The organism is Pelobacter seleniigenes DSM 18267, assembly GCF_000711225.1.
In the GTDB taxonomy this organism is placed as follows: Bacteria; Desulfobacterota; Desulfuromonadia; order Desulfuromonadales; family Geopsychrobacteraceae; genus Seleniibacterium; species Seleniibacterium seleniigenes.
Genome location: NZ_JOMG01000002.1, coordinates 12,501 through 70,171, shown reverse-complemented (window position 1 = coordinate 70,171; position 57,671 = coordinate 12,501). Strand labels below are relative to the sequence as shown.

Sequence of the window (57,671 nt, the reverse complement as noted above, 5' to 3'; positions counted from 1 at the left end):
GGTAAAGGCCATAAGGGACAAAACGCCCGCAGCGGTGGTGGCGTAAAACCAGGATTCGAGGGTGGTCAGATGCCACTGCAGAGACGGACCCCGAAGCGTGGGTTTACCTCTGTCAATAAGAAGGTCTATAACCTGGTTAATCTGCGGGACCTTGAGGTTTTTGAAGCTGGTACTGTGGTTGATCTCGAGCAATACGGCAATGCTGGCTTGATTTCAAACCCCAAAGACGGAATCAAAATCCTTGCTGATGGGGAATTGTCCAAAGCATTGACTGTTCAGGCTCATAAATTCAGCAAGTCTGCTGCAGAGAAAATTGAGTCAGCAGGCGGCAAAGCCGAGGTAATCTAAACATGTCGACCCTGCAGAATATACTGGCAATTCCAGAACTGCGGCGCAGAATTATGTTCACACTGACAATGCTGGCTGTCTACAGGGTTGGATGTCATGTCCCGACGCCCGGCATTGATGCCCACGTACTGGCCAAATTTTTCGAAGGTACCGATGGTACCCTGTTAGGGTTGGTCAGTGCTTTCACCGGCGGTGCATTGAAACAGATGGCTGTGTTCGCACTTGGGATCATGCCATATATTAGTGCGTCGATTATTCTTCAATTACTGACGGTGGTTTTTGAACCGATCGAAAAGCTGTCAAAAGAAGGTGAGCAGGGCCGGAAAAAAATTACCGAATATACACGTTACGGCACCATCCTCCTGGCTATTATCCAGGGTATCGGTATCGCTACCGGGTTGCAGTCCATGTCCGGACCGGCGGGTGAGCCGGTTGTCCCCCATCCGGGAATCGGGTTTATCCTGATGACGGTTATTACTCTGACAGCAGGTACCGCTTTTATTATGTGGCTTGGTGAGCAGATTACCGAGCGGGGCATCGGTAACGGTATTTCCCTGATTATCTTTGCCGGTATTGTTGCCGGAATGCCGTCGGCGATCGTCAACTCAATCCGGTTGGTTGAAACCGGCGCGATGACGGTGACAGTTATTGTGTTTATCCTCGCCTTGATGCTGGTGACCGTGGCCGCAATCGTGTACATGGAAAGAGCGCAACGGCGGGTGCCGATCCATTACGCCAAGCGCGTCGTGGGCATGCGCAATATGGGGGGGCAGGCCAGTCACCTGCCACTGAAGATTAACATGAGCGGGGTTATTCCGCCTATCTTCGCCAGTTCAATCATGATGTTCCCGGCCACCATCGCCAACTTTGTCAATGTACCCTGGGTGAAGACGGCGTCGACTTTTTTATCGCCGGGCCACCTGGTTTACAATGTTTTTTATGTTGCTTTTATTTTCTTCTTTTGCTACTTCTACACGGCTATAACTTTCAACCCCGTGAATGTCGCTGAGAATGTTAAAAATCAAGGTGGCTTTGTGCCGGGGATTCGTCCCGGGAAGGAAACCGCAAACTATCTGGATACGGTTCTCGGGCGCCTGACTTTTGCCGGTGCGATTTATGTAGCGGTGGTCTGTGTTCTGCCGACTATCTTGATCAGTCAGTTGAATGTCCCTTTCTTCTTCGGTGGGACGTCGCTGCTGATTGTTGTCGGGGTCGGTATGGATACGGCATCGCAAATTGAGGCCCATTTGATCTCCCGCTCCTATGAGGGGTTCATGAAGGGGGTTACACTCAAGGGCCGGCACGGTTAGGAGGGGATGATGAATATGATATTGCTCGGCCCTCCGGGTGCCGGAAAAGGAACTCAGGCCTTTTTTTTGGTGGAAAGCTATGCGATCCCGCAGATCTCTACCGGGGATATGCTACGCGCTGCTGTTCAGGCTGCGTCGCCCATGGGCGTCAAAGCCAAGGCCTGTATGGATGCTGGTGAATTGGTGTCCGACGATGTTGTGATCGGAATCGTTCGTGAGCGTCTGCAGCAGGCTGACTGTGATAACGGTTTTATTCTTGATGGTTTTCCCAGGACTTTGCCGCAGGCCGATGCATTACAGGATGTGCTGAAGGACCTTGGTAAAGAGCTTGAAGCTGTGGTTTCGTTGCGGGTCGATACTGACGCCCTGGTTGAGCGTTTGGCCGGGCGGCGCAGTTGTCCGCAGTGTGGAAAAGGGTTTCATCTGAAATTCGATCCGCCAAGGGAAGACGGAACCTGTAGTGCTTGCGGTGGCGAGCTGGTGCAGCGGGATGACGATAAGGAAGAGACCATTCGTAAACGAATGGAGGTTTATCATCGTCAGACTGCTCCGCTGGAAGATTATTATTCCCAACGCGGAGTGCTGATCGCTGTTGACGGGATGGCTGAGATTCAAGCTGTTCGCGCCGAGATAAAAGCAGCATTACAGGCAGGTTGAATTGATAGTCGTTAAGTCACGCACTGAAATTGCCAAAATGCGCAAAGCCGGGAAGATGGTTGCTGAAATTCTTGAGCTGATGCGTGACATGATCAAGCCTGGGATCAGCTCTCTTGAACTTGATCAACTGGCTGAGAAAAAATGCAAGGAATGGAAGGCACGACCTGCATTCAAGGGGTACGGCGGCTTTCCTTTTACTGTTTGTGCGTCACCTAATGACCGTGTTGTCCATGGCTTCCCCAATAGTCAACCCCTTGAAGAAGGCGATATTATCAGTATCGATTTCGGGTTGGTGGTAGACGGTTTTTATGGTGATTCAGCAATGACGGTTCCGGTTGGGAAGATCGACTCGCGGACCGAGCGATTGCTCGCAACTACAAAAGATTCTTTGTTTTGTGGTATCGAGGCAGCTCAGGTCGGCGGTTATTTGTCCGATATTTCCCACGCTGTGCAGGAACGGGTCGAAAGTGACGGCTTCAGCGTAGTTCGTGAATTTGTCGGTCATGGCATCGGGCGTGATTTGCACGAGGATCCACAAATTCCAAACTATGGTGCTCCGCGACGAGGGCCTAAGTTGAAAGCGGGGATGACCTTTGCCATTGAACCGATGGTGAATGTAGGTTTACCAGGCGTTAGGGTTCTGGAAGACGGGTGGACAGCGGTAACCGTTGATGGTCAGTTCTCCGCCCATTTTGAACATACTATTGCAATTACAGACAACGGGCCTGAAATTTTAACTCAAGTTTGATTTGAGTTAGGTGGGTGGCCGATTAGATCATTTGGATAGAAAAGGATCTCAAAATGAAGGTTAGAGCTTCGGTAAAGAAGATCTGTGATAAGTGTAAGGTTATAAAACGTAAAGGCGTTATCCGGATCATCTGCGAGAATCCCAAACACAAGCAAAGACAGGGATAAGGCCCTAGGAGGAAAAATTGGCACGTATTGCTGGAGTCGATTTGCCGCGCAACAAGCGTATTGAAGTAGCCATGACGTATATCTACGGGATTGGCCGCACTACGTCTAAAGAAATTCTTTCTCAGGCTGGGGTTGATTTAGATGCCCGTACTGATGATTTGACTGAGGCGGAGCTGGCGAAGATTCGTGAGATTATAGACAAAGATTGTCATGTCGAAGGGGACCTGCGTCGTGAAATCTCGATGAACGTCAAGAGGCTGATGGATCTTGGTTGTTACCGCGGTCTGCGTCACCGTCGTGGGCTGCCTGTTCGCGGGCAGAATACCAAAAACAATTCACGGACTCGCAAGGGACCTAAGAAGACCGTTGCCGGTAAGAAAAAATAAGCGGAGTTGTCATGGCTAAATCGGGTAAAAAAGTCGTACGCAAGAAGGTTGAAAAGAAAAACATTGCCAAAGGTGTTGTGCATATTCAATCGACCTTTAACAATACAATCGTGACTATCTGCGATCCTATGGGCAATGTCGTAGCCTGGTCCACTTCCGGAGCTAAAGGGTTCAAGGGGTCGCGGAAAAGCACACCGTTTGCCGCCCAGATGGCCGCCGAAGAGGCAGCAACCAAGGCTATGGAACATGGTATGCGTTCTGTTGAGGCATATGTCAAAGGACCGGGTAGCGGTCGTGAATCAGCTCTGCGGGCACTTTCTTTAGCTGGTTTGACAGTGACTATGATCAAGGATGTCACTCCCATTCCACATAACGGTTGTCGTCCGCCCAAGCGCCGTCGCGTTTAAGCAACAAGGAGGAAAAAGTTGTCTAGGTATTCTGGTCCCGTATGCCGTCAGTGCAGAAGAGAAAACGCCAAACTGTTCCTGAAAGGGGATAGGTGTTTTACTGATAAATGTGCGATCGAACGCAGGAATTACGCGCCCGGCCAACACGGCCAGCGGCGTTCAAAAGTATCCGACTACGGTACTCAGCTGCGTGAAAAACAAAAAGTCAAACGGACTTACGGACTGCAGGAAAAACAGTTCCGGTTGTATTTCGCCAAGGCTGACCGTATGAGAGGGGTGACCGGTGAGAACCTGTTGCTGCTTCTTGAGCGTCGTCTTGACAGCATCATCTATCGGCTTGGTTTTGCTGCGTCACGTGCTCAGGCACGGACTCTGGTGCGGCATGGTCATTTCCAGGTGAACGGTCAAAAAGTTAACATTCCGTCCTTTCTCGTGCGGCCTGATGATATCGTCAGCCTGCGTGAAAAAAGCCGTGAAGTGACCTGCATTAATGAGTCTCTCGACAGTGTTATGCGCCGGGGTGTGCCTTCCTGGGTTGAGCTTGATCGCGATGCCTTCAAAGGTAAGCTCAAAACTCTGCCGGTGCGTAGTGAGTTGACAACTCCTGAGTTCCAGGAACAACTTATTGTCGAGCTCTACTCCAAGTAATCAAACCCTGTTCGGGACTCTTGAGAGGGAGAATCTATATATGTACAAAAATTGGAGGGATCTGATCAAGCCCAAGCGGTTGGAAGCAACTGAATTGACAGATTCTTATGGAAAATTCGTTGCCGAACCTTTCGAACGAGGGTTCGGCACGACTCTTGGTAACTCGTTGCGGAGAGTATTGCTGTCTTCACTGCAAGGTGCGGCAATTACTTCGGTGAGAATCAAGAACGTTCAACACGAATTTTCCAGTGTCGTTGGCGTGACCGAAGACGTGACGGATATTATTCTGAACCTGAAAGGGGTCAAGGTAAATCTGCACGGTAACGATTCACGCAACGTCAGAATTGTTAAAAAAGGTGCAGGCGTCATTAAGGCAGCCGATATTATCACCGACAGTAATGTCGAGATTCTCAATGGCGATCATCATATCGCAACCTGCGGGGATGAAACGGATCTCGAAATCGATATGACCGTTGCCATGGGCAAGGGATATGTTGCTGCGGAAAAGAATCGCGATGAAAATGCTCCGGTTGGAACCATTCCGATCGATGCTATTTTCTCTCCGATTTCCAAGGTGAATTACACGGTTTCCAATGCCCGGGTCGGGCAAATCACCGACTATGACAAGCTGTCCATCGAAGTGCATACGGATGGCAGCGTCAAACCCGAGGATGCGGTTGCTTATGCGGCCAAAATCCTGAAAGAACAGCTGCAGATTTTTATTAATTTCGACGAAGCTGATGAGCCCGTTCTTGAAGAAGAAGAAAGCGATAAGCAGAAAATTAATGAAAATCTTTATCGCTCGGTGGAAGAGTTGGAACTGTCAGTACGCAGTGCCAATTGCCTGAAAAACGCCCAGATCAACCTGATTGGTGAGCTTGTTCAGAAATCAGAAGCTGAGATGCTTAAAACTCAGAATTTTGGCCGGAAGTCTTTGAATGAAATTAAAGACATTCTTTCCGAAATGGGTTTGAGCCTGGGGATGAAATTGGAAAACTTTCCTGATCCCGAATACCTAAAATTGATTCAAAAAGGCCAGGACGAAGAGTAGTCCCCCTTTTATTGGTTTTTAGAAAGGAACGAGAGCAATGCGCCATAATAAATCCGGCAGACGCCTTGGCCGTAAGCCTGACCACCGTCAGCATATGATGCGAAACATGGTGACTTCATTTTTTCAGAATGAAAAAATCACGACAACGGTCACACGTGCCAAAGAACTCCGTAAGCTGGTTGATCGAATGATTACTCTGGGGAAACGGGGTGATCTTCATGCCCGTCGGCAAGCTCTTCAGGTTATTCGCGACCAGAAAACCGTAGCTAAGTTGTTTGAGATGATAGCTCCACGCTATGCAACCCGTCCGGGTGGCTATTCGCGGATCATTCGTCTGGATAACCGCCAGGGAGATAACGCCGAGATGGCGATTATCGAGCTGGTCGAAGAAGAATTTACGCCGAAACAGAAAAAAGTTGAACCTGCAGTTAAGCAGGCGGCCTCAGCAACTGAATCCTCCCCTGCAGCGGAAGAGACAGCTAAAGAGAGCACTGAAAAAACTGCTTGATTCAGACATAGCTCAGACTTTTACAAGGGGCAGGGAAGAAATTCCTTGCCCCTTGTTTTGTTTGTGCGGTTGCTTAAGCTTGGGCAGTCGTTGACTGCCTTTGTTGCAGGTGCTAATTTGCCGCTCATATTATGTCTTTATATTCCTTGGCCAACAGGGAGCTTTTATGCACGAACAAAAAATTCAAGTTCTGCACGGAACCGTCAGCAAACTGCTGCGTCGGGGAGCAGTGACCAACCTGAAAAGAGCTCTCGGAAAAATCCATCCTGCCGACATTGCCCATCTGTTTCGCTATTTCGAACTTAGTGATCAAAAAACTCTTCTGGAGTTGATGCCCGATGTCGAACGGGCGGCTGATGTTCTCTCCGAGCTGGAACCGGAAACTTGGCCGCAACTGGCCAACCTGTTAAACAAGGATTACCTCATGGCGGTTCTCCATGAGATGGCCGATGATGACAGCGCGGTTTTCATCCGGAGCCTCTCCGATGAACTGGCGGAGGAGATCTTATCCGATCTGCATGACGAGCAGTCTGAGGATGTTGAAAAACTGCTCGGCTATGATGAAGACACTGCCGGTGGAATCATGTCCACTGATGTGTTTTCTCTTGATCAGGACACCACTGTTAAAGAGGCTATCGCCGCACTGCAGAACTCTGAAGACTATGAAATGGTCTTTTATGTGTATGTGACCGATGAGCACAACCACCTGGTCGGCGTTCTGTCCCTCAGACAGTTGCTAACAGTGCCGCCGCTAACCAGGCTGGCGGATATCATGTCGACCAACGTGATGCGAGTGCGCACGGATATGGACCAGGAGGAAGTTGCCGAGCTGGTGGCAAAGTACAATATCCTGGCCATTCCAGTCGTTGACGATCATGGTAAGTTGATCGGTTTGATTACTGTTGACGACGTTATCGATGTCATGCGGGACGAGGCGACGGAAGATATTTTGCGCATGGCGGGGACCAGTGAAGAAGAGCTGTTACTCGGCTACAAGTCTCTCCAGATCGCCCGCCTGAGACTACCCTGGTTGTTGGCCACCCTGGTTGGTGGGGTGATTACCGGCAGCCTGATGTGGTTATTTCGGGCCACTCTCGAACAGGTCATCATGCTGATCTCATTTATTCCGGTCATTACCGGAATGGGGGGGAATGTCGGAGGCCAGACTTCGTCGATCATCGTTCGTGGCTTCGCGACCGGGCGGATTGATTTCACCATGATCAGGCAGGTTTTTCTGAAAGAATTGCGGGTCGGTCTGATCATGGGAGTGGTCTGTGGTTTGGCGATTGCCACGGTCGCGACGATCTGGCATCAGAATATTTTTCTGGGGCTGGTGGTTGGCTTGGCCATGATCACCGCGATTACCGTGGCCGCCTGTATGGCGGTTATTGTCACCACATTTTTCAGGCGCATCGGGATCGACCCGGCCATCGCCTCAAGCCCCTTTGTGCAGACCGTCAATGATATTACCGGAATCTTGATTTATTTCAGTACGGCCACCCTTTTTCTTCAATATCTGGTTTAATACACTCTGCCAGGCGGTGATCCATGGGAAAATTGAGCCAACGCTGTGAAGGAATTGTGCTGAGGCACTCTGATTATGGCGAGGCAGACCGGATTCTTAGCTTATTGACTCGGGAGCATGGCCTTAAAAAAGGTTTTGCCCGTTCTGCCCGAAACAGTCGCAAACGCTTCGGTTCAGCCCTGGAACCTTTTACTCAAGCCATTTTTCACTGGCGGGAGGGGCGCGGTACCCTGTGGTCTTTACAGGAGGCTGAACCCATCAACTTGCGCTTCGGGCTGCGCAAGGATTTTGCTCTGCTTGCTTTGGCCAGCTATGGTGTCGAACTGGTTGAATTGCTGTTGGAGGAGGGTGAACCTCAGCCGCAGATATATGCGATTCTGAACAGCTTTCTGGATTATCTGGATTCCGGTGGCGAACCTAGGGTCGCCAGGCTGTTGTTGGAGCTGCGGCTGGTCTACCTGCTTGGTTACATGCCGCACCTGTTGCACTGCAGTGAATGCCTGGTTATTTTTAAGCAGGATGATTCGATCCGTTTTGACATTGGTCGCGGCGGCAGCCTTTGTCAGGCTTGTGCCCATGGTTCCGGGACCGCAATTGCTGTCGGGACAGTGGGCTCGCTGGCGCGTTCGCTGAGGGTTTCCCCGGAACAGTTTGGCGGATTCGCCTTCAGTTCTAAAACCTTGCAGGAGGCGTTGCTGATCTTTGCCGCGATCCTGCAGTCAATTCTGCCGAGAATGCCGAAGTCACTGAAATTTCTCAATTGATCTTGGGACCGGTAATCTTGACATCTACCCGAGGCGAAGCTAAACTCGCGCAGGTTCTTTATTTTGACTCACTCGCCGTTTTGTGGCGGTTTTCAGATATTTGGAGGAACAGTGACTTTTCAGGATTTGATTCTATCATTGCAAAATTACTGGGCACAGCAGGGTTGCATCATTCAACAGCCCTATGACATCGAGAAAGGCGCTGGAACTTTTAACCCGGCGACCTTTTTACGGGCTCTAGGCCCCGAGCCATGGAAAGCTGCTTATGTCGAACCTTCCAGGCGCCCGACTGATGGCCGTTACGGTGAAAATCCTAATCGACTGCAGCATTATTATCAGTTCCAGGTGATTTTGAAGCCGTCTCCTTTGAATATTCAGGATCTCTATCTCGATTCTCTAAAAAGCTTCGGGATTGATCCCAAAGCCCATGATATCCGCTTTGTCGAGGATGACTGGGAGTCTCCTACCTTGGGCGCCTGGGGGCTCGGCTGGGAAGTCTGGCTGGATGGTATGGAAATCACTCAGTTTACCTATTTTCAACAATGTGGCGGAATCGACTTGAAACCGATCCCCGGGGAAATCACCTACGGGATCGAGCGGATTGCGATGTACCTGCAAGGGGTTGACAATGTCTATGACCTCGAGTGGGTCAAAGGAATCAAATACGGCGATGTCCACCATCAGACCGAGGTTGAATTCTCCCATTACAATTTTGAGGAAGCTGATACCAGCATGCTCTTTCAGCTCTTTGATATGTATGAGAAAGAGAGTATCCGGCTGGCTGAGGGAGGGCTGGTTTTTCCGGCCTATGATTTTGTCCTGAAATGTTCCCACGCTTTCAATCTGCTGGACGCCAGAAGCGCCATTTCGGTGACCGAACGGGCAAGCTATATCGGCCGGGTCAGAAATATGTCCAAGCTTTGCGCAACCGCTTATGTCGCCCAGCGTGAAAAACTTGGCTACCCTTTGTTGAAATCCAAATAATTTTATTCAATTGTAGTCGTTTCAACCGACTTGCAACCGGAGCAATACATGTCTGCTGAACTGTTTCTCGAATTGGGAACTGAAGAATTACCGGCCGGATTTATCCCGCGAGCCCTGCAGGATCTTAAGGATCTGTTGTCTCAGGAGTTGGCAAATGCACGGGTGACCTTCGGTACGATCCGTACTTTTGCCACTCCCCGCCGTTTGGCCATTTCGATTATGGATGTCGCTGCCCGCCAGCAACGTCAAGAGCTTGAGATAACTGGCCCACCGGCGCGGATTGCTTACGACGAAGCCGGCAAGCCGACCAAAGCCGCGGAAGGTTTTGCGCGGACTAACGGGGTCAGTGTCGATGAGTTGCAAACCGTGACCACCGAAAAAGGGGAATACCTGTTTCTTTCCAAGGTGATTGAAGGTGGGGAGACCAGCGTAGAACTGCCCGAAATCCTGCATCGAGTGGTCAGCCGGATCAGTTTTAAAAAGTCGATGCGCTGGAAAGATCTCGATGTCCGGTTTGCGCGTCCCATGCACTGGATTGTCGCCCTTTATGGCGGCGAAGTGGTTCCGTTCTGCTTCGGTGAACTGCACAGCGGTCGGGTTTCCCGCGGTCATCGCTTCATGGCGCCGGAAGAATTTACCGTCAGCGGGGTGGATGATTATCTGCGCAAAGCCGAGCAGCACCATGTCATTCCTGAAATTGAGAAACGCCGCCAATTGATCGAAATGCAGCTGGCTGAGTTGTCCCTGGAGCTGGGTGGTCGCATCAATCCCGATGAGGAACTGCTGGAGGAGGTCAGTTTTCTGGTGGAGTCTCCGCAGGCGTTGGCCGGGACTATTGACGAGCGTTTTTTGCAGTTGCCCGATGAACTGCTGATTACCAGTATGCGCGAGCATCAGCGTTATTTCACCCTGGTTGATGACAATAACAAGCTGATGCCACACTTTATTACCATTGCCAACACTCATGCCATAGATCCCGCAGTGGTCGTCGCTGGCAATGAGCGGGTCCTAAAGGCACGGCTGTCCGATGCCATGTTCTTCTGGCAGGAAGATCAGAAAAAAACATTGGAATCCAGGCTTGAGCCGCTTAAAAAAGTCGTTTATCAAGCCAAACTCGGAACCAGTTACGAAAAAATTGAACGCTTCCGCCAGATTGCTGCGGGTCTTGCACAACAGTTTGCTCCTGATGTCGTTGCGCTGACCGAGCGCGCCGCGACTCTCGCCAAGTGTGACCTTGAAACCGGGATGGTTTATGAATTTCCGGAGCTGCAAGGGGTTATGGGGCGTGAATACGCACTGCTCGAAGGGAATGATCCCCGCGTCGCCAAAGCGATCTATGAACACTACTTGCCCATTCAGGCAGGTGGTGATTTGCCGAGCGACGATGTTGGGGCTTTTGTCTCCATCGCCGATAAGATTGATACCATCTGTGGTTGCTTCAGCGTCGGCCTGATCCCGACCGGCACCGCCGATCCCTACGCTTTACGGCGCTCCGCCATCGGTATCCTCGCCATTATTCTGGAACGGGGTTATGGGATTTCCATTCCGGCACTGGTGGCCGAGAGTGTTGGCCTGCTCAAGGCAAAACAGCAACGGCCGGAAGCGGAGATCACCAGTGATGTCTGTGAGTTCATCCGCTTGCGGTTGGTCAATATGATGACCGGCCAGGGCTATGCAGGGGATATTGTCGAAGCCGTCCTCAGTGCCAGTTTTACTGAGCCGGTTGAAGCGCTCAAACGGATCGAGGCTCTCTCCACGCTGAAGCAGCGGGAAGATTTTGAAGCTTTGAAAGTTGCGTTTAAGCGGGTCGGTAATATTATTAAAGAAGGTTTTGACCAACCCGTTGATCCGCAATTATTAACCGACGAACGGGAACAGGAGCTGTTCAGCGAGCTGCAGAAAACTGAAGCAAGGGTGCAGGAACTGGTTGCTGACCGGGATTACCTGCAGGCCCTGGAGGTTGTTGCCGGGCTGCGGCCGCCGGTCGATGCCTTTTTCGACGGAGTCATGGTTATGGTCAAAGATGAGGCGGTGAAAAACAATCGGCTGGCTCTGCTAACCAAAATCGCCGGACTGTTCAAGGGGGTTGCTGACTTCAGTAGGCTCGCCTGACCAGAGAACCTGAAATCGCCCGGCACAGCTGCGCAGACGCCCGCGATTGTCATACCAGATTGAAAACGAACAACCAATTTAGTGGTGTTAAGGAGACATGATGGGACAATACGTTTACTCATTCGGCAATGGACAGGCGGACGGAGAAGGCTCACTTCGCGTGTTGCTGGGCGGCAAAGGAGCCAACCTTGCCGAAATGACCTCGATCGGTTTGCCGGTGCCCCCCGGCTTCACCCTGACCACGGAGGTCTGCAAGGCCTTTTATGAAAATAACCGGAGTTATCCGGAAGGTTTACGGGCGGAGGTTGCCGCAGCCCTTGCGTTGGTTGAGAAGCGCATGAATAAAGGTTTTGGTGACCAGCAGAACCCATTGCTGGTTTCGGTCCGTTCGGGTGCGCCTGCGTCGATGCCAGGCATGATGGATACGGTCCTTAATCTTGGACTGAATGACCATACTGTTACGGGGATCATTGCACAAAGCAATGATCCCCGTTTTGCTTATGATTCTTACCGACGCTTTATCCAGATGTATGCCAATGTCGTTAAAGGGATGGATGGAGAGATTCTGGAGAGCCTGCTGGAGCGTGCCAAATCGTCAAAAGGGGTGACCCTTGATACCGAGTTGAGCGCGGCGGATCTCAAGCAGCTGGTCGCTGATTTCAAAGCATGTTATCGAACAACCCTCGGGGAAGACTTTCCGGAAGATCCCCATGAACAGCTCTGGGGGGCGATTGGGGCTGTTTTCGGGTCATGGATGAACCCGCGGGCGGTGACCTATCGCAAACTGCATTCCATTCCCAGTGATTGGGGAACGGCCGTTAACGTGCAGGCGATGGTGTTCGGTAATATGGGGGAAGATTGTGCGACCGGGGTTGCCTTTACCCGTGATCCGGCCACCGGTGAAAACTATTTTTACGGGGAATATCTGGTCAATGCCCAGGGCGAAGATGTGGTTGCCGGAATTCGTACCCCGCAGCCGATCAATCGGGCCAAACACAAGGAGGGGGATCTTCCGGCCATGGAAGATGTCCTGCCGGACAGTTATCAACAACTCGCCAAGATCCGCACTATCCTTGAGCGCCACTACAAGGATATGCAGGATATCGAATTTACAATCGAAACCGGAAAGCTGTATATGCTGCAGACCCGTACCGGCAAGCGGACGGCGCAGGCGGCTATCAAGATCGCCGTCGATATGGTTCAAGAGGGTTTGATCAGTGAGAAAGACGCGGTGCTGCGGGTTGAACCTGCGCAGTTGGATCAGTTGCTGCACCCCTCCCTGGATCCGCAGGCCGAAAAAGAGGTCATTGCCAAAGGCCTGCCGGCTTCTCCCGGGGCGGCCAGCGGTCAGGTTGTCTTCAATGCCGAGGAGGCTGAAGAGCAGAACCGTCTGAAGAAAAAAGTTATCCTGGTGCGGATCGAAACCAGCCCGGAAGATATTCACGGCATGAATGCCGCGCAAGGAATTCTGACGGCGCGGGGCGGAATGACCTCTCACGCGGCGGTCGTGGCGCGCGGGATGGGGAAATGTTGTGTCTCCGGCTGCAGTGACATAAAGATCGACTATGAGAAGCAGCAACTGGTGACCCGCTCAGGTCATACCATCAAAAAAGGGGATGCCATAACTCTGGATGGTTCCACGGGTGAAGTGATTCTCGGTACCGTACCCAAGGTGCAACCCGCCGTCAGTGGCGATTTTGCCACGCTGATGTCCTGGGTGGATAAGTTCAGGCGCCTGAAGGTCCGGACCAATGCCGACACGCCCCATGACTCGCAGACTGCGCGGGATTTTGGAGCAGAAGGTATCGGCCTATGCCGAACCGAGCATATGTTCTTTGAAGGGGATCGGATCCAGGCGGTGCGGGAAATGATTCTTGCCGATAATCTTGCCGGGCGGAAGAGCGCCCTAGACAAGATCCTGCCCATGCAGAAGAGTGATTTCCTCAATATCTTCAAGGTGATGAAAGGACTGCCGGTGACCATTCGGCTGCTCGACCCGCCGCTGCACGAGTTTTTGCCCCAGAATGAAGATGATATGTCGGAATTGGCGCATGCCGTAGGGATGAAATTCTCGGAAGTTAAGGCGCATGTGGAGCAGCTTCACGAATTCAACCCGATGCTGGGCCATCGTGGCTGTCGTTTGGCAATCACCTACCCCGAGGTCTATGACATGCAGGTGCAGGCAATCATGGAAGCCGCCTGCGAACTTGTCAAAAACGAAGGCTTTGAGATCGTCCCGGAAATCATGATCCCGCTGGTCGCCCATGTCAACGAACTGCGAATTTTACGTGCCAATGCGATCAGGGTTGCGGACGAGGTCTGTCGGCGCTACGGCGTCGAGGTGAATTATCTGATCGGCACCATGATCGAATTGCCTCGGGCTGCCCTGACCGCTGATGCCATCGCCCAGGAAGCTGAATTTTTCTCTTTCGGGACCAATGACCTGACCCAGACGACCTATGGCCTGTCCCGTGATGATGCCGGTCATTTCCTGCCGGACTATGTGGAGCGTGGGGTGTTGAAAAGGGACCCCTTTGTGGCCCTTGACCAACGTGGCGTCGGCGAACTGGTCAGGATCGGTTTTGAACGAGGCCGCAGCACCAGAGCTGATTTGAAGGTCGGGATTTGCGGAGAGCATGGTGGAGAACCGAGCAGTGTTGTTTTTTGTCACAATGTCGGACTCGATTATGTCTCCTGCTCCCCTTATCGCGTTCCGATCGCCCGTCTGGCAGCTGCTCATGCCGCGCTTCAGGACAACCGTTAGACTGCTGGTTTAAAAAGCAGAAGCAAGTAAAAAGGCCCCGCTGGAATTCAATTTCCGGCGGGGCCTTTTGCGCTTATCAGCGCAATCCAATCAACTCAGTCCGTGTTTTTTCACAAAGGTGATCAGTTGATCGTAGGAAAGGGGCTTGCTGTAATAGAATCCCTGGGCAATGCAGTGGCCCAGGTTGAGCAGATATTCATGCTGAATTTTGGTCTCAACCCCCTCGGCGATGAAGTCGAGTTGTAAGCCGTTGGACACATTGATCATCGCCGGAATAATGGTGTCTTGTTGGTTCTCTTCGGAAATCTTCTGCACAAAGGATTTGTCGAGTTTCAAGGTGTTCAGGGGGAGGCGATCCAGATAGCTCAGCGATGAGTAGCCGGTTCCAAAATCATCAATGGCGATTTTTATACCGGCGTCGGTGAGTTGGACGATATTGGCGATGGTCCTTTTCATATTCTGCACCAGCACATTTTCCGTCAGCTCCAGTTCGATATCGGCGGGATTAATGGCATGTTCCTCCAACCGGCCTAAAAACGTATCGGCAAAATATTCCATCGCCAACTGCTGAGCGGACATGTTGATGGACACGCGGATCTGCAAGCCCAGACCGCGCCATCGGTTGATATCGTGACAGACCTTCTCCAGAACGATTTCCCCGATATCGTTGATCAGTGAGGTTTCTTCCGCAATATCAATGAATTTTCCGGGGAGGATCAGTTTTTTGTTGGGGGACATGATTCTGACCAGCGCTTCGACCGCATGAATTTTTTTCAACGGCAGGTCGATCTGGGGCTGGTAGAAAACGACAAAGCGATCATGCTTGATGGAGTCCCGAATCAAATTCTCGATGAAGACTTTCTGACTGTTCTGATTTTTGAGGTTCCTGTTGTACAGGCAATACCGGCTCCCGGTCTTGGTCTTGGCATTGCAGACTGCGGTATCGACATTCTTGATCAGCTCTTCACGGGTTTCGCCGTGCTCGGGAAAGATGGCAATGCCGACGCTCAGGGTATAGTGAATCTCGTGACCGTTGTGCAGGTATGGCATCGAGGCCTGGGCGATAATTTTATCCGCCACGGTCATGGCATCAGCCTCGCTATCTATGTCTGGCAGCAGCAGAATGAATTCATCACCACCCAGGCGGGCCAAGGTGTCGCCTTCCCTTAGTTCTCTGCGCAGGGTGCTGGCAAAACTGCGCAGAAAGTCATCCCCGATACTTTGTCCGTAAGTGTCATTGATCAGCTTGAAGCGGTTGATGTCAATGAACAATACGGCAAACTTTTCATGATGCTGGCCAGCATGGGTGATCAATGCCGCGAGATGCTCGTTAAGCAGGGTTCGGTTCGGCAGCCCGGTCAGCAAGTCGTGATTCATCTGAAAGCGGATGATTTCTTCTGATCTTTTTCGCTCGGTGATGTCTCTGGCAACCCCATAGGTGCCGATAAAGTTCTGCGTCAGCGTGTTGTGCCGGCCGAGCTTGTAGCCGCCGGCGATCTTTTTTTCTATGTTGAGGGCGCGCACCTCGACATGGAGCAGATTGTCCTGGTTCTTGCAGACTAACCGAAGTTCAAGACTGCTGGTGTTTATGGGGAAGTGGCCGTTATTGAAGAACATGTTTGCCTTGGCGAGATCTTTGGCGTAGACCACATCACTGTAGTGCTTGCCGATCAGCTCCTTACGGCTGTAACCCAACAGTTTGATAGTATTTTTGTTGACAAAGACGAAGTTGCCGCAACGATCGAGCATATAAAGCAGGTCGGGCGAATTGTGAACGATGAACCGGTGCAGGGCTTCCGACTCCTCAAGTTTTTCGACCATCTCGCGGTTTTGCAACTGAAGAGCTTTTTTTTCGCAGACGTTTTTAATGGAGAACAGCAGCTCATCTGTGCTGTAGGGCTTGCGGATAAAATCTTTGGCCCCCGCTCTGAGGACCTCAATCGCTTTCTTGATCTCAGACTCGCCGCTGACGACGATGACGCTGGTATCGATCTTGTGAGCGTTGATGTGATGGAGAACCTCGGTTCCATCCATATCCGGCATATTCAGATCGAGCAACACCAGATCGTAGGGATGGAGCTGCAGTTCGTCGATTGCCAGTTGTCCGCGGGTCACTGAATGTGCATTCAGTCCGACTGTGGCAAGTATCCCCCGAATACTTTTGGCCATGGCCGGATCATCATCAACGATGAGAATCTTCATTTCCTGGGTTGATGTGAGACACTGCTGGATGTTATCGAAATAACTAAAATCCATTATTCTGTCTCTAACTCACTTTTTTCTGTTACGCGGGGAATAAGTATTTTAAATTCGGTGCCTTTTTCATGTCGTGAATAACATGAAATGGTCCCGTCAAGCTCCTCAACAAGGCTATTGACGATAGCCAGGCCAAGACCGGAGTGGCCTGTTTTGGTACTCGTAACCGGTTTGAAAAGATTTTTAAGAACTTCTGGTGCTATGCCGGGACCATTGTCGCGAATACTGATTTCAACATGCGGCCGCTTGTTCTGGTAATAATTGTCTCTGCTTTCAACGTCCAGGCGACCACCTTCCGGCATGGCTTCAACGGCATTTTTGATAATATTGATCAAGATCTGTTTTAGCTTGTCTTTGGAACAATACAAAATCGGGATTTGCCCGTCCAGCTTTAAACTTGATTCGATCCGGTTGGTTTTGAAAATGGAGTTTTTAAAAAGTTTATCCAACTCAACAATGAGCTTGTTAACGTCAGTCCGGTCCTCTCTGGCTTGCCCCTCGGCCTGAGGATCCTTGGCACGCAACAGAATATTGGCGGCGCGTTCGATTTCTTCGCTGATATAGCGAAGTTCTTCCTGGGCCGGGTGCTCCGCGTCGATTTTTTTGCCGAGGACATAGAGATAGTTATTGATAATGGTCAGCGGGTTGCTGACTTCGTGGGCGACCTTTCTGAAATCAATGAGTGGCATTCCGGCGCCAACGCTGCTCGCTTCGCGGATGATGAAATACTTTCCGGCGATTTCCCGGCTGAGCAGTCTAAGCAGGTCGGCGCGTTGCTGAATCGTTGTGATGTCGCTCTGATTGCAGCCGATGGCAATGACCCCGGCGGAAACCTCCGCCCGGTAAAGCGGCAGAAAATAGGCACTGTCGCTACCCAACAAGCGGATCATTTGTTTATCCCCGATGGAGCCGCCGGCGCCTGCCGCAAGAATTTCCTGGCGAGTCTGAAACGCTTTGACCAACAAGCTGCGCTGGTCAGCCAGGGAGAATTCCATCTCTTCGAGCTGTTTGATCTTGAGGTCGTTAATGGGGATGAGCTTGAGCTGTTGGTCATCGGCACGAAAAAAATGCACCGCCGACAGGTTGAACAGAGTGCTGAAACCGACCCTGATTTCCTTGGTAAAATCAATAAATTGTTGCTTTTCACTGCGTGAAATGGTCGAGGCCAGGGCGAAATTTTTGATTTGCCTGGCCAGTTGCTGGTGGGTTCGGGGTGGACTTTCCTCTTCAAAAAAACTTTGTTCCTGATCTTCCATGTAAAAACGGGAACTGAAGCCAAGATCGGCAATCATCTGCTTGCTGAGTTCAACCGAGGCCCCAAGACAATCCTGGATGCTGTTTTCGGTCAGGTCAAAAAGTATCCCCGCCCGTTCCAGAATTGTCCGTTCGCTGCGCGCAGAATTCCTCGAGCTGAGTGGTCCCGCGGCGGCAAGAATCCTCAGCAGGATGGGAGCGTTGACCAATTCTTCAAGGGGCGCCTGCTGAAATTGCACGGCGTCGGCGATAAAGGAATCGAGCCGCCAGCTTTCGATCAGTGCCGCGCCGAGTTCGCAATGGTCCATCTGCAATGTTGCACGCTCGTGAGCGACAAAGTTCGGCGTGTCCTCATAATAACTGTTCAACAGCGGGAGATAGTCATTTTCCCGGTTCAGCAACAACAACAGCATACCGATCTGGTGCAGCAGACCGGCCAAAAAAGCTTCGCCGGGTTTTTCGTAGCCGACCAGCTTCGCAATTCGGTGGGCGAGGTTGGCGCAGAGTAGGGAGCGCAGCCAGATGTATTTAACATTGGTGCTGAATTCTTTGGAAAAGCGGGAGAAAAACTGTTGGATCGCGCAGGTTACGACAATGTTTTTAACATTGACCAGGCCCAGGACAATCAGCATTCGACGGATATCGGTGATTTCATTCCACTGCCGATAGGCAGGGGAGTTGGCAACCTGTAGAATTTTGGCGGTCAAGGCAACATCTTTGCCGATGGCCGTTGAAAACATCTCGAAATTGGCGTTTTCGTTATGACACAGGTTCAGTAACTCAACCAGAAGACTCGGTTCCGAAGGCAGGTTCTCTACAGAATAACTTTTGTTTTTCAGATAGATATGGTGCATTCCAGCCTCACTTGAACAGTAACCCTGGGTGCTTTCTGACAACCGGATACCAGCCTAGCTCTTAGCGGATAAAGACTAAACCATTGGAATAAATAAGTTTACTTGAAATGTAAAAGGAAATAAATATTTTTAATTATTTAATTATATTATTGTTCAATACTCTCATTGGAAAGAATTTTTTTTCCACCCGCAATGAGTGCAGCCAAGCTATCGGCCTGTTCCTGGGTCAGACGATCGGCAGAGAGGGCCAGTTGCAGGGTCCTCTGGCCGAGAACTCGGTAGAGCTCAAGCTGATCATGGGAGACCTGCCGCAGCGCGGCCAGATGTGCGGAGACAGTGCCATCGTCATTGCGGACAATCGGGCCGGTTAACCCTTGCTCAGGACCCAAAAGCAAAGTATTGGACAGAGTCGCCTGAAGGAGGGGGCCGAGAATTCTCAGGGCCTCCTGGTGATCAATGCCACACCTCACCAGCAGATCCCTGGCGCTGCCGAGCAGGGTCACCAGGTAGTTGGAGGCCAGACTTGCTGCCGCATGATAAAGGGCTTTATGTTCAGCTGAGAGCATGAAGGCCGTTGCGCCGAGTGCCGCAATCAACTCCTTGCCAAGGGCGACTCCGGAACTGTTTCCTTCCAATGCGCAGGGGCAGCCGAGGAGCCGGGTAAATGCCTGCCCGGAATCTGCAAAGGGGAGCAGGGGATGCAATGACAACAGTGCCAGGTCCGGGTTTTGCGAACCCATGATGGCCGCAGGGTGCAACCCGCTGAAATGAACCAGCCCGGTGCCCTTCCCAAGACCGACTTGTGTCATTATCCGGCTCGCCACGGTGGCTATGGCATTATCCGGGACCGCCAGCAAGATCAGCTGGCCAGCACCGGCCATTTGCAGATCCGTTGTCGCTGCTTGTGTCGAGCAACCGATGAAGGCACAGGCGGTCAGGCTGCGTTGATGGTCCCGGGAGATGACTGCTGTTATCGGATACCCGGCCCGGAAAAGGCGCTTGCTGATTGCGCAGCCGACTTTACCGGGCCCGATTAAGGCAATAGCCTGTTTCATGCAACCGTTACCTGTAGGGAGCCGACTTGTTCAATGTCCCCCTGCAGCTTGTCCCCACTGACGATTCTGGACACGCCGGCCGGGGTCCCGGTCAGGATGATGTCGCCTGGCTCGAGGGTGAAATAGGTGGAAATTTCGGCGACAATCTCTTCTACGGAGCGCATCATTTGTGCGGTTGTGCCCTGTTGCCTGAGCTCGCCGTTAACGGTCATGGTCAATTGGATATTGTTCGGGTTATCAACGGCTGTAACCGGCACAAAATCAGAGAGTGGACAGGAGGTGTCAAATCCTTTCGCTATTTCCCAGGGTAACCCTTTGCTTTTTAATTCATCCTGCAGGTCTCTCAGGGTCAGATCAATGGCCACACCATATCCGGCCAGATGAGATAATGCGGTGTCTTGCGAAATATTTTTGCCGCCGCGGCCGACCAGCAGGGCCAGTTCCAGTTCATGATGACAATTAGAGGAATAACTTGGAATTTCAATGAGGCCGCCATTTTCCAGCAGGCTGGTGGTCGGTTTGCAAAACAGGACGGCACGATCCGGAACCTTGTTGCCCAGTTCGCGGATGTGGTCAAGGTAATTGCGGCCCAAGCAGATGATTTTTCCAACATTGTAAGTGGTTTCGCTTCCGGTGATTCGAACTTGGTGCATGGTTGTCTCCATGTTGAATGACGTTGAGGGGGAAAGATTCGTATAGGAAGATAGCGGGTTTATAGAGCAAAATGCAAGAGCTGTCGATGCTGGTCCCCCGGTTTCCCCTATGCTATATATAGAGAATTTCCACCCTTTTGCAGAGGTATCATGTTTTTCCCTATTGCCGATACGCCGAACCCGCCGGGGCGTCCTTTTGCCACCTGGGCTCTGATAGGAGCCAATGTCGCCGTCTATCTGCTGGTGACCTTGCCTGCATCCATGGGTCAGGTCGATCTGACGGACCCGACGCTGCTCGCCTATCTGAAAAGCCTCGGTGTGCAAGGGCCGGTCTCGGCGCGGCAGGTGTTACAGCATATCTCCAATTATGATCTGCTGGTCTTTCAATACGGGTTCCGACCGGCGGACTTCTCCTGGCTGACCCTGTTTACGTCACTGTTCATGCATGCCGGGTTTCTGCACCTGGCAGGGAACATGCTGTTTTTATATATATTCGGCGACAACGTCGAATATCGGCTTGGCCGCTTTTGGTATCTGTTAACCTATCTGGGCTGCGGCGTTTCGGCCACCCTGTTCTTTGCCTTATTCGCTGGCGGCTCGCAGGTCCCATTGATCGGTGCATCCGGGGCCATTTTTGGCGTGCTGGGCTGTTATTTTCTCTGGTTTCCGAAAAATAAAGTGCGTTGTTTTTTGTTCCTTTTCCCTTTTCTGATGACTAATATTTATCTGTCCGCCCGCCTGGTACTCGGATTTTTCCTGGTTATCGACAATATCCTGCCGTTTATCCTGACCTCCGGCGCCGGTAGCGGAATTGCACATGGAGCCCATATCGGAGGTTTTTTGGGAGGGCTGTCCATCGCCTGGGGCGCGGAACGGATCAGTGTTCGACCCCGCCGCCGCAATCGCCCCCCAAATCCGATGCCGGAAGAGTCCCCGCAAAATATCGTCGATGCCCTCAACCACGCTCTGGAAACAGGACGCACCTCTGCAGCGGCGGATTATTTTTTGCATTTACCTGGGCGGGCGCAGCGCCAGCTCGTTGCGTCGTCCACTATTCTGGCGATCGGTGAATATTTACTTGAACAGGGGCGCCTACAGGAAGCTTTGCAGGTTTTTAGGCGTTTCATCGCCGAACATCCCAACGACCCTTGTCTGGACCGCGCTTATCTTGGTGCCGGCAAGACAATGCTGCACAATCGCAATTACCTGACCAGCGCTTACCATTATTTTCTGGCTGCACATGATTTGGCGCAAAGTGAAGAGGTGGCTAACGAGGCCAAGCGGAATCTCCGGCGGATTGAAGTCGGGGGGTGAAAATGTACCCTGGCGAGGTTGGCTTTTAACAGAATTGCGGACGGTTAGATGTGGTCACTGACCACCAGGCGGTTTCTGCCTTTCTCCTTGGCCTCATACAAGGCCTTATCTGCAGCGGCAAGCAGTTCAGCCGCTGAGCATTCCCCGGAAGGCTGCATGGTGGCCGCTCCCAGACTGAGGGTAACAAAGGGATCGATGCCGGAGTCGCAGTGCTCTATCTTTAAGGCCGCGACAGCTGCCAGGACCCGGCTGCCGACATGCAACACCCCATCGATATCGATCTCCGGCAAAAGCAGGACAAATTCTTCGCCACCGTAACGGGCCGCCAGGTCGGCCGGTCTTTTAACGGCATTTTTAAGCGCCTGAGCCACTTGATACAAGCAATCGTCGCCAGCTTGATGGCCGTAGCAGTCGTTGAATTTTTTAAAGAAATCAATATCGATAAGGATCAGAGAGAGGGGTTTTTCCGAGCGGTTCAGACGTTGCCATTCCTGCTCGAGAATTTCATCAAAATAGCGTCGATTGGCAATCTGGGTAAGGCCGTCCATCCGTGCCATTTGTGACAAAAGGCAATTGGCCTCTTCCAGTTTCTGCTCGGTTTCTTTGCGGGAGGTAATATTTTTAAACTGACAGATAATCGCAGCCGTGCCGATAATAGTCAGCATCGGCGCAGCATTAAGAATATAATGCCGCGGATCGTTATCCTTGTTTGGAATGACAATGTCAAACTCTTGTTTCTTGCGGGTTTTGCAAATTTCCAGCGGGCAGTTTTGCTGATAGCATGAGCCATAATCCAGCAGCTCACTGCAAATATGGCCGATGACCTCTTCCGAGGGCTTGCCGAGTAACTCAAGCATCGCATCATTGGCCCGGACGACGATTCCATCATCCCTGATAATCCAGATTGCATCGGTCACTGAGGCGAAGATATGTTCCAGTTCCATACTGGATATCTCGGCAAGAAGCTGCTGCTTGTTGCTGGCCGCAATGGCTGTCTCCATGGCGTCCTGATTTTCCTTAAGTTCTGCACAATCTCGTTTTAACTGCTGGTTTTCGCGCAGAAGTTGAGAAAGTTCCATATTCTCGGTTGGATTCGACAGCAGGCTCATAGAAAGTTAAAAACCATGAATAGCGCCAAAACCCGGACGTTTCAGCGAAGTAATAAGGTCGTTTCCTGATTTACGGAAATAGTAACCGATTGCTTTTTATCTGTGTTGGACATTTCTCAAAGAAAAATATTTGTTCATTATAGTGTTCAAACGTTTTCAGGGCAAGGAATATTTACACTCTTTTTATTCATGTATCCGGAGAGCAGACAGGCGGGAACATTTATTCGCCGGACAAACGGTCAGCTTGAAGACAGCTATCGGGCTCGTGTCTATGGGTTGTCTATCCGGAAAAGTCTAAAAATTCTTAAGGGTAACCAGATCTGCCCAGGCCATTTGACCGGTTGCCGTTTTTTTTTTCAGGTCCTTCCGGGCTCCTGGGATTAACTTTTGGGCAAGCTTTTCTAGTCTGGACACCGAAAGGAAGATCGGTTACAGTAACCCCGATTTTTCAACAGTCCCGGCTATCCGGGACTCTAAACTAAAAATTAGGAGGAAGACCATGGCTCATGTAATTTCTGAAGAATGTATTGCTTGTGGCGCATGCCAATCAACCTGCCCCGTTGACGCAATCAGCGAAGGCGATATCTACTCTATCGATCCCGGCACCTGCACCGATTGCGGCGCCTGTGTTGATTCTTGTCCGGTTGATGCGATTTCTGCTGAATAATTTTTTCTCAGCATAAAATTGTCATAGGAAAGGGCGGTGCTGCTTGGAGTGGTACCGCCTTTTTTTTATGGCGGTCGGTAACAATTGGAAATTCAGGCCTGGGTGCTGCGTGCGATAGGGAGGAGATCAGTTGTTGGCAGGTTTTGAAGATGTGACGTTGACGCTGAATTCAGCGAGATTCTTGGGCAGGTCCTTGAAGACAATATCAAACGGAATGGTCTGTTTGCTGTTGACTTTCATGTTGCTGAGCTCTTTACCGAACTGATTACCCATCATTTTTTCAAGCTCATTGAACGACAGGGTTTGGACCTCATGATCGGAGATCGGGTTGCCGCAGAAAACTGTTTTCTGCAGCAACTGTTCGCCACTCTGATCAAAAATAACCCCCTTGACCTGAATGGCGGAACGCGGCGTCGCATAGTTGTTGATCGCCTTCCCCCGAATCAGAAAGACTTCGCCAACCTGCTCATTCTGCATGAATTTCCCTTCCAGGTCGGTCAGGGTGATGCTGCCGGTTTGGGTCGGCGACTCGTCCTGCTGGCCCAGAAATTCCTTGATGGTCTGGTTGAATTGATCCGGACCGTTGATATAGATATTGAGACCGATCAGGATAACGGCTGCCAGCAGTAACAACAACACCAGGCTGATAATGGTTCCCCAAGGACCGGATTTTTTCTTTGGCCGGGCAACCCGTTGCGGTGTCGCAGCCTCGGGCTCACCGGCACTATGCGGAAATGCACGGTTCTCCGACTCCGCCTGAACAGACTGGCGGTTTGCAGCCGGCTCCGCAACCGGTTCTTCATGATGACCGGCAAAAGAGAACTCGTCCTCGGCTTCTGACCGCGTAGCTGCTCTGGGCTGACTGGTCTGGACGGTGCCGGAAGGCTCTTCATCCCCGAAACTGAAATTGGCAGTGCTTTCTTCGGTTTCCTGAGTATCCAGATCCTGGAATTGTTCGTAACTGAAGCTTATGCTTTCTTGGTCCACATCTTCCTTGAACGTGGTTGTCAGCGGTTCGTTAGAGGGGGGATTCTCTGCGAGAAAGACATGTTTGCACCGTGCACACCGGACCTTTGCTCCGCCGGCGGGAATCCGCTCAGAATTGACGTTGAACTTGGTGGAACATTCAGGGCAGACGATAATCATCAGTCGCTCTCCTTTATCTGGACAAAATTAATGCGGACAAACCGATTTTTGCGAATAGCTGGAACCAGTTAAGAATATCAACAAACTATAAGCAAAAATTAATACAATTGCACCAGAAAAACGAGCATTATTCCTCATCAACAACATAAATATCGGGAAGATTGCGATATTTTTCGTCATGGTCGAGGCCATAACCGATAATGAAACCATCATCCATGGTGATCCCGACATAATCAGCCTCAATTTCGACTTCGCGGCGGGCCTTTTTATCGATCAGGGTACAGATCTTCAAAGTGCGGGGTTCCTGAAGAAGCAATTTATTGTAGAGACATTCAAGGGTATAGCCGCTGTCAATGATATCTTCGACGATAATGACATTACGACCCCGGATCGGCATCTCCAGCTCTTTGCGGAATTCGATGATCCCTGAGGTCTGGGTTCCCGAGCCGTAGCTGGCCAGCCGAACAAAATCAATCACCGACGGAACTTCAATCTCCCTGATCAGATCGGCAATGAATAAAAAGGAACCTTTGAGGACGCCGACCAGCATGACCTCCTGGTCTTGAAAATCCCGGCTGATCTCCTGGCCGATTCGTTTGACTTCTTGAGCAATGCGTTCTCTTGAAAATAGGATGCTGCGGTTATCTTCCGCCATCGTGATCATAATCTCCTTAGCTGAGTTCAGCCTTAAAAACCTTTTTTGCAGGTTAGCCATCCTTTGCGGGCTGTGCGAAAGACCCAAGGCTGGTTAACTTTTTACAATTGTGGACATTAAATTAAGTTGCGTCGTGCTGCCGGGAGTTTTGCGGAGGACCCGCTGATAGCCGATCTGTCCCCGGGCAAGTGAAACGCAATCTATAACAGGAAGAAACTCAGCGTGTCAATTGTAACCGCATTAACAGATCCTGTCATGTCTCTGCGAATTATGTTAGGATTCTGGACTGTTAGCTGATCGAGTTTTCTTAACTGGTAAAGGATATCCGTTATGCGTTGTGCTCTGCTGTCTGTTCTGCTGTTGTTATTTCCCGCGTTCTGCTTTGCCGCACCGAAGTTGACCCCCGAAACCTTAAATTATGACTTTGGTGCCATTGTCCAGGGCGAAACCGTCGAGTACAGTTTCCGTTTTCAGAATTCCGGTGACCAGGTGCTGGAGATCGGACAGGTCCGGACGTCCTGCGGTTGTACGGCCGCGTTGCTCTCGGCTCGCAGACTTGCCCCCGGGGAGATCGGCGAGTTGAAGGTCCGGTTTAATTCACAGGGGTTTCGAGGCAAAATTCACAAAACGATCACTGTCGATACCAATGATCCCGAACAGTCTTCGGTCATTTTTAATTTGCATGGGATGATTACTCTTGAGCTTTATGCGACCCTGGAACGAGTGAATTGGGGGCGGGTGAAGGAACCTGTTCCACTTCAGGATCAATTCGATATCGTCAATGATTCCAAACATGTGGTGACCTTGACCGGGCCTCAGATTGCCGGTGCGGGGATCGCCGCCAACATCAGCCGGCTGCGTCTTGAGCCGGGCCAGAAGGCCACTGTCAATGTCACAGGAGAGTTTTTAGAGGGTAACAATCGAATTGCCGGTTATGTTATCATTTCGACGGATTTTTCAGCGGTTCCTCAAATTAGAGTGCCGGTTTCGGCACGTTTGTCAACCAAGTAAGTCTGGGACAAATGAATTTCAATGATGAAGGAGTTCGTATGAGTGCATCTGCCAGTCCGAATGAACGGAGGAAATTCCTCGGAATTCTTCTGGGGGCTATCGGCGCGATCATTGCCGGAGCTTTTGCTTGGCCGCTGGTTCGTTTCCTGTCGCCAAATAATAAAGGGGGGGCGGCTCAGCAGGTGAAAATCCCCAAAGAGAAGGTCGCGGTCGGGGGTGCCCATTTCTTTTCCTATCAGGGGCGGCCCGCGGTCCTTCTGGAACCTGAGCCCGGCCAGTATGTTGCGTTAAGTGCAGTGTGCACTCATTTGGGATGCATTGTGAAATGGGTTTCGGACTCCCAGGAATTTTTGTGCCCCTGTCATGGCGGACGCTTTTCGCCTGCCGGGCAGGTCCTTGGCGGGCCACCGCCCAAACCGTTGACAACTTACGCTGTCAAGCTTGATGGCGAAACTATCCTGGTCGGTTGAGGAGGCCTGTCATGAAACTACAAAAAGGAGTCATGGACTGGTTGGATAGTCGCCTTGGGATTCGCGAAATCATGCACGCAAACATGGGAGGCTACCTGCTGCCACGGAATATCAATATCTGGTATACCCTCGGTGCTGTGTTGCTGGCCATGTTCGGTCTGCAGTTCCTGACCGGGATTCTGTTGCTGATCTTTTACGTTCCGGACACGGAAAAGGCCTTCACCAGTGTGACGGCGATTATGAACAGCATTCCCTATGGCTGGTTGATCCGCTACCTGCATGTGGTCGGTTCCAACCTGATTATTGTGCTGCTGCTGCTGCATATGCTGTCGGTCCTCTTTATGGGGAGCTATAAACGGCCTCGTGAATTGACCTGGCTGTCCGGGTTCATCATTTTTAACCTTGGCCTGGCATTTTGCCTGACCGGCTATCTGCTGCCTTGGAGCCAGCTGTCTTTCTGGGCGACCACCGTTGCTACCGATGCTGCGGGAGCCGTTCCGGTGGTGGGTGATTTCCTGGTTGAATTTTTACGCGGAGGGCCATCTGTTGGAGCCCCGACCCTGGGCCGATTCTTTGCGCTGCACGTCATGGGGCTGCCGATGCTATTTTTGGGACTGGTCGGCTTTCATCTGTTCTGCGTCAGGAGAATTGGCATTTCCAGCCCGCCGTTTGGCGATGATTATCGACCGCTGGAACCGGCCCGCAGTTTCCACCATGATGAACATCCTGGCGGGGTGCCCTTCCATCCCAACTACACCATTAAAGATCTGTCCATGGTCTTTTTTGCCCTGGCCGCACTGGTTGCGATTACCTTTTACGCGCCCTGGCTGTTTATCCCGCCCGATGCCCTGGAGCCGGCGGACCCATTTACGACTCCGGCCCATATCAAGCCGGAATGGTATTTCCTCTGGGCCTATCAGACGTTGAAGATTTTCCCCAGCAAGTTGCTCGGGTTGGCCTCGCAAGGGGCGGCGATGGGCTTTTTGGCAGTGTTGCCGTTCTTGGACCGCAGTCCTGAGCGGAGACCGGCAAAACGACCTGTTTTTGTGACTCTATATCTGCTGGGAATTCTGCTTTTTGTCGGATTGTCGATTTGGGGGCATTACTCATGAAACAGTCTTTTTTGGGTATTTCCATTGTGTTGCTTGGTCTGTTTGTTTGTTTTACCTCAACAGCTGCCTTCGCTGCAGAAGACACGGTCTGCATACAATGTCACAGTGGTCAGGAAGGTCGGCTGGCTGAGCCGGTCGAGTTGTGGCGCAGCAGTGTCCATGCTGCCAACGGGATCTCCTGTAATGATTGCCACGGCGGGGATCCTACCGATTTTGCTATGGCCATGAGTCCGGAGCGCGGTTTTATCGGGGCTCCGAGTTATACCGAGGTTCCTGATTTTTGTGGTCGCTGTCATGTCGGGGTCAAAGAGGATTATATGGCCAGTGCCCACGGTAAGGCTCTGGATGCCGGTGGTGCGCAGTGTGTCATCTGCCACGGTAATCACGCTGTCAAAGCGGCGAGCATTGATTTGATTAATGAAGAGAGCTGCTCACGCTGCCACGATTATGAACGAGCTGCAAGGGTCAAAGAAGAGATCAGTTCAACCGAAACGACCCTGGCCAAGCTGGAGCAAGCGGTCTCTTCTCTGCATCGATTGGGAATCGATACCAAGCGGCTGGAAGAAAGCCTGTTCGCATCCCGCAATTCGTTCCGGCGCATCTTCCATACGGTCAATATTGATAAGATCAAAGCACAAAAGGCTGAGGTCACTGATAAATTGAAGGGGACCAGAGCCGCTATCGCTGATTATGAAAGCATCCTCGGGAAACGTAAACTGGCCGGCGGGGTGGTCGTTTTGCTGCTGTTGCTGGGTGGGGCGATCGCGCTGCTGATCCGTCGCAGCTACCATGAGGAGGAATGATCTTGGCCTGGCAAAGCTAGCCAGCCGCTAATCCTCGGGCGGTTGAGAACTCTGGATTGCTAACATGACGGCGGGAATTTTTCCCGCCGTTTTTTTTGTGCCCGGCCGGGTCCTCATTGTCTGCTCACACTTTTAAGCTAGGCTGTCGTTAAACAGCCGAGTCATCTCAGCCAATGGAGAGCCAGCATGAGTCTTTCGCAAATGTCACCAGAACGTTCCGCCAGCCTGAAATGCCCCTTTTTTCAAATCCGTGGAGATCGCTGCCAGGCCAGATGTTCGGCCGTTCCAACATATTCAACGCGGCGGCAGCTGTGCGAATCGGATGATTACGATCGCTGTCCCACTTATCTTGCGGTTATCCTCTGTCAGAGCAAGCCGTTAAGGGTCGATTGCGACTGGTTGGATGCCGATGGCGGGCGGTGTTTAAAATAACCCGGCTGGTCAGTCCCAGCCCAGATTCCTCTGCAGTTTGCGGCCTAGATACAGGCCGATGGCCGAACCGAATACAGACGCAAAATATGCGGTCATGATGCCCCATCCGGCTCCGCAGTACCAGCCGATGCTGCCACCGCAACTGACTGCAATCAGCATGATCATCCGCTTCATGGGCAGGTCCGTTCTTTTTGCACCGAAATTGTCAATTCAAAGATTTCACCGTCCGACAGATAGATGGGAAACTGGATTGCCGTCTGGTCTTCAGGGATATTCAGGTCGTCCCGATCTGGAGTGTGGATGCGGGCCGGGGTGATATCGATGGCGTATCCCAGTTGGACCGCCTTGTTGACCACATTGCCGCAAACGATTTTTACAAATTCCAAAATTGGTTCATCCAGTGGTTCTGACTGATTTCTGGTCGTTTGCTCCTGTAAAATGGCATTGGCAATCATAGTTCGGGTATTTTCCGAAACCGTCAACAGATAGCGGGCACTGACCACCCCTGAAAATCCCATTTCAACGATGACCGGGCGGGACGGAATTTTGTCGATCGGCACGCAGGGTCCCGGGCGAAAAGACAGCCCTGCTATTCTTGTCAGCATTTTATAGGTCAGGTCCGCGACCATTTCCCAGATCGGGCGGTGGGGGACTCCGGCCGGGATCGTGATTTTCTCGGAGAGATAGGACTGTTGTTCGCCATTAAAAGCCTGCAGATGGTTATCTAGCTGCTCTTCCGTAAGAGCTCCTATTTTGACCAGCGCCTGGCCGATGAAGAGATGCTGGCTGCGCTGTTTATTGAGCACGTGCTGCACCTGATCAGGGCTAAGAAAGCCAAGTTGAACGGCCATGTCGCCGAATTGCAGGTCCTGATTGCGCTGGGCACGATGGATGGTCGCGGCCTGTTCTTCGCTGAGCAACCCCATGGCAATCACCATCTCGCCGAAGCGAAGATTGTTTTTTTCTTGTAATTCAATGGCTTGTAATAAATTCATCCTGGTAATAATTTTGTGTTCAACCAGGTATTGCCCAAAAAATTTGACGGCCATAAATGCTCCTTTTTAAAAACCGCTCAATTATGCAGCTTAAGAAACGCGAAGGCAAATTTATTTCGGGTTGCATTATTGATCCCTATAGCGTATATAGTACCTCCCAAGCGCCCGTAGCTCAGCTGGATAGAGCGCTGCCCTCCGGAGGCAGAGGTCAGAGGTTCGAATCCTCTCGGGCGCGCCATAAAGAAAATCAAAGGCTTAACAGTTCTCTGTTAGGCCTTTTTTGTGTTTGCTCCTTGGCTGCGACAAGACGGTTGCGCTCCTTTTTGTTTGTTGCAGAATTTTCCATCTGAACTAATATAGTGATGACCTGATCCCGCCAGCCTGGCGGGTTTCTATCGGTTAGCAGTGGCCGCGCGGGACGAGATCCTTGTGTCTGACCCTGCTTCTTTTAGTTATTCTCAATGAGGAGGCATGTTGTGATTCCCGGAGTTCCCAGTGGCCGGCGGCGCTTTTCGGATCTGTCTGAACAGGAGATCCTGGCTCTGGCCATTTCCAATGAAGAAGATGATGCGCGTATTTATCGGCAATATGCCGAGCGGTTGCGGACCGACTTCCCGGCTTCGGCGAAAATTTTCGACGCGATGGCCGCAGAAGAAGACGGGCATCGCCGCCAACTGATCGACGCACACAAGCAGCGTTTCGGTACGGTTATTCCCCTGATCCGCCGCGAACATGTCTCCGGGTTTTACGCACGCAATCCGGTCTGGCTGATCGAAAATCTGGGCCTGGAGCGGATTCGCAACGAAGCGCGCGAAATGGAGCGCCAGGCCGAGCAGTTCTACCGGAAGGCCGCCGAGCATACCTCGGATGCCGATATTCGCCGGTTGTTGGGTGATCTTGCCGCAATTGAAGCAGGGCACGGCAAGCTTGCTGATGGCCTCGAAGAAGAGCATCTACCGGCTGAGCACCGTCACGAAGAAGACCGCGCCGCCCATCGCCAGTTTGTCCTGACCTGGGTGCAGCCGGGACTGGCCGGACTCATGGATGGCTCGGTTTCGACTCTGGCGCCTATTTTTGCCACTGCCTTCGCCACCCAGAACACTCACACCACCTTCCTGGTCGGCTTGGCCGCCAGTGTCGGAGCGGGTATTTCCATGGGCTTCACCGAAGCTGCTTCCGATGATGGTGAACTGTCCGGCCGGGGGAGCCCGGGCAAGCGCGGCCTGGCGGCCGGAGTGATGACGACTCTGGGTGGCTTTGGTCACGCGCTCCCCTATCTTATCCCCCATTTCTGGATGGCGACATCCATCGCGCTGGTGTTGGTTTTTATTGAACTCTGGTCAATCGCCTGGATTCAGAACCGTTATATGGAGACTCCTTTCTGGCGGGCCGCCTTCCAGGTGGTGCTGGGTGGCGCCCTGGTCTTTGCGGCCGGTGCGTTGATCGGCGGCGGCTGATCTGCATGAACGCAGTGTGTTGCTGATTTTTTTGTTGTTTTGAAAAAACGCCCCCTGTCAGCTCTGGCAGGGGGCGTTTTTAATGGTTTTTCGCGTTTTATCCGGACTGTTGCCTGTTGGTTTGGACGCGCTATTTTTTCTCCATGCCGTGCTGGTGCATGTCATGATCCATGTCCTGGTGCGGCATTTTCGCTTTTTTCATGGCCCTGTTTTTGCGGATCATTTTGGTGTCCGTGTACATATCCTCGTAAGCGGTCTTCATCGCCTGATCAAAGTCGGCAATGGTCCCGCCATGGCTGCTGACAAAGGCCTCCGCAGCCGCCCGCTCGCGAAACGCCCATTTGGCTCGTGAGGACATGACGCCCGGCAGGTCGCCGCCGATGACCCAGACGGCTGTTTCTGCATCGATCAGCTGTTGGGTGTTGTAATCGCCGACCTCAATGGTTGCAGGTGTTTTGCCGATACTGTTGGCAAATTCCAGGGCCATGCAGTGCAGACTGCAAGTGCCGACACTGGTTTTGTCCGTGTAGTTGATCAGCATCCGGCTGGTGGCGAATTTAACCCGATTCATCCCGCAGTAACTGCAAGACAGGTGGAGTTTCTGGTCTGCCTGTTCCGCCGCAGGAAGCAGCGTTGAGAACATCAACAGAACGGTCAGGCTCAAGAAGAAAATCTTTTTCATCCGGCAACCTCACTTTCATTCAGGGTTAGGAATGCTTTGAAAGGATTCAGACTATCATCGTTAACATTCTTTCAGTTCAGCTGACCTTTGGTTTGTGCTCAATCACCAGGTCCGGATTTTTACTTTGAATGGGCCAATAATGTACAGTATTAACGGCGATATGTTACTGTTCAAGTCATCTTTGTGCCGTTCCTGATAGTTTGGTAACAAATTTATTTTTGGGTTTTCCGCGCTGGAGTCATGCGAAAGTGTTTGGCATTGCATACAGACAGCGTGGTTGTCTGTAATAAGATGGCCAGGAATCTGTTGGTTTCGTCTCCTCGGCAGAGGCTTCTGCCCATTCCTGGCGGAATGGGCGGAAAAGAGGTGGTCAGAGAAATACAGAAAATGAATATAGCAATGCCCGTATTTGTCGTCAGCGGATATGCTCAAGATCCCATCATGAAGAATCGCGAAGCATATGGTTTTACAGCGAGCCTCAGCAAACCATTCAGACAGATTGAATTAATTGAAATGATTGGCGCATATATCGGAACGGTTTAACCTCGGGTCGCCGACCACGAGTCGTAGAAAATCAATGAGTTGGAAATCCGTCATTGCCTTTGATCTCCCATCCATGAGCGCAGCTGGCTGTTTTCAACAGCTTGTAAAGGTGGAGATGTGTCTTGGGTGATAGCACCTCGGAGGGCCCTGGTGTGTTCTGGGGCAGGGGGTGCCACCTTGGCGATTTTCAGTCGCTATTCAACCTATGGACTTTTCAGATCATAGTCATTGGGTGCTCCTGGCGACCGCCATCTACCAATTGGCCGTTGGTTAATGTGATCATTGGTCGGTCCTGATCGTTTTTCTTTGCCCCTGCCAGTCGTGTTAAGTCGCCGGTCTCTCCCCGGTGGCGAAGCCGAACAGTCTCGCCGGGGTCTGCCACAGGAGTTTGTGCTGTTCAGAAACGGATGGCAGAAAATGTTCAATTAATTTAAGCAGGGGAGCATAGTCCAATCGTGCCGGTGCTCGCAAAAAAGGCCAGTCAGAGGCCCATACGCAACCATCTAAGGTAAAAGCATTGAATAGCTCTTTTATATAGGGAGTCATATCTGGATAAGGATATGGCGCTTGCGATATTTTATACTGGCCGGAAATTTTAACAAAAACCCGGCCGCTATCCGCCAACCGAAGGAGATCCCTGAAGCCTTGTTGATTCAGACCCGCTTTCGGATCAGGGCGTCCACAATGATCGACCAGAACCTTTACTTTTGAGGTTGTCAGAAGCGGCAATAGCTCTGTCAGCTGATCATGCTGAACCTGAATCTGCAGGTACATATCGAGTGTCGTCAATTTTTCAAGGAGTGCTGACGTTTTAGTATATTGAGCAATCCCGTGAAGTGCGACATTAAAAGCAACCCCGATAATTCCCTGTTGCTGAAGCTGGTGCAGTTTTTCCAGGCTGGTATTGTTATCCACCACCGCAATCCCTTTAAACTTATCCGGATTTCGGGCGATTGTATCAAGCAGACAACTGTTGTCTTCGCCGTAGCCTGAATTCGGGCCGACAAGCAGTGCGTGCTTGACGTTATGACAATCCATAACCTTTAAAAATTGATCCGGGGTTCCTATCTCGCTGCCGGATGGGGCGTAAAATGTTCCGGGAGAATAGGGAAACTTCAACGGATCAAAGACATGAAGGTGAGAGTCGATCTTTGGGGCATTGATCAGGTTCATCGTGGGTTGGGCCCTTTCTTTTCCAGCGTGCATTACATGAAAACGCCACCGTTTACATCAAGGACTTCACCGGTGATCCAGTTTGCGTCAGCGCTGCTCATAAACAGAATCGCCCCAGCGACTTCCTCCATTTCTCCGACCCGGCCCAGAGGTATGCCTGCCTGCAATTTGTCTTTTGTCGCTTGGGGCAGTTTTTGAAACATGCGCCCTTTCAGCGGTCCCGGTGAAACGACATTGACCGTAATGCCGTAACTCGCCAGTTCCTGTGCTAACGCTTGAGTCAGGCCGATCATGCCAGCTTTGGAGGCGGCATAGTTAACACCTACTCCGGGGCGACCGGTGCGACCGGCCAGGGATGCTACATTGATAATTTTCCCTGATTTTTGCTGTCGCATTATGGTTGCTGCGGCTTTACAGGCATAGAACGTACCGGTCAAATTGACATCGATAACATCTTGCCAATCTCCTGAGGACAGTTTTTCAATGGGGGCTGGTTTCATGATGCCGGCGCAATTGATCATGACGTCTATCTTGCCATGCTCTTTGGCGATGGCATTGAAGGTGTCTCTCAGAGTTTCAAAGTCGGTAATGTTGGCGATATAGCAAAAAACTTTTCGTTCTTGATACTCTGGCAAAACTCGGTCAAGAGAGGGCTGATTGTGATGGATCAGGATAACCTTTGCTCCCTCATCAATGAGTCTTTTTCCTGTGACTGTTGCCAGTTCTGAAGCTCCGCCGACCAAAACACAGACTTGTCCGGAAAATCTCATGTTTCTCTCCTTGGTTGTAAAAAAAGAATGATTGCCTGGTTGGCTGTTGCGTAAGAAGGCCCGGGTTTTTGCCTGTGCTTGGGAATGCACCGTCGCCCTCATAAATTTCATCTGCAACTATAGCAGCCTCTCTTGATTCCTGTATAGAATATCCTTCTTTGAGAAGCTAAATTTCTCCTGGTAGGATATGGTGACGAAGGTTTTCCCGTAGCGATGATTTTCTGCGAGGCAGGATTCGGGCTTTGCCATTATCACGTCAATAGATTCGTAGCGGTTCGATCTCCCCACGTGAATTGTTATGTGGCAGGCGGAGGAGTGAAACTATCGCCTTATTGATGCGTTCAGACCTGGTCTGTGGCCAGTGTGAAACTCGGTGTTTCTTTGCTGGGGAATTTTTTTTGGGATAGCCCTGTTTTCGGTAAAAAAGTCAATTTTAGATCTGCTAAGATTGCCTGTCAATTGAACAGGGCTTTGTGCGTTTTTGGGCGATCTTCAGGTCGGGATTTTGCTCCTCTCAGCATCGAGCTGCTTGAAGTTCCCAAAATTACAATGAGAATATTTATTGACTTATTCAACTGTTTTGACGGTTGTTCAGGACTTGGAAGGTGGCCTTTTATTGTCTGACAATAGTTTTGGATCCGCTATGTTTACTCTTGACTGGGGCGGCACGCAACCTGATAATTAGCCGCAGAAAGGGTACAATTTTATGACAGCCAAACCGGAATCCTCACTCCGTGATACCGAAACTAATGAGCGGCTTTATGTCCGGGTCTCCCACGATATCAAAAGATATCTGCTGGCCCAGAACCTGGTCGAAGGGGATCGTCTGCCTTCCGAAACGGAATTGTCAAAAGAGCTGGGGGTCAGCCGGGCAACCATCAGGGAGGCGATTGTCGCTTTGGAGGTCTCGGGGATTCTGGCGGTGAAGAGGAATTTCGGCGCTGTGGTGCTGAATCTGAGTGAAGAACTTCCCCCGCAGGTCATCAGCTCGGAAGCCGGCCCTTTTGAACAGATTCAGGTGCGCATGCTCTTGGAGCCGGAAGCCGCTCGTTTGGCGGCCCTGAATCGAACCACGCGGCAATGCGATGGCATGGAGCAGGCTATTGAAATGATGGTTGGAGAAAATCAGGCCGGGTTCACCTCTGAAGAAGGGGATATGCAGTTTCACCTGATTATCGCCAAGGCTTCGAAAAATTCTCTGCTGCAGAGCCATATCGAGAGCCTTTGGGAGATGCGGCACAAAGGTAAACTGTGGCCCCAATTACAGCGCAGTGTCGATCTGAATGTCACCAGAACCAGAGCTGTTTTCCAGCATATGCGTATTCTTGAAGCGGTCCGCTCTCAAAATGCCGAGCGTGCCAGGCAGATGATGAAAGAACATCTGCTTTCCGTGCAGGCAGAACTGGAAAGTACGATCAACGAGTAACGCCCTTCTGCGCTTGCCGGTTGCTGGTGTGCGCTGTCCTCATTTCTGCAATTTCCCCCTTTTTATGTTTATTATCCTGCTGCCGGTTGCGCTGTCAGGCATTGAAGCTGCTCCGGCAGGGTTAACGGGATGCCGTGGCAGGCAGGAGATGCGCAGCCCCCCTCCTTTTTGATTGCACATATTATCGATTGACCTGATCGGAGTTTCCCTGTATTCGAGTACACAGCGCGCCACCGGGGAAATTTGTTCCAGTGGTGCCGGGAACTGCTGACCCTATTAATGACAGGATGAAGAAACCGATCATGGAAAAAATATGCCTGGGCTGGCGTGAGTGGCTGGCCTTGCCCGATTTGCATATTGCGCAAATCAAAGCCAAAATAGATACCGGAGCCAGGACTTCGGCGCTGCATGCCTATTTTGTTGAACCCTTCGAAGCAGCAGGCGTAAAGATGGTGCGCTTTGGCGTCCATCCGTTGCAGAAGCGGCTGGACCGTGAGCTGATCTGTCAGTGCCCGGTTAAGGATTATCGCGAGGTCAGCGATTCAGGCGGACACCGGGAAATGCGCTATGTCATTGAAACAACAGTGCAGCTGGGGAATCTGTGCTGGCCCGTTGAAATGACCCTGACCAACCGGGACAGCATGAAGTTCAGGATGCTGCTTGGACGAACGGCGTTGCAGGGGAAAATTGTTGCTCCTGACCGCTCCTACCTGTTTGGCAGACCGGGGCGCGTTGGTTATTGAATAAGTCCCGGTATGGGCTCAACAGACCGTTTAACGACGGTCTGATAGAGGATGATAAGTGAAAGTGAGATGGGCATGAAAATTGGAGTGTTGTCCGGTAATCCGGAGCTTTATTCGACCCGCAGGCTGGTCGAAGCCGGCAAAAAAAGGGGACATGAAATCAGGGTTGTTGATCCGTTACGCTGTTATATGACCATTGCCAGTCAGCGGCCGACGATCCATTATCGGGGGGAGGAACTGAGCGGATTTGATGCAATTATCCCGCGAATTGGGGCGTCCATTACCTTTTACGGAACCGCTGTGGTCCGGCAGTTCGAAATGATGGGAGTGTACAGTGTCAATGAATCGGTTGCGATCAGTCGTTCACGGGACAAATTACGCAGTCTGCAGTTGCTGGCCCGCCGCGGCATCGGCTTGCCGGTGACCGGTTTTGCCCATTCCACCCAGTACACCCAGGATCTGATCAGCCTGGCCGGCGGGGCTCCGTTGGTCATCAAGCTGCTTGAGGGGACCCAGGGGATTGGGGTTGTCCTGGCGGAAACGGATAAAGCCGCAGAGAGCGTTATCGAGGCCTTTCGTGGACTGAAGGAAAACATCTTGGTGCAGGAGTTCATCAAGGAGGCCCAAGGCGCTGATATTCGTTGCTTTGTGGTTGGCGAAAAGGTGGTCGCGGCCATGAAGAGGCAGGGCAAGGAAGGTGAGTTCCGATCCAACCTGCATCGCGGAGGGAAGGCTTCGGTGGTCCGCCTGACACCGGAAGAACGCTCTACCGCTGCCCGGGCGGCGCGGATCATGGGGCTGAATGTGGCCGGAGTGGATCTGTTGCGCTCCAATCACGGCCCGGTGGTGATGGAGGTCAACTCGTCCCCGGGGCTGGAGGGGATCGAAACTGCGACGGATAAAGATGTCGCTGATCTGATCATTCAGTTTATCGAGAAACAGGCCAAGCCCGGCCGGACCAGGACGCGGGGACAGGGGTGAAACAGGTTGCTCCTTTTGTTCTGGGTGGGGTCTCGGTTGAGCCCGGGACGCGGGCCACGGTCAATCTACCGGTGGCCCGGCTCTATACCCACAACGCCATGACCCTTCCGGTGCAGGTCGTGCATGGCCGGAAAAAAGGAGCAACCCTTTTTGTCAGCGCTGCGGTTCACGGCGATGAAATCAATGGGGTTGAAATCATTCGTCGGCTGCTCGGCCAGCGTGTCCTGGGTTCTTTGCGCGGTACTTTGCTGGCTATTCCGGTGGTCAATCCGTTCGGTTTTATCCAGCGGGCGCGTTATTTACCAGACCGCCGTGATTTGAATCGCTCCTTTCCGGGAACGCCCAAAGGATCTCTGGCGGGCCGGTTGGCCCACCTGTTCATGAGCGAAGTAGCCAGTCGCAGCGATTTCGGCGTCGATCTGCATACCGGTTCGAACTTCCGTAGTAATCTGCCCCAGATCCGGACCAGTCTCGACGATCCGCGGGCCATAGAACTGGCTACCGCGTTCGGTGCCCCTATCATTGTCCCTTCCGAATTACGGGAAGGATCTTTGCGGGAGGCGGTTGCTGAACTGGGCAAGCCGGTGCTGGTTTATGAAGGCGGCGAAGCGCTCTATTTTAACGAGACGGTTATTTCCGTGGGCCTGAAGGGGATGGTCCGGCTGATGCGTCACATCGGCATGTTACCGCCGGGGCGCAAAAGCCATCGGGCCGATCCGGTCATCACCGATTACACCAGTTGGGTGCGTGCCGGCATGAGCGGGATTTTTGCCCGAAAAGTCAAACTGGGAGCCCTGGTCAGAAAGAACGCCCTGCTCGGCGTTTTGAGTGATCCCTTCGGAGATGATCGGGAAGAGGTCCGCGCCCCGTTTTCCGGGGTGGTGATCGGCGAATTGAACCTGCCCCTGGCCCATGAGGGAGATGCCCTGATTCATCTGGCCAAGGTCCCTGATCAGGATGAAGCCGAGGAAGTTCTGGACGAATACGCCTCATCCTTGACGGATGAGGATTTCGGACTGGAGCGCTAACCTTTTTGACTGAGGAGGAACTCTCGTGCCCCCGTTGAAAAAAGCTTTCAGGACGGCGACTTCCCTATTCCGCAGCCCGGCCAAAAAGATCGGGCTGCCGCCCGGTTCGCTGGTCCATGTCGGCCAACAGAAGGTGGAGCGGCCGGTCTGTTCTTATCTGGATTATTCTGATGAACTCTTCACTCACCGTACCGATGTCAGCTTTGCCGAATGTCGTGAGTTGAAACTCAGGCAGACCGTCAGCTGGATCAACCTTGATGGCATTCACGATATCGAGATGATCAATAATTTCGGCTCAGAATTCGATTTGCACAGCCTGATGCTTGAAGATATTCTTGATACCAGTCATTCGCCAAAGTTTGAGGAATACGAAAACTTGGCCCTGGTTATTTTGAAAATGCTCTATTTTGACAAAGAGAGCGCGCAGCTGGACGCCGAGCAGATCAGCATGGTGCTGACCGAGCAAAATGTCCTGACTTTTCAGGAGCGTCCGGGGGATGTGTTTGATGGTGTGCGCGAACGGTTGAAGCGCAAGAGCGGCCGGATTCGTCAGCGCGGTTCCGATTACCTGATCTATGCCCTGATTGACTGCATTGTTGACAGCTATTTTCATGTCCTGGAAGGGATTGGTGACCGGCTTGATTATCTGGAAACGGAACTCATCAACCGGCCGAGCCAGGAGGTCCTGACCCAGGTTCACCAACTGAAGGGGCAGCTGATTTTTTTCCGCAAGGCGGTCTGGCCGCTGCGTGAGTTGGTCAATAATATGATGCATAGCGAATCACCATTGTTTGAGGAAACAACCAATGTCTATCTGCGTGATCTGTACGATCATGCCATCCAGGTTCTCGACACGGTGGAAACCTTCCGGGAGACCGCATCGGGGCTGGTTGAGCTTTATATGTCGAGCGTCAGCCAGCGGATGAACGAAGTGATGCAGGTTTTGACCGTGATGGCCTCAATCTTTATTCCGTTGACCTTTCTGGCCGGTGTCTACGGGATGAATTTTGTGGACATGCCGGAACTGAAGTGGCGTTACGGGTACCCGATGATTTGGGGAGTGATGATATTATGTGCCTTGATCATGCTCTGGTTGTTCAAAAGGAAAAAGTGGTTTTGAACCGCGTCCTGAGATTATTCCTCGTCTTGCTGCTGTTCTTGCACGGTCCTCTCTGGGCGGCTGATTCGGCGGCAACTCCCGCGACGCAGGGCTCACCGGACAAAGCAGCCCAGACCTATCCAGGACTGAGTGAACTTGGCCCCAGGTCGACGGAAGAAGCCGGCTTTGTCGCCAAAGCCCAGGATCAGCTCAAGCAATTGGCGGCGCTGGGTCCGCTGGGCAAAAATCTGGAACAGCTTGCCGAGCAGGTCAAAAAACTGAACCTTGAAATCAAACCCTTTGGCTCTCCCGAAACCTGGTATGTTGACCGCCTGACTCATTACAGCCGGCAATTCGACCAGTTGCAGCAGTCTTTGGACGGTTTGCAGGAAGACCTGACCAACCGCCAGCAGCAGGTGGAAGGGATTCGGGAACAGACTGCGACGGATCGTGAGTTCTGGAGTCAGTGGGCCACGGAGTTGAAAAAACAGAAGCTGCAGCTTCCGCAGCAGACGTTGAACCGGGTGAGGCAACAACTGCAGCAGCTGGATAAGGAAATAAAGACAGACACCGATAAATTACTCACCTTGCAGGAGCAGGCCGGGGCGATTCAGAGAGATCTGATTTTGACCACGGACAGCCTGAAACTGGGGCTGGAAAAGCTCCGCCAGGCGACTTTCCGCAAGAACGCCCATTCCTTTTTTTCTCCGCTTTTCTTTGAACAATTTAATCGGGAGCTGCTCCTCAAGGCCCGCGACGGGCTGGTTGCCGTATTCACTTTCGATTGGGGCTTCATCGAGGAAAACAGTTTTCGCTTCGGCCTGATGCTGGTCGCCTTTGGCGGGATTTCAGGGTTGATTTTCCTGTATCGCAAGCGCTTTGAAAATACCGATGAGTGGCAGTTCGTGCTGCGCCACCCGGTTGCCGTAGGTGCCTTTCTGTCAATCATCCTGTTTCTGATGTGGACTCCGGCGCTGCCGACATTGATCCGCTTTGCCTTTCAGGCCGGGGCGGTGGTCGCGGCGACCACCATGGCCATCTCCCTGGTGGAAAATCGGCGTCAAGGGTGGGCGCTGGGTCTGGCCGGACTGGTCTTTATCGTGACCTCAGCGATCCGGACGATCTCCCTGCCGGAGCCCCTGTTCCGTGTGTATATTGCCACTCTGGCCCTGTTTTTCATCCCCCTGCTGGTCCAGCAGATCGATATCTCACGGCAGCAGCGTGGCAGCAAAAGGGGGCGTTTATTCCGCGGTTTGCTGCGTATGGGGATCCTGGTCTTAACCGTCAGCCTGGTCGGTCAGGTGGCCGGCTATATCAATTTTTCCACATGGTTGCTGCAGGCCTCCTTTGAGACCGGTATGGCGCTGTTATTCGTGCGCATGCTCCTGTTGCTGAGCGGTGGTGGTATCGATGAATTCATTGACCATCAGCAGCAGGCACGGCGGACCTTTTTTGTCCGCTTCGGTACTGACCTGGCCAGTAAGTTGAAGCGCTTACTGCAGGTTCTGGTGGTCGGCTTTTCCATATTTTACCTGCTGCCGGTCTGGCGGATTTTCACGACCCTCAATGAAGGGTGGAGTTTCTTAAGTCAGTACGGGTTCAATTTCGGTGCGTCCCGGATTACCGTGGAGATGCTCGGTCTTGCCATCTGCTCCTTCTATCTGGCCATCCAGGCGTCCTGGCTGCTGCAGGGGATGAGCGACACCCACTTTTTTGCTCCGCGAACCGTCGACCGGGGGGTGAGCGATGCCGTCAAAAAACTGATCCATTATGCCATTGTGTCCATCGGGTTTCTGATTGCCCTCGGTTTTCTCGGCATGAAACTGCAGAACTTTATCGTTTTGCTGGGGGCCTTCGGGGTCGGCATCGGCTTTGGACTGCAGGATATCGTCAATAATTTTCTGTCCGGTTTGATCCTGTTGTTTGAAAGACCGATCAAGGTGGGGGACGGGGTTCTCATCGACAATGAGTATGGGGTTGTCACCCGGATCGGGTTGCGTTCCACGGTGGTTGAAAACCTGAACCAGGCGGAGTTGATTGTGCCGAACTCCCAGATCATTTCGCAAAAGGTCACCAACTGGACCCTGTCCAGCCGCAGGGTTCGCCTGGTCATTGCCGTTGGCGTCGCTTACGGCAGCGACCTGCAGAAAGTTCTGCAGGTTCTGCGCGAAACCGCCGAACAGCATCCGGATGTTCTGGCCGAACCGCAGCCGGTGCCACTGTTCATTCAGTTCGGAGCCAGCTCACTCGATTTTGAACTGCGGGTCTGGATCCCCAATGTTGATGAGCGGCCCAGGGTGCAAAATGATCTGCTGCTTGAGGTCGATCGGCGCTTCCGTGAAGAGGGAATCGAAATTCCTTTTCCGCAACGTGATCTGCATCTGCGGTCGATTGCCCCGGGAATCCTGCCCGGAAAAGAGAGCGAATAAACCCCGCAGTCGGACAGGCCGGACTGTGGTTGTCTGTCAACTGATCGGCAAAGGACGTTTAAATGAATTTTAACCATTTTGATGAAAGCGGCCGGGCCATCATGGTCGATGTCAGCGCCAAAAAGAAAACCCTACGGACTGCCACCGCTGCGGCGAGGGTCAGGATGTCACCGGAACTGCTGCAAAGAATTCTGGATGGTACGACCAGCAAAGGAGATGTCCTGGGGGTGGCCAGGCTGGCGGGGATTTCCGCCTCAAAAAAAACCGCGGAGCTGATTCCGCTGTCCCACCCCTTGTCCATTCATCATGCGGCCATCGAATTTACCCCTGTGCCGGCTGACGGGGAGATTCTGGTGCGAGCGACGGTCAGGGCTTATGAGCGGACCGGGGTGGAAATGGAAGCGATGGTTGCCGCTTCTCTGGCGGCCCTGACCATTTACGATATGTGTAAAGGGGCGGATAAGGGGATCATCATCAGCGAGGTGGTGTTGGAGTATAAAGAAGGGGGCAAGAGCGGGGTTTACCGCAGAGAGCAACAAGGTTGAAAAACGGGTTCGCCGCTGGCAAGACTGCCGCGGCGAACCCGGTACCGTTTACGTTAAGCGAGGTTCGCCTTACAAGGTGACCGTGGTTCCGACCGAGGCGGAAAAGAACCGATCCCCGAAACTTTCCGCCAGGACATAAGCCCCGCGCAGCCCGGTGCAATGAGCAGCTCCGATCCGTTTCACGTTGGCTTCGGCCAGGCGGTGTACGGTTGCCATCATCTGCTGCTCGCTGCAGAATTTCAGGTGGGTTCCCCCGAGCACCATGTAGAATTTGGTCTGTTCGGTGACCGCGGCAGCATGATTGATGATATTGATCAGCCCGGCATGGGCACAGCCCAGCAGAATGACCAACCCTTGCTCGCTGTGAATAAAAAGGGACTGGTCGTCGTAAAGTGGATCACTGACCTGTGCTCCTTGTTCCGAATAGGCCATCAGTCTGGGATCGCCGGTTTCGGCGGCCGACAGACGCGGAATTTCTCCGGACAAAATCATCCCCGGGACGATTTCTCGCGCGTTTCTGGAGAATTCGAACACCGCACCCATTTGCTCCAGTTCCGCCTGCTGCCAGGGCAGGCCGATCTGCCGCGACTCGCCATTCAGGCTGCTGAAGCGACGGGTGAACAGGTCCGGGTGAGCATAAATTGGAACCGGACCGGTCTCTTGCAGTACCTGCTCCAGCCCGCCGGTGTGATCATAATGCCCATGGCTGATGATAATGCCTTGCAGATCGCTCAGATCGACCCCCAGCCTACGCGCATTATGGAGCAGACTTAACCCGCTGCCAGTGTCAAAAAGGAACTTGCCGTAGGGGGTCGCCAGGTGGCAGGCAAAGCCATGCTCACCCAGCAGCCCGGCCGGACTGACCCGTTCCACGGAGTTTTCGCAAAGAACTGTTATTGTTACGCCCATACCCTCTTCTCCTGTCATCGAAATGAAAATAAATCATTTGTATCCATTGCCTGCAGTTTGCTGATAAGCGGAGCGTCTGCAGGGAGAATGTCGTAATCCGGTAACTCTGCCGGGGTCACCCAGCTGTGATCAATAACTTCAAGATGGCTGATCTGTCCGCCGCTCCAGTGACACCAGAAGGCGTGAATTGCGACCGCACCCCACTCGTAATTATGCAAAACTTTTGCCAGCAAGGGGCCGACTTCGATCTCGATATCCAACTCTTCGCGCAACTCCCGTTGCAGGGCGTCCTGGGGTGTCTCGCCGGGCTCGATTTTGCCACCCGGGAACTCCCAGAAGCCACCCATTTTTTTATCAAGCGGACGGCGCGTCAAAAGGATCTTTCCCTTTTTGAGAATAACTGCGGCACAGACGGCCAAGGGGCTTATCGTTGCATTGCTATTGGTCATGGACTGGTCTATTGCTTTCTTCTGTTCATGATTTTTTGTTGGAGGCAACCGGACTCTATGATAGAAACAGGTGCTCCGCAGTATGCGGATTCTTGAAAGTCCCTTCTTGCCTGCTGCCGATTTGCCAGGAGAATTTCTATGTTTCAGTTGTCTGACAAAGGGCGTCGTGTCCGCCAGATGTTCGATGATATTTCAGGTCGTTACGATCTGTTGAACCGCTTGTTATCGTTCGGAATAGACCGTCGTTGGAGACGGTTCGCCGTCAGCCAGCTGAGTATTCCCAAAAACGGGCAGGTGTTGGATATTGCCACCGGAACCTGTGATGTTGCGCTTGAGGTTGCGGCGCAAACAGATGCTTCGGTGACGATCGTCGGTGAAGATTTTACCCAGGGCATGCTGGTGCGGGGGCAGGCCAAGTTGAATTCATCCCCGTATGGGCAACGCATCGCGCTGGTCAATGCGCCCTGTGAGGAGATCCCCCATCCTGACAACACCTTTGACGGTATTACCATCGCGTTCGGAATTCGCAATGTCGTCGACCGCCAGGCCGGCTTGAATGAGATGTTCCGGGTCCTGAAGCCGGGCGGACGAGTTGTTATTCTTGAATTTTCCAATCCCCGGAGTCAACTGTTTCGTAAAATTTATTATTTTTACTTTCAAAAAATACTGCCTGCCATCGGCGGCTTTCTGTCCAAACGCAGCGCCTATCAATATCTGCCTGACTCGGTAATGGAGTTTCCTGACCGGGAGACTTTCCGCGCTATGCTGGCGAGCGCCGGGTTCAGCCGACTTCAGCATGTCGATCTGACCTTCGGTATTGCCACCGTGTATGTTGGTGATAAGCCGCGGGGGCTTTGACCGCCTGGTAAACCGCCGCCCGCTGAATCGAGGGGAGAGCAAGGACCGCCCGTGACGGGTTGTGCGGTATCGGTTTGGTCAGTGCAGGGGGGGGGCTCTCACCCTGGCGGGAGCAATTCCGGCAGGTTTTTTTTGTCTCGCGCCGCGCGTTCTTTCTGTCAGGGCTCGGTTTTTTTCTCCGGGGCCGATTTGAAGAGGTTGCCGATATCCTTGACCAGTTTTCCCGGCAGCCCCAACGTCCGTTTGAATATCCCCAGAACCGTGTTGGAGATAGAGTCGACAGGGATGACTGAGACCTTTGGATCTTCGTTGCTGCCTTCGATTTTGAAATAAGCCGTCAACAGAGCTTTGTCTTCTCCGGTCAGGACCCAGCCTGCAACCGGAATTGAAGTGATGACCTTGTCAACTGTTCTGAGCGGCATTACGCCGAGGGTGAAGTCCAGGGAGTCGTCAACCAGTCCTTGGGAGCCGACCAGGGAAAGGTTCATCGCTTCGCTGTGGATCCTCAGATCCTCCGTGGTCATGCGACCGTCGGCAATTTTGATACTCCCTTCCATCAGATCAAAGGGCATCCCTTCCTTGGCCATGTCCGGCAGCTTGCCGACAAACAGCTGGGAAATATTCAATAACGAAAAAACCTTGGATAAACTGTTGAATTTATGCAGGGTCCCATCGTGAACCTGGATATGGATGCCGCCCACGGCAGTGTTCCAGAAGTCTTCCCCAGTTGGGGCCCCCTGTACAAAAAAGTCCCCGTCCAGCTTGCCTTTGATGAGTCCGGGTTTGGAGAAGAGATCCTGGTGCAGGATTGACGCGCTGACCCCTTCGGCATGGCCGGATACTTTCAATGGCGCCTGGTCATCGTTGCCGTTAAATTCAACCCGGGCTCGGCACCAGCCGTCACCGTTATGGAAATAAAGGGGGGCCAATACAAAAAGTCCTTTCTCCTCAGTAATGACCCCGCTGGCGTTCTGGAAATGCAGGCCACCGATGGTTCCCTCCTTGGCCGCGACCCTGATTTTGATGGGTTTGCTTAAATGATGTTCGCCGGGTTCTTCATGAGGGCCATGGAACAGTTTGATAATATCCAGGACATCGACCCGTTCGCCGCTGATATCCAGAGCGACCTGGGGATCGCTGAAATCGGTTACCGTTCCGACGACCCTGGCCTTGGTGGTCTCTTTGATTTCAACGGTAACCGGGGCGAAGCGGATCCCGTTACGGTCTATCTGCAGGTGCCCCCGCAGGTCGTGCAGTTCCATGGTGCGATTTGGAAAGATCAGATCATGGGATCTGATCTTTGCCGCGGAGACATCGAGACTCAGCTGCGGGTCTTGCCAGTTGCTGAGTTTGCCGTCGACCAGAAAGCGGGATTCGCCCAGATTGGCACTGAGCTGCGTGAAGCTCAATCCGTTCCGGTCCAGTGCGACTGTCCCCGTGGTTTTTTGTAGCTCGCCGAGGATCCTGGTCAGATGGGCTCCGAAGTCCTGCAGGGTGATGCGGCCGTCAAGGTCTTGCCCCTGTACGGTCAGGTCCATGCTGATCCGCCCGTTTGCCTGGAGCTCCTGGAGCAGCGGAGACAATGGTTTGAGCGTGGTCAGGTTCAGGGGCGATAAGGAAAAACCGTAGTTCGTCAGGTTCTGGTTGAGGAGCAGATAGCCGCTCCCGCTGAGCTGATTATTCGGCAGGTTGAGCACGGCCTGCGCGACATCGATCCGATCCGGGTTCAGCTGCCCGCTGATGCCGAGCGAAGCTGGTTGGGCGGGTTTCTTCCGGAAAAAATCGGCGAAGTGAAATCCTGCATCAGCCAGTTTTGCCCGTAGCTGGAAATTTGGCGAAAACAGGGCCCCGGTCAGGCTCAGGGAGAGTTCCGTGGTCCCCTGCATCGTCCAGCCGGCCGGAAGGGAGAGCTGCTGCTGCAATTGAGCCAGGTCGGGGGTGGTGACAATTTTCAGGTCCGCGTCCGGTTCCAGAAACGGGTGCGTGATGGAACCGCTGAAAGAAAAGGGATGGTCACCGACCGCAAAGTTGCCCTGGCTGATTTTTAGTTGCTGGTTCTCGAGCCGGGTAGTGATGGAGAAATTCTGGAATTGTTTCAGCTGGGGAATATCCCACTGCAGCTGACTGAGTACAACCTGCGTGTCGATGCGCGGCAGGCTCCTTTGCTTCTGGCCGGTCAGCCAGGTTTTATCCAGACTGACGGACAGCTGGTCCAAATGGCCTGAGGTTAACTTTTGGGCGTTGGGAATGCGCCACTTGGCCAGCAGCTCTCGATCGAGGCGAATGTCTTTTGCTCCCAGAGTTCCGCTCAAGTGTGTTTTCCCTGCGGCGCGCACCATTTCTATCTGGCCGGCCACCGGCAGCTCAAGCAGTGTCCCTTGCAGCTTGGTTATACTGTCCCGCTGGCTGGAAGAGGTCCACAGCCCACTCATGGTGAACAATTTTTCAGCCGTTGCACTGTCTTTAATTTCGGCCAAAAGTTGGGTCCCGCTCGCCGGAGTGCCTGAGATATCCAGTTTCAGATCCACTGCCGCCGGGTATTGCTGGTTGGGGATTTTTGGCAGGTGGAGGGTGGAAAGATGACTGAGCTGCAGTTTGGTGGTCAAGGTTTCCTGCCGCCAGACCGCCGGATCGGTACTGGAGGGCAGGCTGGTTTCCAACACAAAGTCAGCCCCGGTCTGATCGACATGGCCGGTTGCGATCAGCTGCCCTTTTTTTCCGGGCTGCCAGCCGCGCAATACGCTGTGAATTCCTGAAATCTCGGCCCGTTTGATGCTCTTGCCGTCGCGCAGGTAAAAAACCTTTAACCGGGCATTGCGCACACTCAAGCTCTCTATCCCGAGGCTGTTAATCAGCTGGTGGGAGGAATTGCGCTTCTCTTGAACCGGTAGCGGGAGTGTCAGGTTGAGCTCCGGGTTGTCGAGCTGAACCTGTTTGAGGCTGATTTTCTTCTCAAACAGGGGAGGGATTTCCAGAGTCGCGGTGATTCTGGGGATGATGGCAAGCGGAGCATCCTCCGGGCCGAGTTCGAGCTGCCTGAACTCGATGGCCAGACCGCGGTTAAAGGTCAGGGAACTGTGGCCGATGCGGACTGGCTGGGCGAGGGCTGCGCTCAACTCCTGTTCCAGGGATTGGCGATAATTGTCGAGGTCCAACTGGCTGGCAAAAACAATCAGAATTGTCGCCAGAATGGCGCAAAACAACAGGAAAAAACAGAAAACTCTGGTGGTTATTTTTAGTGATTGCCAAATCATGGACATTCTTTCGCTGGTCTTTAATGCCGGGGAAGGACCGGAGTTCCAGCAATCATAGCGATTCCGGATAGAACCGGCAAGGCTTATGCATGCAGCGGGGACTTCTATTCTTTACATGAAAGAAACCCGCTGATAACATGGCTCGCCCTCGGCGTGTGTTGTTTGGATGGCGTTCTGAGGCACAAAAGTTCAGCTTAACCCGCGGATGCCGGTTTTTTATCATGAAAATAAAACGTCTCGAAATCGTCGGTTTCAAATCCTTTGTGGACAAGGTCTCCCTTGATTTCCAACAGGGGATTACCGGCGTTATCGGTCCCAACGGCTGCGGGAAAAGTAACGTCGTGGATGCCATCCGCTGGGCGATGGGAGAGCAGAACGTCCGTCACCTGCGCGGGCGGGCCATGGAAGACGTTATCTTCGGCGGCAGTGAAACGCGCAAGCCCCATGGCATGGCCCAGGTTTCCATTGTTTTTGATAACAGCGCCAAACTTTGTCCGGAAGCCTATCGGGATTTCAGCGAGGTGATGGTGTCCAGGCGCTTGTACCGCAACGGGGACAGCGAGTATCAGATCAACAAGACCCCGTGCCGGTTGCTGGATATCACCGAGCTGTTCATGGATACCGGGGTCGGACCTCGTGCCTATTCCATTATCGAACAGGGCAAGGTCGGCATGATGGTCAGTGCCAAGCCTGAAGAGAGGCGGGTGCTGATCGAGGAGGTTGCCGGGGTTACCAAGTTCAAATCTCGTAAAAAATCAGCTGAACGCAAGATGGATGCAACCCGGCAGAACCTGGTGCGACTTGGCGATATTATTACCGAAGTGCGGCGCCAGATCGGCAGCCTCAAACGGCAGGCGCAGCGTGCGGAAAAATTCCGTGACCTGCGAACTGAATATAAACGGATTGAGTTGAGTTTAACCGGCAACCGTTTTCAGGGGCTGCATAAAAATATCGGCATTGTCACGGCTGAAAAGCAGGAGCGGGCAGACATTCTGGCGCGGCTCGATGCCCGGCTTGAAGAGGGCGAACTGCAACTGGAAGAAAGACAATTGCAGATGGCCGCGGCGGAAGCGGAACATGCCAGCGCACAGGAGAAAGTGTATCATCTTGGCTCCGAGGTCCAGCGGGTGGAGAATGAACTGACTCTGCTTGCCCGGCAGGCCGAACAGTCGGCCCGTCAAGAGCAGGAGCTGGTTGCTGATATTGCCTCCTCAACCCGGCAACTGACCGAACTGCAACAGGAATACGCCGGACTGCAACATCAGGACAAGGATGCCGACGGCGATCTCGCTCAGCTGCGGCAGCAGGTTGTCGAGCTTGAGACCGCTCTGCAACAGCAGCAGGGGCGGGAAACCCAGCTGAGTTCGGAGTATGAGAACTGCCGTAAGGAATTGATGACCCTTTTCGCCCAGGCCGGCCGCCTGGCCAACCGCTGTGATGAAATCGACCGCAGGCTGGACGCTGAAGCCAAGAGGCGGGAGCAGATTGCCAGCGACTCTGTGGCTATTCGCGAGCAGCAGAATGATTTTAAATCCCGGCGCGAGGAGTTGCTGGGCAAGCTGGAAGTCATTCGTTCCCAGCAGGAAGACACCCGCGACCGGCGCGAGGAATTGGCGGCTCGGTTGGCCGAGCAGAAGTCTTTGCTGGCCGGACAAGAGGCACAGCAGGGCGACCTCCAGCAGAAGCTGAACCTGTTGCAATCCAGGCAGGAATCGTTGCAGGAGTTGCAACGCAATTTTGAAGGTTATGAGGACGGCACCCGTGTGGTCCTGAATGCAAAAACCGGCTCCCGGTTGATCTTTGCCGATGCGCTACGGGTTCCGGCCGAGTTGGAAGTCGCCGTCGAAGTCGCACTGGGGAAAAGGTTGCAGGCCATTCCGGTTACGGGGGACGAATCAGTTTTTTCGCTGTTGCAGGTCCTGCAGGAGGAAAAAGCCCGAGCAGCACTGATTATCTCTGGCACAATGACTGCGGATTTTGCTTTTTCGCAGGGGACGCCATTAGTCCGGCTGGTGACCCCGGTGGGTGGGCATGATGCTTTGGTGCAGCGGCTCTTGACCGGGATTTATCTGGTTGATTCCGTCGTGGAATTCCTGACCGCGGTTCTTCCTCCGGGGCTGTTGCTGGTTGACCGTTCCGGCAATTGTCTTGATTGGCAGGGAGTTCTGGTCGCAGGCAATGCCGAAGCGGGCGCCGGTGGTCTGCTCCGTCGCCAGCGTCAGCTGGATGAGCTTGAACAGGAGATTGTCGAGGTTGAAAAACGCTGTCATGCCGGCGCGGCACGCCTGGAGGCCCTCAAGGAGGACCTGCTGCAATCCGAAGAAGCGCTGCTGGTGACCTCATCCGAAACGCATCGTCTGGAACTGGACGCTCTTGAACTGGGTAAGGACCGGCAAAGCCTGCAGGCGGATGAGGAACGGCTGAACAAAAGGCTGGAGTTGATTGTTTACGACCTGGAGCAGATCGACGAAAGCCGGGAGCTTCTGCTCCGCGAAAAGGACACTATCCTCTCCGGCCGGGAGCAGACCGATGAGCAGCAACGCCAGCTTGAACAACGGTCCCTGGAATTGCAGAGTGCCCAACAGGACCACCGGGAATCCATTGAGCAGACGCGGGAAGAACTGACCCGGCAAAAAGTGGCTTTAGCCGCCCTTGTTCAGCAGCAGCAATCCCTGCAGGACACGGTTAAACGGATCGGCCGGCAAAGTCAGGAGATTGAAGCTCGCATCGCGCAACTGCAGCAGAAGAAAGATGCCGGAGTGCTGGAGCGGAAACAGTGGGATGCCAGGGAATTGCGGCTACGGGCCGAACTGGATGTGCTCCTTGATCGCCGCGGTGAGCAGCAGAAAGAGAACGATGCTCTGCGCGAACGCTACGAAGAGCATCGCCAGGCCCTGGATGAATTTCGCGACCAACTGCGCCGGGTCCGTGGTGAGGCGGAAGATCTGCGCAAAACGGTTTCCGCATTGCAGCTTCGGCTCCATGAGCTGCAGGTCGATGCCGAGAACGTCCGCCAGAACGTGCTGGAACGCTACCGGGTTGATCTGGTCGAACATCGGGTCCCTGAAGCGACCGAGGATGAGCTGGAGCGGCAGCAGTTGCAGTTGCAGCGACTGCAGCAGAAGATCGATGCTTTGGGCGAGGTCAATCTGATGGCGATTGAGGAATATCAGGAGCAGGAAAAGCGCTACGATTTTCTCTCCCAGCAGAGAGATGACCTGAATCAGTCTTTGGATGCTCTGCAGAAAGCCATCAGTCAGATTAATCGCACCACCCGGCGGCGCTTCAAAGAGACCTTTGAAAAAGTGAATGAAACCTTTCAGCAGGTCTTTCCGCGGCTGTTCCGCGGGGGCAAAGCCGAGCTGCGCTTGACCGATGAGAATGACCTGCTGGAGACCGGGGTCGAGATTATCGTCCAGCCCCCGGGAAAGCGGCTGCAGAATGTCAACCTGTTAAGCGGGGGAGAAAAAGCCCTGACCGCAGTGGCCCTGATCTTTTCTTTATTTTTGATCAAACCGACACCTTTTTGTATCCTGGACGAGGTCGATGCTCCCCTCGATGATGCCAATATCGACAGGTTTGCAGAGATGGTCACCGAGATGACCGCTCAATCGCAATTTATTATTATTACCCACAGCAAAAGAACCATGAGTGTTCTGGACACCATGTATGGGGTCACGATGCAGGAACCGGGCGTCTCCAAATTGGTCTCGGTGCGCATGGAAGGCGGTGACCCCGAGGTCGACAGTCGATCGGCGCTGTCGGCATGATATTCTTTGACGATAGGAATACATAACCTGAAGAGTTGCACAGATGCCTTTTAAATTGTTACTCAATAAATTGTTGGAAGATATCCCCGGAGCGCAGGGGGCGGTCATTCTGGACTGGGAAGGGGAGGCCGTTGACCAGGTCGCCAGGATAAGCGAATACGATATGAAAGTTATCGGCGCTCACAACGGGATTATTCTCAACCAGTTGCGTGATGTTCTTGCGGTGATCGGCAGCGGAGCTCTTGAAGAGGTGGTTATCCGTACCGGCGAAAACAAGACCCTGGTGGCGCCATTGTCGCAGGATTATATGTTGGTTTTGCAACTCGGAGCGGATGCCATTGCCGCCCGGGCGGCCTTTAAAATGCGGCGCTGTGTTGAAGCTTTGCGCGACGATTTTGATTTCGCCTGAGCCGTAAGCCGTGCCGACGCTCCGCACTGGAAAATCGTTTTCCACTGCCTGAATTGAAAGATGAGGATGTAATTTTTTATGGAATGGCTACACACATTAAACTGGGCCTCTGTTGACCAGTGGTTGAATCAGCTGGTCGCACAAATTTCTGCATGGTTTGCTGCTGCCGGAGTCCCTGAACAATATCTGGCCTTGGCCTCCTTCGGGGTCGTTTACCTGGCCGCGACGCTGCTAGTTCTGCTGTTTATTTTTATTTTGCTGAAGGTCTTCAGGCGCAGGCCCACCAAGCCGGAGCCGGTTGCTTCCCCAGGGGCTGATGAAGAAGCTGCTGTTGAAGCCGAAGCCGAAGCCGAAGCCGAAGCCGAGCCAGAGCCAGAGCCAGAGCCAGAGCCAGAGCCAGAGCCAGAGCCAGAGCCAGAGCCAGAGCCAGAGCCAGAGCCAGAGCCAGAGCCAGAGCCGCTGACTCTTTTTGACCGGCTGAAGGCCGGTCTGGCCAAAACTCAATCCTCTTTGGTCGGGCGGGTTGACAGCTTGCTGCGCGGTCGCTCCAAGGTCGATGCTGAGCTGATCGAAGAACTTGAGGAGGTGTTGATTACCGCTGACCTTGGTATGCAGACCACCCAACGGTTAATCGGCTCCCTGGAAACGCGGCTTGACAAAGGGGCCCTCTCTTCCCCGGAACAGGTTCGCGAAATCCTTATTCATGAGCTTGAAAAAATCCTCCAGTTGGACAGCCGACCGCTCGATCTCGACAGCGCCAAGCCTTTTGTCATGATGGTGGTCGGGGTCAACGGGGTTGGAAAAACCACCACCATCGGCAAACTGGCCAACCAATTCTCCCGCCAGGGCAAAAAGGTTATCCTCGGCGCCGGCGATACATTTCGTGCAGCCGCAGCTGAACAGCTTCAGGTCTGGGGCGAACGGGCCGGTGTCGATGTCATTCGTCATGGCGAAGGGGCTGATCCGGGCGCGGTGGCTTTTGATGCGGCCAAGGCGGCAGTTGCTCGTAAGGCGGACGTGCTGTTGCTCGATACGGCGGGACGACTCCATACCAAGGTCAATCTGATGGATGAATTGCAGAAAATCAGGCGGGTTCTGGGCCGGGAAATTCCAGGCGCACCGCACGAAGTTCTGCTTGTCCTGGATGCGACGACGGGGCAGAATGCATTAACGCAGGCAAAACTGTTCAATGATGCCGTACAGCTTGACGGGATCGCCCTAACCAAGCTTGACGGAACGGCAAAGGGTGGCATTGTGGTCGCCATTGCCGAGGAGTTGAAGGTGCCGGTTCGCTTTGTCGGGATCGGTGAACAGCTTGACGATCTCCGACCTTTTGAAGCCGACATGTTCGTTGCAGCTTTGTTTGAGCGTGATTAAATTTCAGGTGACGACAACGTCACGATAAGGACCGGAATTATGGAACTGTTGAAAAGGCTGGAAGCTGCGGCCGAAGCTTTGTTGGAACAAAACCGCATCTTGCGAGAAGAGAATAGCCGGCTGCAGCGGGAGAAAGAATCCTGGGCTGCGGAGCGGAGTCAGCTGCTGACCGAGATTGACCGGATCCTGCAGCGGATGGAGGATATCTAAAGCGGTGGAGCGGATTCTCCGGGCGGAAACTTATCGAGGTTTTGCGGAGGGCAATTGAATTCCAGTATTCGTGTCAATATTCTGGGGCGTGATTATACTTTACGTAGCCAGGGATCACGTGAGCAGGCTGAGCATGTGGTCAGCTTTGTCGAAGAAAAGCTCGCGGAAATGGCCACCGGCAAGTCTGTGGATACTCGTGATCTAACGGTCCTGACACTCCTGAACCTTGCCGGTCAGTATTTGCAGCTGCTGGAAGAGTGCGAACAGGCACGGATCCAGGTCGTGGCTCTGGAGCCGCTCGTCAAGCGGCTGGAGCTTGCTCTGGCCGATGATTCTGGTTGCTAATATTTGTTATTGTAATGTAATATTAATCACTAGCGCTCTTTCAGGGATACTGTTGAGCCTGGCTGCGGAGCTTAAGATAGGTTTGCAGGAAACGGATCACTCCAGTAAAGATACACCATCAGGTGTTTAGATCTCTAATGATATCGGCGTATTATGTTTTAGGAAGAATAGGTTCTCGGACCGGAGTGGGGGAGCACCCGCTTGGGGGCTTGAGCCCATGGCGCTTAACCAACAGGTGTCGTTCCGGACACCGGCGGGCCTTACTTCCTGCACGCTGAAGTCGCTTTACTCCATCCGTTCATACCTGCCTGTGATTGTCTCTTACTGCTCTGCTGATGGATCTGCTCAGGACATCGGCTATGCGAAAGACTCTTCTCCGACAGCAACTATTATCTGAGCGTCGGCTCCTTGGCCTCGAGACTTATCGTTCGAAAAGTTTCGACGCCCAACGGTTTTTGAGTGCGCAGAGTTTCTTTACCACCGCCGAAACCCTGGCTCTTTACAGTCCGATAAATAATGAAGTGAATACTGAATATCTGTTTGCTCTGGCAAAAAGCTCCGGCAAAAGGGTCGTTTACCCTCGGGTGTCCGGCGAGCTTTTGGCTTTTTCTGAAATCAAGACATTGAAAGATTTGCAGAAGGGGGCTTTCGGCGTGGCCGAGCCCGCAGCTGGAGAGGTTGTCGATCCTGCCGAGCTTGACCTGATGGTTGTTCCCGGGCTTGCTTTCGATAGGCATGGCCACCGGCTTGGTTATGGTCGTGGGTTTTACGACCGCTATCTGTGCGGTCGGGCCGGGCGGTTGATAACCGTCGGACTTTGTTTTGAATTGCAGTTATGTGATGAGCTGCCGATTGAAGCCCATGATCAACGGCTTGATTTTCTGGTAACGGAATTAAGAACTATCCCCTGTCATAATGGTGTGACAGGTTCATTATAGCCTCGAGGGAGGAATTTTATATGAACGCAGATATTTTGCTTATTTTACTCGTTCTGGCGGCGTTGGCCGGCGGGGTTTTCCTGGGAATGTTCCTGCGGAAAAAACTGTCTGAATCCAAGGTCAATAATGCCAGGGTTGAAGCTGAAAAATTAGTCAGCGACGCAAAAAAAGAAGCTGACGCGATCCAAAAAGAAGCGATTATTCAGGCCAAGGATACCGTTCTCCAGGCCAAGTCTGACTGGGAACAGGAAGCGCGCGACCTGCGCAAGGATATCCAGAGTCATGAGCATCGGATCCTGCAGAAAGAAGAAAATCTGGAGCGCAAACTTGATCATGTTGAACAGCGCAGTGAAGAGCTGACCAAGCGGGAACTTCAGCTGCGGCAGCAGAGTGATCGGGTTGAGAAAAGATCTGCCGAGGTTGAGGCCCTTTATCTGGAGCAGAGCCAGTTGCTTGAAAAAATATCCGGATTGACCAGTGAGCAGGCCAAGCAGCAGCTGGTTGATTCGATGCTGAGTGAGGCGCGCCACGATGCCGCCAAGAATATTAAAAAGATCGAAGATGAGGCCCGTGAGGTGGCCGATCGCAAAGCCAAGATGATCATGGCCCTGGCGATCCAGCGCTATGCCGGCGATTTTGTCGCCGAAAGAACGGTGAGTGTCGTTCCTTTGCCTTCCGATGAAATGAAGGGGCGGATTATCGGTCGGGAAGGGCGCAATATCCGGGCGATTGAGGCCGCTACCGGCATTGACCTCATTATTGATGATACGCCGGAAGCGGTGGTGATTTCCGGTTTCAACCCGGTGCGCCGGGAAGTCGCCAGGATTGCCCTGGAGAAACTCATCGCCGATGGGCGGATTCCTCCGGCCCGGATCGAGGAGTTGGTTGAAAAGGCCCAGGAAGAGGTGGATGAAGAGATCCGCCAGGCTGGCGAGCAGGCAACCTTTGATGTCGGGGTGCACGGGATTCATCCGGAGATCATCAAGCTGCTCGGGATGCTGAAGTACCGGACCTCTTATGGACAAAACGTCCTGGTTCACGCCATTGAGGTCGCTTTTTTGTGCGGCATGATGGCCGCGGAGTTGGGGGTCAATGTCAAACAGGCCAAACGAGCTGGGTTACTGCATGATATCGGCAAGGCCGTCAGTCATGAACTGGAAGGCTCCCACGCCGTCAACGGCGGTGAACTGGCCAGGAAATATGGGGAATCGCCCAAAATTGCCCATGCGATTTCCGCCCACCACGAAGATGAAAAGCCCGATACCGTGTTGGCGATTCTGGTGCAGGCTGCTGATGCCCTGTCCGGTGCCCGTCCTGGTGCGCGCCGGGAAACCTTGGAAACCTACGTTAAACGACTGCGGGATCTTGAGCAGATCGGGACTTCTTTTGACGGGGTCACCGGCTGCTTTGCCATCCAGGCCGGGCGGGAGATCCGGGTGATGGTCTCCAGTGACGAAGTTTCGGATGAATATTCCCATGTCTTGGCCAAGGATATTGCCAAGAAAATCGAGCAGGAGATGACCTACCCCGGACAGATCAGAGTCAATGTGATTCGTGAAACTCGGGCGGTCGAATACGCCAAGTAGTCAACAGCGGCTTTTATCGGTTATGGTTCGGCAGGACCCTTATCGCGGCGGTTTTAGGACCACCGTTGGCAGGGGTCCTGCTTTCATATTTGGAGAAACTGTGTGAAGTTACTTTTTATTGGGGATATTGTCGGACGCGCCGGCAGAAAAGCGCTGTCCGAAAATCTCGATCGTCTGGTTGATCGCCATCTGGTCGATCTGGTCGTCGCCAATGGCGAAAACGCTGCTGCCGGCTATGGTTTGACCGCCAGTGTTTTGGCCGAGTTGTTCGCGGCCGGGGTCGATGTGGTGACTTCGGGGAATCATATTTGGGATAAACGGGAGATTAATCCGATCCTGGAGCGGGAAGATCGCTTGCTGCGGCCCGCCAACTATCCCCCTGGCCTTCCCGGGCGCGGCAGCGGGGTCTTCGAAACTGCTGCCGGAATTAAGGTCGGTGTGGTCAATCTGGAGGGCAGGGTCTTCATGAAGAATCTTGATTGTCCATTCCGATCCGCTGACGCGCTGATCGCTGAGTTGCGCCGG

54 protein-coding genes and 1 tRNA gene (2 of these 55 cut by a window edge) are annotated in these 57,671 nt (G+C 52.8%); 40 read left to right on the top strand and 15 right to left on the bottom strand.

All coding sequences use genetic code 11. From position 1 onward, the window contains the following. From rplO to ppdK, 15 genes are all read left to right on the top strand, one after another. On the top strand, positions 1-348 hold the 3' portion of the coding sequence (rplO, locus tag N909_RS0102905; RefSeq protein ID WP_029911106.1) for a 50S ribosomal protein L15. The gene continues 93 nt to the left of window position 1, outside the view; only the last 348 of its 441 coding nucleotides appear in the window; the start codon falls outside the window, past its left edge; the stop codon is at positions 346-348. A 53-nt stretch (positions 349-401) separates the two neighbouring features. Continuing rightward, positions 402-1,658, top strand: coding sequence for a preprotein translocase subunit SecY (gene secY / locus N909_RS0102900; protein ID WP_245613565.1), 1,257 nt, complete (start codon positions 402-404; stop codon positions 1,656-1,658). Between the two features lie 9 nt (positions 1,659-1,667). Next, positions 1,668-2,315 (top strand): adenylate kinase, encoded by a 648-nt coding sequence (locus N909_RS0102895; RefSeq protein WP_029911101.1) that lies wholly within the window; start codon positions 1,668-1,670, stop codon positions 2,313-2,315. Between the two features lies 1 nt (position 2,316). Further along, positions 2,317-3,063, top strand: a complete 747-nt coding sequence (map, locus tag N909_RS0102890) for a type I methionyl aminopeptidase (protein WP_029911098.1) — start codon at positions 2,317-2,319, stop codon at positions 3,061-3,063. A 53-nt stretch (positions 3,064-3,116) separates the two neighbouring features. Then, on the top strand, positions 3,117-3,230 hold the full coding sequence (rpmJ, locus tag N909_RS0102885; protein WP_029911095.1) for a 50S ribosomal protein L36: 114 nt from the start codon (positions 3,117-3,119) through the stop codon (positions 3,228-3,230). Positions 3,231-3,247: 17 nt separating this feature from the next. Next, positions 3,248-3,616 carry a 30S ribosomal protein S13 gene (gene rpsM, locus N909_RS0102880; RefSeq protein WP_029911092.1) on the top strand — a complete coding sequence of 123 codons (369 nt, stop codon included), beginning with the start codon at positions 3,248-3,250 and terminating at the stop codon, positions 3,614-3,616. An 11-nt stretch (positions 3,617-3,627) separates the two neighbouring features. Further along, complete coding sequence (gene rpsK, locus N909_RS0102875) at positions 3,628-4,023, top strand: 30S ribosomal protein S11 (RefSeq protein ID WP_029911089.1); 396 nt, start codon at positions 3,628-3,630, stop codon at positions 4,021-4,023. A gap of 18 nt (positions 4,024-4,041) precedes the next feature. Then, positions 4,042-4,671: a 30S ribosomal protein S4 gene (rpsD, locus tag N909_RS0102870; RefSeq protein WP_029911086.1), complete on the top strand. Its 630-nt coding sequence runs from the start codon at positions 4,042-4,044 to the stop codon at positions 4,669-4,671. Positions 4,672-4,711: 40 nt separating this feature from the next. Next, a complete protein-coding gene (locus N909_RS0102865) occupies positions 4,712-5,722 on the top strand; it encodes a DNA-directed RNA polymerase subunit alpha (RefSeq protein ID WP_029911085.1) in 1,011 nt (336 codons plus the stop codon). Between the two features lie 37 nt (positions 5,723-5,759). Continuing rightward, the gene (gene rplQ, locus N909_RS0102860) at positions 5,760-6,230 is read left to right on the top strand and encodes a 50S ribosomal protein L17 (protein ID WP_029911083.1); all 471 of its coding nucleotides are present in this window, start codon (positions 5,760-5,762) and stop codon (positions 6,228-6,230) included. 166 nt (positions 6,231-6,396) lie between these two features. Then, positions 6,397-7,755 (top strand): magnesium transporter, encoded by a 1,359-nt coding sequence (mgtE, locus tag N909_RS0102855; RefSeq protein ID WP_029911081.1) that lies wholly within the window; start codon positions 6,397-6,399, stop codon positions 7,753-7,755. 23 nt (positions 7,756-7,778) lie between these two features. Next, positions 7,779-8,519, top strand: a complete 741-nt coding sequence (recO, locus tag N909_RS0102850; RefSeq protein WP_051689476.1) for a DNA repair protein RecO — start codon at positions 7,779-7,781, stop codon at positions 8,517-8,519. 111 nt (positions 8,520-8,630) lie between these two features. Further along, positions 8,631-9,503, top strand: coding sequence for a glycine--tRNA ligase subunit alpha (glyQ, locus tag N909_RS0102845; protein WP_029911077.1), 873 nt, complete (start codon positions 8,631-8,633; stop codon positions 9,501-9,503). 48 nt (positions 9,504-9,551) lie between these two features. Further along, positions 9,552-11,615, top strand: coding sequence for a glycine--tRNA ligase subunit beta (gene glyS, locus N909_RS0102840; protein WP_029911074.1), 2,064 nt, complete (start codon positions 9,552-9,554; stop codon positions 11,613-11,615). Between the two features lie 97 nt (positions 11,616-11,712). Then, positions 11,713-14,379 carry a pyruvate, phosphate dikinase gene (ppdK, locus tag N909_RS0102835; protein ID WP_029911071.1) on the top strand — a complete coding sequence of 889 codons (2,667 nt, stop codon included), beginning with the start codon at positions 11,713-11,715 and terminating at the stop codon, positions 14,377-14,379. 90 nt (positions 14,380-14,469) lie between these two features. Here ppdK and N909_RS0102830 read toward each other — a convergent pair whose 3' ends face one another. From N909_RS0102830 to N909_RS0102815, 4 genes are all read right to left on the bottom strand, one after another. Further along, a complete protein-coding gene (locus tag N909_RS0102830; RefSeq protein ID WP_063336406.1) occupies positions 14,470-16,581 on the bottom strand; it encodes an EAL domain-containing protein in 2,112 nt (703 codons plus the stop codon). Between the two features lie 53 nt (positions 16,582-16,634). Continuing rightward, positions 16,635-18,743, bottom strand: a complete 2,109-nt coding sequence (locus tag N909_RS0102825; protein WP_029911065.1) for an HDOD domain-containing protein — start codon at positions 18,741-18,743, stop codon at positions 16,635-16,637. A gap of 146 nt (positions 18,744-18,889) precedes the next feature. Next, a complete protein-coding gene (locus tag N909_RS0102820) occupies positions 18,890-19,798 on the bottom strand; it encodes a Rossmann-like and DUF2520 domain-containing protein (RefSeq protein WP_051689474.1) in 909 nt (302 codons plus the stop codon). Continuing rightward, entirely contained in the window at positions 19,795-20,451 is a 657-nt protein-coding gene (locus N909_RS0102815; protein WP_029911059.1) for a fumarylacetoacetate hydrolase family protein, read from the bottom strand. Before N909_RS0102815 ends, N909_RS0102820 begins: the two co-directional genes overlap by 4 nt. A 150-nt stretch (positions 20,452-20,601) precedes the next feature. On the opposite strand from N909_RS0102815, the gene N909_RS24330 reads away from it, so the two are divergent. Further along, a complete protein-coding gene (locus N909_RS24330) occupies positions 20,602-21,765 on the top strand; it encodes a rhomboid family intramembrane serine protease (protein ID WP_051689473.1) in 1,164 nt (387 codons plus the stop codon). A gap of 44 nt (positions 21,766-21,809) precedes the next feature. On the opposite strand, the gene N909_RS24325 is transcribed toward N909_RS24330, so the two are convergent. Then, positions 21,810-22,766, bottom strand: a complete 957-nt coding sequence (locus N909_RS24325) for a diguanylate cyclase domain-containing protein (RefSeq protein ID WP_162179104.1) — start codon at positions 22,764-22,766, stop codon at positions 21,810-21,812. Between the two features lie 607 nt (positions 22,767-23,373). On the opposite strand from N909_RS24325, the gene N909_RS25025 reads away from it, so the two are divergent. Then, the gene (locus N909_RS25025; RefSeq protein ID WP_063336382.1) at positions 23,374-23,541 is read left to right on the top strand and encodes a DUF362 domain-containing protein; all 168 of its coding nucleotides are present in this window, start codon (positions 23,374-23,376) and stop codon (positions 23,539-23,541) included. 126 nt (positions 23,542-23,667) lie between these two features. Here N909_RS25025 and N909_RS0102790 read toward each other — a convergent pair whose 3' ends face one another. Beyond that, positions 23,668-24,687, bottom strand: coding sequence for a DUF3426 domain-containing protein (locus N909_RS0102790; protein ID WP_029911044.1), 1,020 nt, complete (start codon positions 24,685-24,687; stop codon positions 23,668-23,670). A gap of 127 nt (positions 24,688-24,814) precedes the next feature. Continuing rightward, a complete protein-coding gene (gene hpt / locus N909_RS0102785) occupies positions 24,815-25,351 on the bottom strand; it encodes a hypoxanthine phosphoribosyltransferase (protein WP_036682810.1) in 537 nt (178 codons plus the stop codon). A 321-nt stretch (positions 25,352-25,672) separates the two neighbouring features. Here hpt and N909_RS24320 point away from each other — a divergent pair, with 321 nt between their 5' ends. The 4 genes from N909_RS24320 to N909_RS0102765 are packed head-to-tail and all read left to right on the top strand — an operon-like array spanning position 25,673 to position 28,738. Further along, positions 25,673-26,353 (top strand): DUF1573 domain-containing protein, encoded by a 681-nt coding sequence (locus N909_RS24320; protein ID WP_051689471.1) that lies wholly within the window; start codon positions 25,673-25,675, stop codon positions 26,351-26,353. Between the two features lie 38 nt (positions 26,354-26,391). Then, positions 26,392-26,823, top strand: coding sequence for a QcrA and Rieske domain-containing protein (locus N909_RS0102775; RefSeq protein ID WP_029911036.1), 432 nt, complete (start codon positions 26,392-26,394; stop codon positions 26,821-26,823). Between the two features lie 11 nt (positions 26,824-26,834). Further along, positions 26,835-27,935, top strand: a complete 1,101-nt coding sequence (locus N909_RS0102770; protein ID WP_029911033.1) for a cytochrome b — start codon at positions 26,835-26,837, stop codon at positions 27,933-27,935. Continuing rightward, a complete protein-coding gene (locus tag N909_RS0102765) occupies positions 27,932-28,738 on the top strand; it encodes a cytochrome c3 family protein (protein ID WP_029911030.1) in 807 nt (268 codons plus the stop codon). Before N909_RS0102770 ends, N909_RS0102765 begins: the two co-directional genes overlap by 4 nt. Before the next feature lie 441 nt (positions 28,739-29,179). Here the strand turns inward: N909_RS0102765 and N909_RS25520 are convergent, their stop codons facing one another. Then, a complete protein-coding gene (locus tag N909_RS25520; protein ID WP_155005851.1) occupies positions 29,180-29,344 on the bottom strand; it encodes a hypothetical protein in 165 nt (54 codons plus the stop codon). Further along, positions 29,341-30,219 carry a cyclic di-GMP-binding domain-containing protein, MshE-related gene (locus N909_RS0102755; RefSeq protein WP_029911027.1) on the bottom strand — a complete coding sequence of 293 codons (879 nt, stop codon included), beginning with the start codon at positions 30,217-30,219 and terminating at the stop codon, positions 29,341-29,343. Before N909_RS0102755 ends, N909_RS25520 begins: the two co-directional genes overlap by 4 nt. A gap of 107 nt (positions 30,220-30,326) precedes the next feature. On the opposite strand from N909_RS0102755, the gene N909_RS0102750 reads away from it, so the two are divergent. Together N909_RS0102750 and mbfA are read left to right on the top strand one after the other, a co-directional pair. Further along, positions 30,327-30,403: transfer RNA gene (locus N909_RS0102750), tRNA-Arg, on the top strand. 238 nt (positions 30,404-30,641) lie between these two features. Then, positions 30,642-31,622 (top strand): iron exporter MbfA, encoded by a 981-nt coding sequence (gene mbfA / locus N909_RS0102745; protein ID WP_029911023.1) that lies wholly within the window; start codon positions 30,642-30,644, stop codon positions 31,620-31,622. A gap of 130 nt (positions 31,623-31,752) precedes the next feature. Here mbfA and N909_RS0102740 read toward each other — a convergent pair whose 3' ends face one another. Then, positions 31,753-32,304, bottom strand: a complete 552-nt coding sequence (locus N909_RS0102740; RefSeq protein ID WP_051689470.1) for a nitrous oxide reductase accessory protein NosL — start codon at positions 32,302-32,304, stop codon at positions 31,753-31,755. 252 nt (positions 32,305-32,556) lie between these two features. Between N909_RS0102740 and N909_RS23550 the strand changes: the two genes are divergently transcribed. Further along, positions 32,557-32,847, top strand: a complete 291-nt coding sequence (locus tag N909_RS23550; protein WP_162179103.1) for a response regulator — start codon at positions 32,557-32,559, stop codon at positions 32,845-32,847. Between the two features lie 324 nt (positions 32,848-33,171). Here N909_RS23550 and N909_RS0102730 read toward each other — a convergent pair whose 3' ends face one another. Together N909_RS0102730 and N909_RS0102725 are read right to left on the bottom strand one after the other, a co-directional pair. Continuing rightward, positions 33,172-34,020 (bottom strand): amidohydrolase family protein, encoded by an 849-nt coding sequence (locus N909_RS0102730; RefSeq protein WP_029911014.1) that lies wholly within the window; start codon positions 34,018-34,020, stop codon positions 33,172-33,174. Between the two features lie 32 nt (positions 34,021-34,052). Next, positions 34,053-34,901: an SDR family NAD(P)-dependent oxidoreductase gene (locus tag N909_RS0102725; protein ID WP_084167396.1), complete on the bottom strand. Its 849-nt coding sequence runs from the start codon at positions 34,899-34,901 to the stop codon at positions 34,053-34,055. Positions 34,902-35,496: 595 nt separating this feature from the next. Here N909_RS0102725 and N909_RS0102720 point away from each other — a divergent pair. The 7 genes from N909_RS0102720 (at position 35,497) to moaC (ending at position 43,041) form a co-directional block, all read left to right on the top strand. Further along, positions 35,497-36,216 carry a FadR/GntR family transcriptional regulator gene (locus N909_RS0102720; protein ID WP_029911008.1) on the top strand — a complete coding sequence of 240 codons (720 nt, stop codon included), beginning with the start codon at positions 35,497-35,499 and terminating at the stop codon, positions 36,214-36,216. A gap of 302 nt (positions 36,217-36,518) precedes the next feature. Continuing rightward, complete coding sequence (locus N909_RS0102715; protein WP_029911004.1) at positions 36,519-36,959, top strand: ATP-dependent zinc protease family protein; 441 nt, start codon at positions 36,519-36,521, stop codon at positions 36,957-36,959. A 75-nt stretch (positions 36,960-37,034) separates the two neighbouring features. Next, positions 37,035-37,940, top strand: coding sequence for a 30S ribosomal protein S6--L-glutamate ligase (rimK, locus tag N909_RS0102710; protein ID WP_029911001.1), 906 nt, complete (start codon positions 37,035-37,037; stop codon positions 37,938-37,940). Then, entirely contained in the window at positions 37,937-38,968 is a 1,032-nt protein-coding gene (locus N909_RS0102705; RefSeq protein WP_029910998.1) for a succinylglutamate desuccinylase/aspartoacylase family protein, read from the top strand. The genes rimK and N909_RS0102705 overlap by 4 nt, the downstream gene beginning before the upstream one ends. 25 nt (positions 38,969-38,993) lie before the next feature. After that, a complete protein-coding gene (gene corA, locus N909_RS0102700; protein ID WP_211253913.1) occupies positions 38,994-40,088 on the top strand; it encodes a magnesium/cobalt transporter CorA in 1,095 nt (364 codons plus the stop codon). After that, entirely contained in the window at positions 40,085-42,496 is a 2,412-nt protein-coding gene (locus N909_RS24315; RefSeq protein ID WP_162179102.1) for a mechanosensitive ion channel domain-containing protein, read from the top strand. Before corA ends, N909_RS24315 begins: the two co-directional genes overlap by 4 nt. A 62-nt stretch (positions 42,497-42,558) precedes the next feature. Beyond that, positions 42,559-43,041, top strand: coding sequence for a cyclic pyranopterin monophosphate synthase MoaC (gene moaC / locus N909_RS0102690; RefSeq protein WP_029910989.1), 483 nt, complete (start codon positions 42,559-42,561; stop codon positions 43,039-43,041). A gap of 69 nt (positions 43,042-43,110) precedes the next feature. Here moaC and N909_RS0102685 read toward each other — a convergent pair whose 3' ends face one another. Both N909_RS0102685 and N909_RS0102680 read right to left on the bottom strand, forming a co-directional pair. Beyond that, positions 43,111-43,950, bottom strand: coding sequence for an MBL fold metallo-hydrolase (locus N909_RS0102685; RefSeq protein ID WP_029910986.1), 840 nt, complete (start codon positions 43,948-43,950; stop codon positions 43,111-43,113). 14 nt (positions 43,951-43,964) lie between these two features. Further along, positions 43,965-44,399, bottom strand: coding sequence for a (deoxy)nucleoside triphosphate pyrophosphohydrolase (locus N909_RS0102680; RefSeq protein WP_029910983.1), 435 nt, complete (start codon positions 44,397-44,399; stop codon positions 43,965-43,967). A 138-nt stretch (positions 44,400-44,537) separates the two neighbouring features. On the opposite strand from N909_RS0102680, the gene ubiE reads away from it, so the two are divergent. Beyond that, positions 44,538-45,257, top strand: a complete 720-nt coding sequence (gene ubiE / locus N909_RS0102675; protein ID WP_029910980.1) for a bifunctional demethylmenaquinone methyltransferase/2-methoxy-6-polyprenyl-1,4-benzoquinol methylase UbiE — start codon at positions 44,538-44,540, stop codon at positions 45,255-45,257. A gap of 158 nt (positions 45,258-45,415) precedes the next feature. Here ubiE and N909_RS0102670 read toward each other — a convergent pair whose 3' ends face one another. Further along, positions 45,416-48,511, bottom strand: coding sequence for a YhdP family protein (locus tag N909_RS0102670; protein ID WP_029910977.1), 3,096 nt, complete (start codon positions 48,509-48,511; stop codon positions 45,416-45,418). 221 nt (positions 48,512-48,732) lie between these two features. On the opposite strand from N909_RS0102670, the gene smc reads away from it, so the two are divergent. The 8 genes from smc to N909_RS0102630 all read left to right on the top strand — a co-directional run. Then, the gene (gene smc, locus N909_RS0102665) at positions 48,733-52,281 is read left to right on the top strand and encodes a chromosome segregation protein SMC (RefSeq protein WP_051689468.1); all 3,549 of its coding nucleotides are present in this window, start codon (positions 48,733-48,735) and stop codon (positions 52,279-52,281) included. A gap of 43 nt (positions 52,282-52,324) precedes the next feature. Then, entirely contained in the window at positions 52,325-52,690 is a 366-nt protein-coding gene (locus tag N909_RS0102660) for a roadblock/LC7 domain-containing protein (RefSeq protein ID WP_029910971.1), read from the top strand. Between the two features lie 78 nt (positions 52,691-52,768). Further along, positions 52,769-54,067, top strand: a complete 1,299-nt coding sequence (ftsY, locus tag N909_RS0102655) for a signal recognition particle-docking protein FtsY (protein WP_084167385.1) — start codon at positions 52,769-52,771, stop codon at positions 54,065-54,067. A gap of 39 nt (positions 54,068-54,106) precedes the next feature. Next, a complete protein-coding gene (locus tag N909_RS25515; protein WP_155005849.1) occupies positions 54,107-54,277 on the top strand; it encodes a cell division protein ZapB in 171 nt (56 codons plus the stop codon). A 54-nt stretch (positions 54,278-54,331) separates the two neighbouring features. Then, positions 54,332-54,622 (top strand): cell division protein ZapA, encoded by a 291-nt coding sequence (locus N909_RS0102645; protein ID WP_029910965.1) that lies wholly within the window; start codon positions 54,332-54,334, stop codon positions 54,620-54,622. 359 nt (positions 54,623-54,981) lie between these two features. Next, positions 54,982-55,560 (top strand): 5-formyltetrahydrofolate cyclo-ligase, encoded by a 579-nt coding sequence (locus tag N909_RS0102640; RefSeq protein WP_029910962.1) that lies wholly within the window; start codon positions 54,982-54,984, stop codon positions 55,558-55,560. A 20-nt stretch (positions 55,561-55,580) separates the two neighbouring features. Further along, the gene (gene rny / locus N909_RS0102635) at positions 55,581-57,146 is read left to right on the top strand and encodes a ribonuclease Y (RefSeq protein ID WP_029910959.1); all 1,566 of its coding nucleotides are present in this window, start codon (positions 55,581-55,583) and stop codon (positions 57,144-57,146) included. 102 nt (positions 57,147-57,248) lie between these two features. Continuing rightward, positions 57,249-57,671 carry the 5' portion of a TIGR00282 family metallophosphoesterase gene (locus tag N909_RS0102630; protein ID WP_029910956.1) on the top strand. 357 nt of this gene lie beyond the right edge of the window, so 423 of the gene's 780 nt are visible here — the first part of the coding sequence; the start codon lies at positions 57,249-57,251; its stop codon lies off the right edge, out of view.

Coding starts and splice junctions, on each gene's coding strand:
- ppdK (WP_029911071.1), top strand. CDS start 11,713: ATGATGGGACAATACGTTTACTCATTCGGCAATGGACAGGCGGACGGA.
- N909_RS0102715 (WP_029911004.1), top strand. CDS start 36,519: ATGGAAAAAATATGCCTGGGCTGGCGTGAGTGGCTGGCCTTGCCCGAT.
- N909_RS0102720 (WP_029911008.1), top strand. CDS start 35,497: ATGACAGCCAAACCGGAATCCTCACTCCGTGATACCGAAACTAATGAG.
- N909_RS25515 (WP_155005849.1), top strand. CDS start 54,107: ATGGAACTGTTGAAAAGGCTGGAAGCTGCGGCCGAAGCTTTGTTGGAA.
- glyS (WP_029911074.1), top strand. CDS start 9,552: ATGTCTGCTGAACTGTTTCTCGAATTGGGAACTGAAGAATTACCGGCC.
- recO (WP_051689476.1), top strand. CDS start 7,779: ATGGGAAAATTGAGCCAACGCTGTGAAGGAATTGTGCTGAGGCACTCT.
- N909_RS0102680 (WP_029910983.1), bottom strand. CDS start 44,399: ATGACCAATAGCAATGCAACGATAAGCCCCTTGGCCGTCTGTGCCGCA.
- N909_RS0102740 (WP_051689470.1), bottom strand. CDS start 32,304: ATGAAAAAGATTTTCTTCTTGAGCCTGACCGTTCTGTTGATGTTCTCA.
- N909_RS0102685 (WP_029910986.1), bottom strand. CDS start 43,950: ATGGGCGTAACAATAACAGTTCTTTGCGAAAACTCCGTGGAACGGGTC.
- N909_RS25520 (WP_155005851.1), bottom strand. CDS start 29,344: ATGAAGCGGATGATCATGCTGATTGCAGTCAGTTGCGGTGGCAGCATC.
- N909_RS0102895 (WP_029911101.1), top strand. CDS start 1,668: ATGAATATGATATTGCTCGGCCCTCCGGGTGCCGGAAAAGGAACTCAG.
- N909_RS0102660 (WP_029910971.1), top strand. CDS start 52,325: ATGCCTTTTAAATTGTTACTCAATAAATTGTTGGAAGATATCCCCGGA.
- rny (WP_029910959.1), top strand. CDS start 55,581: ATGAACGCAGATATTTTGCTTATTTTACTCGTTCTGGCGGCGTTGGCC.
- N909_RS0102790 (WP_029911044.1), bottom strand. CDS start 24,687: ATGATTATCGTCTGCCCTGAATGTTCCACCAAGTTCAACGTCAATTCT.
- N909_RS24330 (WP_051689473.1), top strand. CDS start 20,602: ATGTTTTTCCCTATTGCCGATACGCCGAACCCGCCGGGGCGTCCTTTT.
- hpt (WP_036682810.1), bottom strand. CDS start 25,351: ATGATCACGATGGCGGAAGATAACCGCAGCATCCTATTTTCAAGAGAA.
- N909_RS0102815 (WP_029911059.1), bottom strand. CDS start 20,451: ATGCACCAAGTTCGAATCACCGGAAGCGAAACCACTTACAATGTTGGA.
- smc (WP_051689468.1), top strand. CDS start 48,733: ATGAAAATAAAACGTCTCGAAATCGTCGGTTTCAAATCCTTTGTGGAC.
- N909_RS0102640 (WP_029910962.1), top strand. CDS start 54,982: ATGCGAAAGACTCTTCTCCGACAGCAACTATTATCTGAGCGTCGGCTC.
- ftsY (WP_084167385.1), top strand. CDS start 52,769: ATGGAATGGCTACACACATTAAACTGGGCCTCTGTTGACCAGTGGTTG.
- N909_RS0102670 (WP_029910977.1), bottom strand. CDS start 48,511: ATGATTTGGCAATCACTAAAAATAACCACCAGAGTTTTCTGTTTTTTC.
- moaC (WP_029910989.1), top strand. CDS start 42,559: ATGAATTTTAACCATTTTGATGAAAGCGGCCGGGCCATCATGGTCGAT.
- mgtE (WP_029911081.1), top strand. CDS start 6,397: ATGCACGAACAAAAAATTCAAGTTCTGCACGGAACCGTCAGCAAACTG.
- N909_RS0102820 (WP_051689474.1), bottom strand. CDS start 19,798: ATGAAACAGGCTATTGCCTTAATCGGGCCCGGTAAAGTCGGCTGCGCA.
- ubiE (WP_029910980.1), top strand. CDS start 44,538: ATGTTTCAGTTGTCTGACAAAGGGCGTCGTGTCCGCCAGATGTTCGAT.
- N909_RS25025 (WP_063336382.1), top strand. CDS start 23,374: ATGGCTCATGTAATTTCTGAAGAATGTATTGCTTGTGGCGCATGCCAA.
- N909_RS0102770 (WP_029911033.1), top strand. CDS start 26,835: ATGAAACTACAAAAAGGAGTCATGGACTGGTTGGATAGTCGCCTTGGG.
- N909_RS24320 (WP_051689471.1), top strand. CDS start 25,673: ATGCGTTGTGCTCTGCTGTCTGTTCTGCTGTTGTTATTTCCCGCGTTC.
- rimK (WP_029911001.1), top strand. CDS start 37,035: ATGAAAATTGGAGTGTTGTCCGGTAATCCGGAGCTTTATTCGACCCGC.
- N909_RS0102725 (WP_084167396.1), bottom strand. CDS start 34,901: ATGAAATTTATGAGGGCGACGGTGCATTCCCAAGCACAGGCAAAAACC.
- N909_RS0102825 (WP_029911065.1), bottom strand. CDS start 18,743: ATGCACCATATCTATCTGAAAAACAAAAGTTATTCTGTAGAGAACCTG.
- N909_RS0102765 (WP_029911030.1), top strand. CDS start 27,932: ATGAAACAGTCTTTTTTGGGTATTTCCATTGTGTTGCTTGGTCTGTTT.
- secY (WP_245613565.1), top strand. CDS start 402: ATGTTCACACTGACAATGCTGGCTGTCTACAGGGTTGGATGTCATGTC.
- rplQ (WP_029911083.1), top strand. CDS start 5,760: ATGCGCCATAATAAATCCGGCAGACGCCTTGGCCGTAAGCCTGACCAC.
- rpsK (WP_029911089.1), top strand. CDS start 3,628: ATGGCTAAATCGGGTAAAAAAGTCGTACGCAAGAAGGTTGAAAAGAAA.
- N909_RS24325 (WP_162179104.1), bottom strand. CDS start 22,766: ATGGAGACAGCCATTGCGGCCAGCAACAAGCAGCAGCTTCTTGCCGAG.
- N909_RS0102730 (WP_029911014.1), bottom strand. CDS start 34,020: ATGAACCTGATCAATGCCCCAAAGATCGACTCTCACCTTCATGTCTTT.
- N909_RS0102865 (WP_029911085.1), top strand. CDS start 4,712: ATGTACAAAAATTGGAGGGATCTGATCAAGCCCAAGCGGTTGGAAGCA.
- N909_RS0102775 (WP_029911036.1), top strand. CDS start 26,392: ATGAGTGCATCTGCCAGTCCGAATGAACGGAGGAAATTCCTCGGAATT.
- rpmJ (WP_029911095.1), top strand. CDS start 3,117: ATGAAGGTTAGAGCTTCGGTAAAGAAGATCTGTGATAAGTGTAAGGTT.
- N909_RS0102755 (WP_029911027.1), bottom strand. CDS start 30,219: ATGGCCGTCAAATTTTTTGGGCAATACCTGGTTGAACACAAAATTATT.
- N909_RS0102830 (WP_063336406.1), bottom strand. CDS start 16,581: ATGAAGATTCTCATCGTTGATGATGATCCGGCCATGGCCAAAAGTATT.